This window comes from Enterobacter cloacae complex sp. 2024EL-00711 (genome assembly GCF_047529885.1).
GTDB lineage: Bacteria > Pseudomonadota > Gammaproteobacteria > Enterobacterales > Enterobacteriaceae > Enterobacter > Enterobacter ludwigii.
This window is the reverse complement of sequence record NZ_JBLIZC010000002.1, coordinates 1-57318: the sequence shown is the minus strand read 5'-3', so window position 1 is coordinate 57318 and position 57318 is coordinate 1. Positions and strand designations below refer to the sequence as shown.

Sequence of the window (57318 nt, the reverse complement as noted above, 5' to 3'; positions counted from 1 at the left end):
CTGCTGGCCCTGGGTGAATACCCATGAAAAGCACCGCATTGACCTGGCGTCTTACCCGGCGGTGAACAACTGGTTTGAACGAATCCGCACGCGTCCGGCCACCGAACGCGCCATGCAAAAAATCCAACAAATTTAAGCCGGTGGCTGGTGTGTGCCGGAGAGGCTCTCATGTATTATGTGAAGGAAATTCTGACACGGAGAAGACCTGCAATGTCACAGCATGACGCTATTATTCGTATAAAAAATTTACGCCTACGCACCTTCATCGGTATCAAAGAGGAAGAGATCGCCAACCGTCAGGATATCGTGATTAATGTGGTTATCCACTACCCGGCTGAGAAAGCGCGGGCCAGCGAAGATATTAATGATGCGCTGAACTACCGCACGATAACCAAAAAAATCATCCAGTACGTGGAAAACAACCGCTTCTCTTTACTGGAAAAATTAACTCAGGATGTGCTCGACATCGCACGCGATCATCACTGGGTCACTTATGCTGAAGTAGAGATCGATAAACTTCACGCCCTGCGTTACGCCGATTCCGTCTCGATGACGTTAAGCTGGCAACGCCAGGCGTAACCCTGGAGGTTGTATGAAGATTTTGCTGACCGGCGGTACCGGCCTGATTGGTCGCCATCTCATTGCGCGTCTGCAGGCGTTGCATCACGACATTACCGTGGTGACGCGCAGTCCAGAGAAAGCGCGCCAGGTGCTGGGCGCAGGTATCGACATCTGGAGAAATCTGGCCGAGCAGCAGAATCTGGACGGGTTTGACGCCGTCATCAACCTGGCAGGCGAACCGATCGCCGATAAGCGCTGGACGGAAGAGCAAAAACAGCTCCTGTGCAGCAGCCGGTGGACCCTTACCGAGAAGCTGGTTGAGCTTATCCGCAACAGTCATACCCCGCCGTCGGTTCTCATTTCGGGTTCTGCCGTAGGGTATTACGGCGATCTCGGCGAGGTGGTGGTAACGGAAGAAGAGCCGCCCCACAACGAGTTCACCCATAAACTTTGCGCCCAGTGGGAGCGTATCGCCTGTGCTGCGCAAAGCGATCATACCCGCGTCTGCCTGCTACGCACCGGTGTGGTCCTTGCCCCGAAAGGCGGCATTCTGGCGAAGATGCTCCCCCCTTTCAGGCTCGGTCTTGGCGGGCCAATCGGCAATGGCCGTCAGTATCTGGCATGGATCCATATCGACGATATGGTCAACGGTATTCTCTGGCTGCTGGATAACGATCTGCGCGGGCCGTTTAATATGGTTGCGCCCTACCCGGTGCGTAACGAACAGTTTGCCCATGCTCTCGGACATGCCCTGCATCGCCCGGCGATTTTGCGCGTGCCTGCTACGGTGATCCGCCTGATGATGGGTGAAGCGTCCGTGCTGGTATTAGGCGGGCAACGGGCCCTGCCAAAACGGCTGGAAGCGGCCGGGTTTGCGTTCCGCTGGTATGACTTAGAAGAGGCGCTGGGGGATGTGGTGAGATAATGTTACAGTGATATGCCATGTTCCGACGAAATGGCATATCTATGGCAACCATTACCACTCCCCGGCTCCATCTCACCCCCTTCGAACCCACTGACTGGCCTTTTTTCCGTGCCCTGCGCGAGGATCGCGCCATCATGCAGTATATGGCCGCTATCGCCCCGGAAAAAGAGACCCGACGCCTGTTTGCCGCACGTCTGACGGCAGCGCATGTGTTCGTTATCCGCTTACGCGATGAAGAGACCCCGCTGGGCGATATCGGCCTGCAAATCAGCGCTGAAAATCGTGAAGAGGCGGATATCGGCTATACGGTCGTGCCTGCCGCGCAAGGCCAGGGCATCGCCAGTGAGGCACTGCGCGCGGTGTGTGACTACGCATTTAACCAGACGGGCGTAAAGGCGATTAACGCATATGTGCTGGCAGACAACGGCGGATCAGTCCGGGTACTGGAGAAAGCGGGTTTTGTGCGCACGCAGGTGCTGGAAAAAGCGTATGAGATTAACGGTGTGCGGTATGACGACTGGGTGTATCGACTGGAGTGTGGTGCGGTCTGATGCCCACACTCCGGCCCTCTCCCACAGGGAGAGGGGAAAGGCTAAACCTACTTCAAAGACCCCTTCAGGAACTGCTGCAGACGCGGGCTTTGCGGGTTCGCTAACACCTCATCGGGATGCCCCTGCTCTTCGATTTTACCCTGATGCAGGAAGATGACGTGGTTAGAGACGTTCCGGGCAAAGCCCATCTCGTGCGTCACCACCACCATCGTTTTGCCCTCTTCGGCGAGCTTCTGCATGATGCGCAGCACTTCGCCAACGAGTTCCGGGTCCAGCGCGGAGGTCGGTTCGTCGAACAGCAAGACTTCCGGCTCCATCGCCAGCGCACGGGCAATGGATACACGCTGCTGCTGCCCGCCGGACAGATGTACCGGATACTTCATCTGCTGGCGCTCATCAATACCCACTTTCGCCAGGTATTTCACCGCACGGTCGCGGGCGTCCTGTTTGCTGAGACCCAGCACCTGGATTGGCGCTTCCATTACGTTCTCCAGCACCGTCATATGGCTCCAGAGATTAAAGTGCTGGAAAACCATCGTCAGGCGCGTACGCAACAGACGCAGCTGATTTTTATCCGCCACCTTCAGCTGGCCGTCTTTGTCACGCACCAGATTGATGTTCTGCCCGCTCACCACAATTGAGCCTTCGCTCGGTTTTTCGAGGAAGTTAATGCAGCGCAGGAAAGTACTTTTACCGGAGCCGGATGAGCCGATAATACTGATGACATCGCCCGCGTTTGCCTGCAGCGACACCCCTTTCAGCACTTCATGTTCGCCGTAGCGTTTGTGCAGATCAATAACGTTTAATTTGTTCTCAGCCATCATCATTCTCAGTGCGTCGAAGAAGGTTTTATATGCTGCAACCAGCGTTTTTCTGCCTTACGGAACAGGCTAATCAGGACGTATGAAATTATCAAATAAAGCACTGCCGCAATACCGAATGCGGTAAACGGCTGATAGGTTGCCGAGTTAATATCCCGGGCAATCTTCAGTAAGTCCGGCACCGTGGCGGTAAAGGCCAGCGCCGTGGAGTGCAGCATCAGAATCACTTCGTTACTGTACGCCGGTAACGCAATACGCAGCGCCGACGGCAGAATGATGCAACGGTAAAGCTTCACGGAGGAGAAGCCGTACGCACGCGCCGCTTCAATTTCACCGTACGGGACAGAGCGAATCGCCCCTGCGAAAATCTCGGTGGTATAGGCGCAGGTATTGAGCGTCAATGCCAGCACCGTACAGTTCAGACCGCTGCGGAAGAACGCATTGAGCATTTCAGTGCCTTTTACGATCTCAAGCGTGTACATCCCCGAATAGAACACCAGCAGCTGCACGTATAGCGGCGTACCGCGAAACACATAGGTAAACAACCAGATTGGGAACTGGATAAATTTATTGTTCGACACACGACCAATGGCAAGAAATACCGCCAGAATGCCGCCCATCACCACGGAGGAGATCAGAAGCCAGAGCGTAATGGCGACGCCGGTGAAGCGATAGCCATCTGTCCACAGCAGCGATTTCCAGTATTCCTGAATAATCTCAATCACAGATCAGCCCTCTTCACACCCACGGAGTAGCGACGTTCGAGCAGAAGCAGCACACCATTGGAGGCGGTCGTAAAGACCAGATAGATTACGCCACATACCACCGCAAAGTAGAACGGCTCCCAGGTGCTTTTGCCGGCAAGCTGGGTTGCTTTCACCACATCTTCCAGGCCAAGCAGAGAGACCAGCGCGGTTGCCTTAAGAATAACCTGCCAGTTGTTACCGATACCTGGAAGCGCATAGCGCATCATGGCCGGGAACATGATTCGACGAAACGTCTGTGAGGAGGTGAAACCGAATGCGGTTGCCGCTTCAATGTGGCCTTTCGGCACAGCCATATACGCGCCGCGGAAGGTTTCGGTGAAGTAGGCCCCATAGATAAAACCGAGCGTAATGATACCGGCCACCATCGGGTCGATATCGATTTGTCCCATACCCATTGCGTCCGTCACGCTGTTAAGCGCAATCTGCAGACCGTAAAAGATCAGAAGCATCAGCACCAGATCGGGAACACCGCGAATCAGCGTCGTATAGCCTTCAAAAATCAGCGCCAGCGGCTTGTTAGCTGAAAGCTTCGCCCCTGCGCCCGCCAGACCTATCAGCACCGCCAGCACCACGGAGCTGAGAGCCAGCTCAAGGGTGACAAGCGCGCCCTGTAAAATAACGCCAGAAAATCCGTACAGCATACCGCGAGCCCTGTCGTATCGTGAGTGGTGGAACCGTGTCTTTTCCCCTCCCACAGTGGGAGGGGCTGCACGTTATTTGACGGGGCGATTAGCCGCCGTAAACATTGAAATCGAAGTATTTTTTCGCAATTTTCTCGTACGTGCCGTCAGCGCGCATTTCGGCAAACGCTTTGTTCAGCGCTTCTCGCAGTTCGTTGTCTTCCTTGCGCAGGCCCATACCGGTGCCTACACCAAACAACTTCACATCCTTGATGGATGGACCGCCAAACTTATAGTCTTTGCCGACCGGCTGCTTCAGGAAGCCTTCGCTCGCCGCGACTTCATCCTGGAACGCCGCGTCAATGCGGCCTGCCGTCAGGTCAGCGTAGATATTTTCCTGTCCCTGATAAGAGACGATTTCAATCCCTTTCGGCGCCCAGTGTTCGTTACCGTAGGTTTCCTGAGTAGTCCCCTGCAGCACACCCACGCGTTTGCCTTTCAGCGACTCGAGAGTGGGCTGAATGTCGGAAGATTTGGCGACGACCAGACGTGAATCTGCCGCGTAGAGTTTGTCCGTGAAAGCAATCTCCTGCTGGCGTTTTTCAGTGATGGAGAGCGAGGACATAATCACGTCGATTTTTTTCGCTTTCAGCGACGGGATCAGCGCATCCAGTGGGTTCTCAACGTAGGTACACTGCGCTTTGATGCGTTTGCACAGTTCGTTGGCCAGATCGATGTCAAAACCAACCAATTCACCTTTAGAATTCTTCGATTCGAACGGTGCATAGGTAGGATCGGTACCGATTCGAATTTTCTGCGGAATTGCTGCGAATGCCGCGGTGGCGCTGGAAAAGGCCAGCACCAGAGAAAGTGACAATACTAGTTTTTTCATATCTGTCCTCAACAAACTGTCTACATCCGGGATTTTTACGACGACGGGGTGGTGCTAATGTGCCATCAATCCCCTCCGTCAGGCAAAGAATAATGCCTTTGAGCCGGGATTTTTTGCATTATAAATGCGTAAGTATGCACACAGCGATCCAATACAGTGCATTAATTGCACCATATTGGATCATCCCGCCTGACAATGCACCTCAGCAGTGCATTGTCGTCAGGTATTAGTCACCGTAGACGTTGAAGTCGAAGTATTTCTTCGCCAGTTTGTCGTAGGTACCGTCTTTACGCAGCTCAGCAAACGCTTTGTCGAAGGCGGCTTTCAGCTCGGTATCGTCCTTACGCAGGCCGATACCCGTACCGTCACCAAAGTACTTTTTGTCTTTCACGGACGGGCCAGCAAAAGCGTACTCTTTGCCCGCTGGCTGTTTCAGGAAGCCTTCACTCGCGGCGACTTCATCCTGGAATGCCGCATCCAGACGGCCTGCCGCCAGGTCAGAGTAGATCAGATCCTGGTTCTGGTACGCCACCACATCGACGCCCTTCTCACGCCAGTTCGCATTGGCAAACCCTTCCTGCGTTGAGCCCTGAAGCACGCCGACATGCTTGCCTTTCAGCGAGTCGATGGTGGGTTGAATCGGGGAGCCTTTAGCGGCAATCAGACGTGAATCTGCAGCGTAAAGCTTGTCAGAGAAGGCAATCTCCTGCTGACGTTTTTCGGTGATAGAGAGAGAAGAGATAATGGCGTCGATTTTCTTGGCTTTCAGCGACGGGATTAACGCATCAAAGTCGCTGCCCACCCATGTGCATTTCACCGCAATGCGTTTGCACATTTCATTTCCCAGATCGATATCAAACCCAACGAAATCGCCTTTCGCATCCTTGGAAGAGAATGGCGCGTAGGTTGCGTCTGTACCGATACGAACTGTCTGTGGAAGCGCTGCGTAGCTACCTGCTGCCGCACTTAACCCCACCAGCAAAGACAGAGCCAGAACCGTCTTCTTCATACATTTACCCTCAAGTACCGTGATTTTATTATGTATTGTGTTGTGTGTTGTGTTGCAGGCTTCTCTTGCAGGTCTTATGCCACATTGCCGTCTGGTGAAAAGTTCGACGTTAAATATGTTAATAAAACGTTGCGATATTGCCTTAATGGTGAAAGATAGCAGGTCTGCCGAACGAACCGGAAAGAGAAAAAGGGAAAAAGCGAATTAAATGTCGAGGATATGATCGCCGTTGCATAATTGCCCTGAAACAGGGCACGTTATCTTTTCATGCACGCTGTGGGTGCACAGATTCAGGCACCCTGCCAGCGGGTGAAGAGGTCTTCGGGCAGGTCGATATCAAACTGATCGAGAACGCGGTTAACCGTCTGATTAATCACATCATCCAGTGAAACGGGCCGGTGATAGAACGCCGGTACCGGTGGCATGATCACCGCGCCGAGTTCAGCAGCCTGAGTCATTAAACGCAGATGTCCCAGGTGCAGCGGCGTTTCCCGCACGCAGAGAACCAGAGGACGACGCTCCTTCAGCACCACGTCCGCGGCGCGGGTCACCAGCGTGTCGGTATAGCTGTTTACAATGCCGGAGAGCGTTTTAATGGAACATGGCAGGATAACCATGCCGGCCGTTTTAAACGAGCCTGAGGAGATGCTGGCGGCGATATCGCGGGCATCGTGAACCACATCCGCCAGCGCCTGGACATCACGCAGTGAGAGGTCGGTTTCAAGAGAGAGGGTCTGACGTGCCGCCTGGCTCATGACCAGATGCGTTTCCACTTCTGCCACGTCACGCAGCACCTGTAACAGACGTACGCCGTAAATCGCGCCACTGGCACCACTGAGCCCAACAATGAGTCGTTTCATGATTTTCGCCCTAACTGATTTCAGGGCAGACTGTGCAGGATTTTGCGGGGAGTTGCAAGTGAGGGCAAATGCCCTCACTTGCACAGACATCAACCTTCGTTGTGCATCTCTAAACTTTCGAGATCGTTTTGCAGCTGGACGGCCTTCGCATCGTCGTTGCGCAGCGAATCAAGGTAATCGAGGTACTGCTGGTCAACGTCTTTCGTCACGTAGACGCCATTAAACACAGAGCATTCGAACTGCTGAATATCCGGGTTCTCAGCGCGTACTGCGTCGATAAGATCGTTCAGATCCTGGAAAATCAGGCCGTCGGCACCGATGATCTGACGAATTTCGTCCACTTCACGACCGTGAGCGATCAGCTCGTTGGCGGTTGGCATATCGATGCCGTACACGTTCGGGAAACGAATTTCCGGTGCGGCTGAGGCCAGATACACTTTCTTCGCACCCGCTTCGCGCGCCATCTCAATAATCTGTTCTGAGGTGGTGCCACGAACGATGGAGTCATCCACCAGCAGGACGTTTTTGTCGCGGAACTCAGCGCGGTTTGCGTTCAGTTTACGACGCACGGACTTACGGCGCAGCTGCTGACCCGGCATGATAAAGGTACGACCAACGTAGCGGTTTTTCACAAACCCCTGACGGTATGGCTTGTCCAGAATGCGGGCGATTTCCAGAGCGATATCGCAGGACGTTTCCGGAATAGGAATAACGACGTCGATATCCAGATCGTCCCATTCGCGGGCAATCTTCTCGCCAAGTTTTGTCCCCATGTTCACGCGCGCGCTGTAAACGGAAATCTTGTCGATAAACGAGTCCGGACGGGCGAAGTAAACATATTCAAACAGGCACGGATTGCTCACCGGGTTGTCAGCACACTGGCGGGTGAACAGCTGGCCCTTCTCAGTGATATAGACCGCTTCGCCAGGCGCAACATCACGCAGGAACTCGAAGCCCAGGGTATCCAGCGCCACGCTTTCAGAGGCAACCATGTATTCGGTACGACCATCACCGAGATCGCGCTTACCGAGCACCAGCGGGCGGATGCCGTTTGGATCGCGGAAGGCAACCATCCCGTGGCCGATAATCATCGCCACGCAGGCATACGCACCACGGATCTGGCGGTTAGTCGCGGCAACGGCGGCAAAAATGTTGTCTGCTTCCAGCGGGTAGTGACGGAAGTTGTCCAGCTCGCTGGCAAAGATATTGAGCAGAATTTCAGAATCAGAGGTGGTGTTAATGTGGCGACGTTTCTCTTCGAACAACTTCTTACGCAGCTCGTGCGCGTTGGTCAGGTTGCCATTGTGGGCAAGCGTGATGCCATACGGTGAGTTGACGTAGAAAGGCTGAGCCTCAGAGGCGCTGGAACTGCCAGCAGTAGGATAACGAACGTGACCGATCCCCATATTACCTTGCAGACGCTGCATATGGCGGGCTTCAAACACATCATTTACCAGACCATTCGCCTTACGTAAACGGAAGCAGTTGTTTGCATCAATGGTGATGATACCCGCAGCATCCTGCCCACGGTGCTGAAGCACCGTTAACGCGTCATAAATCGACTGGTTTACCGGCATGAAACCGGCGATACCGACAATACCGCACATTCGTCTTTTCCTCGTTAAGCCACATCTCAGAGCGCATTACGCTCTGGGCAAGAAACTCGACGAGCTTTGCAGATAGTCAAAGAACCATCTGATGATGAAACTGAACTCTGGAATGAGCTGCGATTTTTGCCAGTCTTCACTTTTGGAGAACCCGGTAAAGGTATCCAGGAAGAACAGGATCGCGGCCACAATCAGCACGCCTCGTAGTGCGCCGAAACAGATCCCGAGTACCCTGTCTGTTCCTGACAGACCGGTTTTCTCGACCAGCTGACCTATCACGTAATTTACGATAGCGCCGACAATCAGCGTCGCGATAAACAGCACCGCGATAGCGATTCCATTTCGGACCAGTTCATCTTCAAAGCCCGTGAACCAGACAGACAGGTAAGTGTAGTAATGACTGGCAACAAAGAAAGCACAACCCCAGGTTACCAGCGATAACGCTTCACGAACAAAGCCACGGATCAGGCTAACCAGACAGGAAAAACCAATCACCGCAATGATGGCGTAATCAATCCAGACCATATGTGTCCCACGATTTAACGCCCTGTCATCCAGTTCGGGGCGAATTCTAACAGAAAAAGAAAACGTTTGCGTAGGGATTTCCTTCCCGCGCGTAAATAAAAAAGGCGCTGAAAAAATGTTCAACGCCGTGGCTTTTTACGTCTCTGTGGACGTCTGCCGTCACTCTTCCCCCCACCCTCTCCTCATAGAAAGGATAAGGGTGAGGGAGGGGTTAGTTCGCGCTGTAGCTCATCACCACACCGCTCAGGCCGGAGATCTGCTTCAGCTCACCCAGCGATCCTTTAAGCTTATCTTTGGACGCTTCTGGCCCCACGAGAATACGGGTAATTTTACCCTGTACCGGCGTGGAAGGTGAAGTGTAAACACGATATCCCGCACTGCGCAGTTTACCCACCACCTCATTGACCTTATCGGCATTTTTCAGCGCACCCAGCTGCACGACGTAGGCTTTGCCCGTCGGAGCGGCTTCCTGCTGAGCCGGTTTCGCCGGAGGCGGTGTCTCTGTCGCTGCGGCAAGCTGTTCGCTCGTTTTATCACGCTGCGGTTTCGGCTGCGTTTTTTCGACCGGCTTCGGTTTCTCAGCCGGTTTAGGCTGCACGACCGGAACCGGTACAGGATCGATATCGTTGGTGTTGCTCGCCGCCAGACGAGACGGATCAAGAGACGGCGCAGCCGCATCGCCCGCGCGAACCTCTTCCGCTGCGCCTTCCGGCGGCTGAGCAGGAAGGGCCTGTGTCGCCGCAGGCAGCATATCCGGCTCGTCGCGATCGCCCGGTTTCGGTACCAGTGGAATGGCTGCAAACTCATCATGATAGTGCTTTTTCTGCCCGTCGAGCAGGCCCGGAAGAATAATGACTCCCAGCGCCACCAGCACTATTGTTCCTGCTAAACGGTTCTGAAACTTACTCGCCACCGGTTCTCCCCGCGTCCATCACTTCCATGACATGTGCCACCGTGTGGAACGAGCCACACACCAGCACGGTATCTTCTGGTTTAGCATCCGCCATCGCGGCATGCCAGGCCTGAGCCACGCTATTATAGATTGCGCCTTTGCCGAGATGTTCCATCAACTGCTCAGCGGTCGCCCCGCGTGGCCCCTCCAGAGGAGCACAATACCAGCTATCGACCACACTCTCCATGCAGGCCAGCGTACCGCCAATATCTTTATCATGAAGCATACCGATAACCGCCAGCACGCGCCCGGTTTTTGGTAACGATTTGAGACGTCCCGCGAGATACGCCGCGGCATGCGGGTTGTGCGCCACATCGAGGATCAGGCGCGGTGACTCGCTGACAATCTGGAAACGCCCGGGCAGGATCGCCCGCTCAATGCCCTCGCGAATCGCCTGCTCGCTCACCGCCAGACCGCTTGCACGCAATGCCGCCAGCGCGGTTGCCGCGTTAGGCTGCGGCACCTGCGGCAATGGCAGGTTGTCCAGTGCGCCCTGCGCATCGCTAAAGCGCCAGCCGTCTGCCTGAACCTCATACTGCCAGTCTACGCCACGGCGCAGCAGACGCGCCCCCGTCTCATTCGCCACCTCTGCAATGGTGTGCGGCATATCCGGCTCGCCGACCACGGCAGGTTTATTCGCCCGGAAAATCCCGGCTTTCTCGCGACCAATGCTTTCGCGATCCGGCCCCAGCCAGTCGGTATGATCCAGCGCAATGCTGGTCACGACGGCCACATCCGCATCCACCATGTTGGTGGCATCAAGACGCCCGCCGAGGCCGACTTCCAGAATCACCACGTCCAGCTGCGCCTGCTTAAACAACCACAGTGCCGACAGAGTGCCGTATTCAAAATAGGTTAATGAAATTTCACCGCGCGCGGCTTCAATTTCCGCGAAAGAGGCGGTATGCGCTGATTCCGGCAGCTCGCGATTTTGCACACGCACCCGCTCGGTATACCGCACGAGGTGTGGAGAGCTGTAAACACCAACCTTATAGCCTGCTGCCATCAGGACAGATTCCAGCGTGCGACACGTCGTGCCTTTACCGTTCGTTCCGGCAACGGTGAACACAAACGGCGCTGGTTTCAGTACGTCGAGACGCGCGGCAACCTGGCTTACGCGCTCAAGCCCCATATCGATGGTTTTACTGTGCAGGTTTTCCAGATAAGAAAGCCACGCGGCCAGGGGCGACGTGGCTTGGGGAATGCTTTTATTTTCCATGATGCCCGGTCATTAACAGTTGAGAAAGCAAAAGGGCAGCGCCATCCGGCCCTGCCCTTTTCAGTTATCAGGCCTCGGGTTCCTGATCCGGTACCACCACGCCTTCGCGCGGCTCATCCGGGTTCGGCGCTGGCAGATTCATCAGCTTCGCCAGGATGCTTGCCAGTTTCAGGCGCATCTCCGGACGGCGGACGATCATGTCGATAGCGCCTTTTTCGATGAGGAACTCACTGCGCTGGAAGCCCGGCGGCAGTTTTTCACGTACGGTCTGTTCGATGACGCGGGGACCCGCAAAACCGATCAGCGCTTTCGGCTCAGCGATGTTCAGATCGCCCAGCATGGCAAAGCTTGCGGAAACGCCACCCATCGTCGGGTCGGTCAGCACGGAGATGTACGGCAAACCGCGCTCCTGCATTTTCGCCAGCGCAGCAGAGGTTTTCGCCATCTGCATCAGCGACATCAGCGCTTCCTGCATACGTGCACCACCGGAGGCGGAGAAGCAGATCAGCGGGCAGTTGTCTTCCAGCGCCTGCTCAACGGCACGCACAAAGCGCGCACCCACGACAGAGCCCATTGAGCCCCCCATAAAGGAGAACTCAAACGCGGCAGCTACCACCGGCATCGTGTGCAGGGTGCCTTTCATGACGATCAGCGCGTCTTTCTCGCCGGTCTCTTTCTGTGCAGAGGCCAGACGGTCTTTGTATTTTTTGGAATCACGGAACTTCAGCACGTCTTTTGGCTCAAGCTCGCTACCCAGTTCTACCAGAGAACCTTCGTCCAGCAGGCTATGCAGGCGATTACGCGCCGTCATACGCATGTGGTGGTCACACTTCGGACACACCTCAAGATTGCGTTCCAGCTCTGCGCGGTACAGAACCTGGCCGCAGCTATCACACTTCGTCCATACCCCTTCAGGAATGCTCGCTTTACGAGTCGGGGTTATGTTGCTTTTAATTCGTTCAATCCAGCTCATTGATAACCTTTCTGCCTGAACCTGGTCGTATGCCAGTTTTGCTATAAGAGGCGAATAATGCCATTTTTGCCTCCAACAGACCATGAATGTTGCACATTAAAACATAACAGCCCGAAACTTTGGATAAAAAAGTGGTCGAACCGCCAGTATGCATTTACTTCGCTTGCTTTGCTGCCGCACGTCGGTGACGAATAATCTCAATAACCCCAGGCAGTACCGAAAGCACAATAATCGCTACAATCAGTAACTTAAGGTTTTCCTGGACCACCGGGAGATCGCCAAACAGGTAGCCGGCATAGGTAAACAGCAACACCCACAGCAGCGCGCCAACAACGTTATATGCCGCAAAGTGACGATAGGACATATGCCCCATTCCCGCCACAAACGGTGCAAATGTACGCACAATAGGCACAAAACGGGCAAGGATAATGGTTTTGCCGCCATGGCGTTCATAGAACGCATGGGTTTTATCGAGATAGCTGCGACGGAAAATTTTCGAGTCCGGATTGCTGAAAAGCCGCTCACCAAACACCCGTCCAATCGTGTAGTTCACCGCATCACCAATAATCGCGGCGATAACCATCAACACAACCATCAGATGCACATTCAAATCGTTAGTCGGTAACGCGGATAACGCGCCGGCCACGAACAGAAGTGAATCCCCCGGCAGGAACGGGGTGACAACCAGACCGGTTTCACAGAACAGAATGAGGAACAGAATAGCGTAAACCCAGACGCCGTACTGCGCGACCAGCTCCGCCAGGTGAACATCAATATGCAGGATGAAATCAATCAAAAAACGTATTACGTCCATTTTTTCTAAGCCTTAATTGCACCTTTGATTAGTCCGCTAAAAACAGCGGGCCCATTGGCGGTTTCGGCAGGTCAAACCGATCCGGATAGTCTACCGAGACCAGATACAGCCCTTCCGCTTTCGCCGTGGCTGCCGCAAGCGTTCTGTCCTTCGCTGCCAGCAGTTCTGCAATCCAGCTCTCCGGCTGGTGTCCGGCGCCCACTTCCATCAGGCTGCCCACAATATTCCGCACCATATGATGTACAAAGGCATTGGCTTTGATATCCACCACCACATACGCGCCATAACGGCTGACGTTTATGTGCATGACATTACGCCACGGCGTACGGGACTGGCACTGCACCGCACGGAACGAGGTAAAGTCATTTTCACCAATCAGACACTGCGCCGCACGATGCATACGTTCAGCATCAAGCGGTTCATAAAAATGCGTCACGCCCTGGCTTAACACCGCCGGACGCAGGCGCTGATTGTAGATGACATAGCGATAACGGCGCGCGGTGGCGCTGAAACGCGCATGAAAATCTTCGGGAACATCTTTTACCCAACGAACCGCAATGTCTCCAGGTAAATTCGCATTCACCCCCAGCGTCCATGCGGCGTCCTTTCGCACAGCGGTGGTTTCAAAATGAACCACCTGCCCCGTGCCGTGAACGCCGGCATCCGTACGCCCGGCACAGAAAACGACTATCGGTTCGTTCGCCACCTGAGAGAGCGCTTTTTCCAGTTTTTCCTGGACGCTGCGCACCTCATTTTGACGCTGCCAGCCATAATACTTACTGCCATCGTACTCAATACCGAGGGCAATTTTATGAACAGGCTTGTGATCCACGTCTGACATCAGTACAGGTACTCCTGCACGAGTTTCTCCGCAATTTTCACCGCCATCAGCGCGCCGCCAAAGCGAACGTTATCGGCAACTGACCAGAACTGGATCTGCTCAGGCATTCCGTAATCGTTACGCACGCAGCCAACAGACAGATGTGCACTACCGGTCGCATCACCAACCTGCGTCGGGAACTCACTCTCTTCGGAGAGGGCGATATCCTCACCGCGACCAAACGCGTCACGCGCTTCTTCTGCGGCGAGCGGGCGCAGCGCTTCAAAACCGACCATCTGCGCGTGGCCGTAGAAGACAGGAGACTGCACGCAGCTGGCAGAGATCATCAGGCCGTCATCCTGCAGGATTTTGCGGACTTCATCGACAATACGGCGCTCTTCGCGCACGCTGCCTTCGCGATCCGGCAGCAGTGGCAGCATGTTAAACGCCAGCTGGCGACCAAAATAGTCGTCTTCATCAATCGGAACGCCGCTCAGCAATTTCGCGCTCTGCCCGGCCAGCGCGTTAACCGCTTGCTTGCCGTTGGCAGACGCAGACAGCAGGCTGGTGACGAAGATACGCGACAGGCCGCCTTCATCGATCAGCGGTTTCAGCGCGGTAAGCAGCTGACTGGTCAGGCTGTTCGGTACGGCGATAACGTTGCGGTTACGGTAGTCTGCCAGCACAAACGGGTTCACATCCGGCACCACCAGCGGCACATCCGGCTCAAGCGCGAACAGACCGCTTAAATCAATCACCAGACAACCCGAGTTGGTGGCCTCTTCAATGTAAGACGCCGTAGCCTCAGCACCGGCTGCAAAAAACGCCAGCTGCGCCTGAGTCCAGTCGAACCCGGCCGCATCCTGAACCATGACAGATTTACCGCCAAAACGCAGATGTTCACCCGCGCTATCTGTACGCGCCAGCGCATAGATATCACCCACCGGGAACTGACGCTCAGCAAGGGTTTCGAGCAGGGCTTCACCCACGGCACCCGTGGCACCTAAAATGGCAATGTTCCAGCCTTCAGACATGGTGGTTTACTCCAGAAATAAAAAAGCGTCCCTGTCGGAGTATCCAACAGGGAGCATTAAGAAGACATTAATGTGCCGGGTGATGAACGGCGTTAAAACCCAGTTTATGCAGCTGCGTCGCAGCCGTTGCGTCGTCGCAAATCACATACAGGGAAGACCACTCGCGGCGCTCAACATAGTTCTTGCGCAGCTTATCAAACTCACCCGGAATACCCGCCACTTTACGCAGCAGCGCGTCATCGCGGCGCACATCATACACCAAATGGACCAGTCGTTTCAGCGTTGCCTGATCGAGTGGCCCGTGCAGGGTAATGCGGCCAAATTCAGGCGCAGGCAGTAAGGTATCCAGCGCCACCTGCTGTGGATGGCCGATAAAGGCGCTATAGGCCTCAAAGACCTGCGTCGTGCCGCGGGCTTTTCCTTCAAGGGTATAACCGGCTATATGCGCCGTTGCGACGTCCACCTTGTTAAGCAGCGCAACGTTAAGCTCAGGCTCCGGCTCCCAGACGTCCAGCACCACGCTAAGCGCTTGCCCCTCGTCCAGACATTTCAGCAGCGCAAGGTTATCGACCACCGGACCCCGGCAGGCATTTATCAGAATAGTGCCAGGCTTCAGACGACGGATCAGGGCTTCGTCAGCAAGGTGCAGCGACTTATAAGGCCCCTCTTTAAACAGCGGCGTATGGAAAGTGATCACATCGCACTGTGCAACCAGTTCATCCAGCGAACGGAAGTCGCCTTCATCACCGTTGTCTTTACGCGGCGGATCGCACAGCAGAGTGCGAATGCCTAACGCCTCAAGACGTTTATGCAGGCGCCCGCCCACGTTGCCCACACCAACAATCCCGACGGTACGGTCCTGCAACGCAAAACCGTCGCGCTCTGCCAGCATCAGCAGAGAGGAGAAGACATATTCCACGACCGCAATGGCGTTGCAGCCCGGCGCGGCTGAAAAACCGATCCCCGCCTGCTTAAGCCATTTATCATCCACATGATCCGTCCCTGCCGTTGCGGTCCCGACAAATTTCACCGCTTTGCCGGAGAGCAACGCCTCATTTACTTTGGTTACCGAGCGCACCATCAGCGCGTCTGCATCATCCAGCTCGTTTACCGGGATCGGCCGACCCGGGACAGCCTTAACGTTGCCGAGGCGGCTAAAGAGCTCGCGGGCATAAGGCATATTTTCATCAACGAGGATTTTCACGTCTGAGTACCTGTTTGAGAGGAAGAAAACCCATCAAGTGTGCCATAATCTGGCCGCCAGGCATATACGTCTGCCAGGTTTACGCTGAGTTTTGACTTTAAGGATTTTTTGACGATGCAGCCCATTTCAGGTACGCCGCCGCGCCCTCCGGGTGAAGGCCCTGTCACGCCAAACGTTGCAGGCGAACAACCGCTATCCACACAACAGCGCACCGTGCTGGAGCGACTGATCACGCGTCTGATCGCGCTGACGTCGCAGCAAAACGCGGAAGTCTGGGCTGGGGTAAAGCACGATTTAGGTGTCAGGAACGACGCACCTTTGCAGTCGCGCCATTTCCCTGCTGCCGAGCAAAACCTGAACCAGCGGATTGATACTGCACAGCAGAATCACAGCACACGCCAGATTGTCTCGCAGCTGACCGAGCTGTTGGGCCATGGAAATAACCGCCAGGCGGTGAGTGATTTTATTCGCCAGCAGTTTGGTCAGACCGCCCTGAGCCAGCTGACCCCGGAACAGCTCAAAACCGTACTGACGCTGCTGCAAACCAATCAGCTGTCAATTCCACAGCCTCAGCAACGCCCTGCGACCGAGCGTCCGCTGCTGCCTGCCGAGCACAATACGCTCAAGCAGATGGTGACCAAGCTGGCCGCCGCCACCGGCGAACCGACGAAGCTTATCTGGCAATCAATGCTGGAACTCTCCGGCGTAAAAGCGGGCGAGCTGATCCCGGCGAAACAGTTTACGCATCTGGTGACCTGGCTACAGGCGCGTCAGACGCTCAGCACCCAGACCGCTCCAACCCTGCACACGGTTCAGGCGGCACTTAAGCAGCCGCTGGAGCCGAACGAATTTGACGCCATTCGTGATTACGCCCAGCAAACCTGGCAGGCCACACCGCAAACGGTACTGACCACCGCGCAGGTGCAGGATGTGCTCAATCAGATTTTCGTTCGCCGCGCCGAACGCGAAGGGGGCGTGCCGGAAGCACGAAACATTCAGCCAATCTACAATCCGCTGTTTGCGCCGGTGATGGAAACGTTCAGAACCCTCTCTGCCCGTCCAGGGTTGATGTTTATTGCGTTAATGATTGCACTGGCGATTTTCTGGCTGGTCGCATAACGGTTTCGCCCGGTGGCGCTACGCCTGCCGGGCCGACAGCATACCGGGGAAGGCTTGCCGCCCCGGCACTTAACCGCTAAGACTGACGAAACGCCACCAGCGTCACCACAATGCCCACAACCGCTGCAACCGCGCCCGCCAGGAAAACAGACGGATACCCGAACGATGTCGCTAACAGACCTGCCAGCGGCCCAGTTACCCCGTATGAGATATCCTGAAACGCCGCATAGCCGCCAAGCGCCGTGCCACGCACCTGTGGGGCGACACGTTTTACCACCTCCACGCCCAGCGCCGGGAAAATAAGCGAACATCCGCAGCCGGTCAATGCCGCGCCTAACAACGCTACGGACGCAACGGGTGCACTCCACAGTAACAGCAGACCCAGGGTTTCAATCACCAGTGATGCCACTGCAACCTTCACGCCACCAAAACGATCCGGCATCCAGCCGAACAGCACGCGCATTAAGACAAATGCGCCACCAAAGGCGGTCAGCGTAAAACCTGCCATCGCCCAGCCGCGGCTCACAAAGTAGAGCGAGACGAACGTACCAATTACCGCAAAACCGACGCCCTGCAGGGCCAGGCCAAGGCCCGGCTGCCAGATTTGACCCACCACGCTCCACAAAGACGGGCGCTCCCCTTTATGGGCAGGGACTTTACGCACCGGACCGTTGAATGCCCATGCCAGCAGCGGCAGCATCAGGGTGGTCGCTGCCAGCGCGGCAAAGCCAAAGTGGCTGTGGATAAGCAACCCGAGCGGGGCGCCTGCGGCAAGCGCGCCATAAATGGCCATGCCATTCCAGGACATGACTTTGCCGGAGCGTGCAGGCCCCACCAGTCCCATACCCCATGTCAGCGTACCGGTCAGGAGCTGGCTTTCACCAAAGCCCAGGATTAAACGCCCCACGATCAGCAGCGCAAATTTATACGCAGCGTCAACCGGCAGGAGAGCGGCCAGCAGCCATGCACCTCCCGCCAGACCACAGGCAAACATGCCCTGTAACGCCGAGCGTTTTGCCCCGTGCTGATCCGCCAGACGTCCGGCATAACCGCGGGTTAATACCGTAGCCAGGAACTGAATACCCACAGCGACGCCGACCATGGTGTTGCCATAGCCCAGCTCCTGATGAACAAACAGCGGGATCACCGGCAGCGGCAGGCCGACGGTCATATAGGTCAGGAACACCGCAAACGCGATGCGAAACAGCGAGACGTTCGCTGAAGAGGTTGTTTCTGTTTGAGTGACTGCAGTCATGCTTTACTCCGAAATGAAGAGTAAGGCGGGGAAAAACCACGACCCTCTTCCTGATAACCAGGATTTAGGTGCGTTGGTTGACGTTGAACGCTTACGCATTATCGTGAGGATAATGTTGAGGTAGGAAGTTTGCCTGCGAGATCAGCCGCTTGTCAATGCATAAAAAAGGAGCCGTCAGGCTCCCCTTTTGAATCAGTCAGAACTTATGCGTTGTACTTACGCATCACCAGCGTGGCGTTAGTACCGCCGAAACCGAAGCTGTTGGACATGACGGTAGTCAGTGTCGCTTCTTTTGGCTGGGTCACGATGTTCAGACCTGCGGCCTGCTCGTCCATCTCGTCAATGTTGATGCTTGGGGCGATAAAGCCATTTTCCAGCATCAGCAGAGAGTAGATCGCTTCCTGAACGCCAGCAGCACCCAGAGAGTGACCGGTCATGGCTTTGGTCGCAGAGATAGCCGGGCTGTTGTCACCGAACACTTCACGGATCGCACCCAACTCTTTCACGTCGCCTACCGGAGTAGAGGTACCGTGGGAGTTCAGGTAGTCGATTGGTGTGTCAACGCCGTGCATCGCCATCTTCATGCAGCGCACTGCGCCTTCACCGGATGGAGCCACCATGTCAGCGCCGTCAGACGTTGCACCGTAGCCCACGATCTCAGCGTAGATGTGCGCACCACGCGCCAGCGCGTGCTCCAGCTCTTCAACCACAACCATACCGCCGCCGCCTGCGATAACGAAACCGTCACGGTGCGCATCATAGGTACGGGATGCTTTATCCGGAGTTTCGTTATATTTGGTGGACAGTGCCCCCATTGCGTCGAATTCACAGGCCATTTCCCAGCCCAGTTCTTCGCCGCCGCCAGCAAACACGATGTCCTGTTTACCCAGTTGGATCTGCTCAACCGCATTACCGATGCAGTGTGCGGAGGTCGCACAGGCAGAGCTGATGGAGTAGTTAACGCCGTGGATTTTGAACGGGGTCGCCAGGCAAGCGGAAACCGCTGAACCCATAGCTTTAGTCACAACATAAGGACCTACCGCTTTCAGACCACGTGGGCTACGCATTGCGTCGGCACCAAAAACCTGCGCTTTAGATGAGCCACCGGAACCGGCGATCAGACCTACGCGTGGGTTGTTCTGGTAAACTTCCGCGCTCAGACCCGCATCCGCAATCGCTTCCTGCATGGAGAGATAAGCATAAATAGAGGCATCGTTCATGAAACGAACCACTTTACGGTCAATCAAACCGGTGGTGTCCAGTTTGACGTTACCCCATACGTGGCTACGCATACCTGAATCTTTAAACTCTTCAGAGAAAGTGATCCCGGAGCGTCCTTCACGCAGAGATGCCAGGACTTCCTGCTGGTTATTACCGATGCTGGAAACGATGCCCAGGCCAGTAATCACTGCACGTTTCATTCAATACCTCTGTAAGTCGCACTATATTAAGTTTCGAGTCGCACAATAGCGTACACTTGTACGCCGAACAAGTCCGATCAGACATTTTCTGCGGAAATTTGCACCGATGGACGCACATCGTTAAGATCGTGTCACTGCCTGTCAGACGAGTAACTTACGTGAAACAAAACGCTATACAACCCGCCAACCTCGAATTCAACGCTGAGGGTACACCTGTTTCCCGAGATTTTGATGACGTCTACTTTTCTAATGATAACGGACTGGAAGAAACCCGCTATGTTTTCCTTGACGGAAACCAGTTAAACGCCCGTTTCCCCACGCATCCGCGCAGTCTGTTCGTGGTCGCTGAGAGCGGGTTTGGTACCGGTCTGAATTTTCTCACCCTCTGGCAGATGTTCGATCAGTTTCACGCTGCTCACCCTGACGCTACACTGCAAAGATTACATTTCATCAGTTTTGAAAAATTTCCGCTCACCGCGCATGACCTTCGTCTCGCCCATCAGCACTGGCCGGAACTTGCGCCATGGGCGGAGCAGCTTCAGGCGCAGTGGCCGCCGCACCTCGGCGGCTGTCATCGTCTGCTGCTGGACGGCGGGCGCGTCACGCTGGATCTGTGGCTCGGCGACATCAATGAACTGACCGATAAGCTTGATGATTCAATGAATCAGAAAGTGGACGCATGGTTCCTTGATGGTTTTGCCCCCGCCAAGAATCCGGACATGTGGAGCCAGCATCTGTTTAACGCAATGGCACGCCTGGCGCGTCCTGGCGCAACGCTCGCGACCTTCACCTCGGCAGGCTTTGTCCGCCGCGGATTGCAGGAGGCCGGCTTTACCATGCAAAAGACCAAAGGTTTTGGTCGCAAGCGCGACATGCTGGTCGGAAGAATGGATCAGACGCTGGAGATCCCCGCTCAGACGCCCTGGTTTTCACGCAGCGCCAGCACTTCACGAGAGGTAGCAATTGTCGGCGGCGGGATTGCCAGCGCCCTGCTTTCGCTCGCGCTTTTACACCGTGGCTGGCAGGTAACGCTCTACTGCGCCGACGACGCGCCGGCAAAGGGCGCTTCCGGCAACCGCCAGGGGGCGCTCTACCCACTGTTAAGCGCTCACGATCCGGCGCTGAGCCAGTTTTTCCCGGCAGCCTTTACCTTTGCCCGGCGCCTGTATGATGCCCTGCCTGTGGCGTTTGACCACGACTGGTGTGGCGTTACGCAACTGGGCTGGGATGAGAAGAGCCAGCAAAAAATCGCGCACATGTTGTCGCTGGGTCTGCCGCTCGAAATTGCCCGGGCGGTGAATGCGCAGCAGATAACCGAAACCGCGGGCGTCGATACGGGCTGCGACGGTATCCACTATCCGCTCGGTGGCTGGCTGTGTCCGGCAGATCTGACCACGGCAGCCATTGCGCTGGCGCAGTCGCGCGGGTTGACGGTGCACTATGCCCGCCAGGTCGCCTCACTTCACCACACGGAGCACTGGAACCTGCATTTCACCACCGGCGAAGAGGCGCAGCATACCTGCGTAGTGCTGGCCAACGGTCACCCTATCAGCCAGTTCATCCAGACGGAAAAGCTGCCGCTTTACCCTGTCGGCGGCCAGGTCAGCCATATCCCCACCTCGCCAGCGCTGGAAAGACTGCAGCAGGTACTCTGCTACGACGGCTATCTGACGCCACAAAATCCGTCCAACGGCCACCACTGCATTGGTGCCAGCTACCATCGCGGTGAGACCGACATGCGCTACAGCGAAGACGATCAGCAGCAAAATCGCCAGCGCCTGCTCAACTGCTTCCCGCAGGCCGACTGGGCAAAAGAGGTGGATATCAGCGCCGGTGACGCGCGCTGTGGCGTACGCTGTGCCACCCGGGACCATCTGCCGATGGCGGGAAATGTGCCTGACTATGAAGCAACGCTTGAGGCCTATCAGGATCTTGCTGAAAACCGTGATACCGCGGTGAGTGCGCCAGTTTATCCGCAGCTGTTTATGCTCGGGGGACTCGGTTCACGGGGATTATGCTCAGCGCCGTTGCTGGCCGAAGTGCTGGCGGCACAGATGAGTGATGAGCCCGTTCCGCTGGACAGCGTTACGCTTGCGGGGCTCAATCCCAACCGTTTGTGGGTACGGAAGTTACTGAAAGGAAAAAGGGTGAAGTAACGTGCGGGCCGATGTCCTCCCTCTCCCACCGGGAGAGGGAGGAAAAATGACTACCTGGCTTTTGCCTGCTGGAACAGGGTGTCCCACATACCCAGCACTAATGACTGGTCACGCGGAGAGAGTTCCCCTGCCTGGATCGCTTTCTCCAGGCTGCGGCTCACTTCGTCATGAATGGCCTCGGCAGAGTGATCGTCCCCTGCTTCCAGCTCAGCGACAGCCAGCGTCAGGTGACCACGCAGATAACCGCTGGCGAACAGCTCATCATCACTGGCGTGTTCCACCATGTCATCAATTAACGCCAGAATGCGTGATTCAAATTCTGCGATCATCTTCTTTCCTCTGTTAAAGATCTTCCGGCCAAGGGAAGCATTCCGCCGTGATCTCCGGCGTGTGGTAATAATTCTGTAAGGCCTCGATCAGACGTGCCGGACGTTCCGGGATGCCTTTCTCAAGGTACTCCATCACCTGCGCATGAACGCGGCGCTGGAAGACAATACGGTCTGGCTCGACCTCTCCTTCGAGGTTGTCACAACTGACGTTGAACGGGAAACCTGCCGCCACACAGAATAACCATTCCAGCGCCTGCGGTTTCACCTCCACATCTTCAAACTGGCTCTGCGTGGCGGCGTCACGGCCGTCCGGACAATACCAGTAGCCGAAGTCCACCTGCTCACGACGCGCTTTCCCCGCTATACACCAGTGCGAAATCTCGTGTAACCCGCTGGCGTAAAAGCCGTGCGCGAACACGATACGGTTATACGGCACGTCCGCATCAGCAGGAAGATAGATCGGTTCGTCGTCGCCTTTAATCAGACGGGTATTAAAATCATCAGCAAAACAGCCATCAAAAATCTCAATCAGCTGTTCGTATTTATGCGTTGTGTTCATTAATTCATTCCCAGCCAGGTGAGGATCTCTTGTCCATGGCTGTCATAAAGCAGTTTGGCACTCATGACCGCTGAGACGACAACAATCATCGGGCGAATGAGCTTCTGTCCTTTGCTTAATACCAGACGCGAGCCCGCACGTGCGCCTAAAAACTGCCCTGCCATCATCACAAACCCGGTTGCCCAGATAACTTTTCCACCAATGATAAACAGCAGCAGGCCGCCGACGTTTGACGTCGCATTGAGCACTTTGGCGTGGGCGGTGGATTTAGCGAGGTTAAAGCCGGCCAGCGTCACGAACGCAAGGGCATAGAACGAGCCTGCTCCGGGGCCAAAGAAGCCATCGTAAAACCCGACGCAGCCACCCGCGATAAGAGCGAACGGCAGGCCATGCAGACGTCGCTGCCGGTCTTCTTCCCCGAGCTTTGGCATCAACAAAAAGTAGAGACCGATGCAGATAACCAGAATGGGGAGGATCTGGCGCAGAATATCGGACTGTACATGCTGAACCAGCAGTGCACCCGAGGTCGAGCCAATAAAGGTCATCAGAATATTGAGCTTCTGGTCAGCCAGACTGACGACCTTACGGCGAATAAAATAGAGCGACGCGGAGAGCGAGCCGCCGCACGCCTGAAGCTTGTTAGTGGCGAGCGCCTGTGCCGGGCTCATGCCCGCGGCCAGCAGCGCCGGTACGGTTAACAAACCACCGCCGCCCGCCAGAGCATCAATAAACCCGGCCAGCATCGCCACAAAGAAAAGCACCACCAGCAGAAGCGGCGACACCATAAACAGTTCGACGAAATTATCCATTAAAGTACATGCTCATCCAGTAGCGCCTGGCAGGAAGGCGGCAACGGAGGCGGTGTCTTCTTCTCAGGCTTAGAGGTTCCAGGTTTTGCCGGCTCAAACCAGCTCTGCAGTTCCGCACCACAGCCATCGCCTGGCGGGGGTAACGGCTGATCTTCACATTCCAGGCTGTTTGCCGGGCAGCGCAGACGAACGTGCATATGTGCACGATGCTGGAACCACGGACGCACTTTACGCAGCCAGTCGCGATCGGTGCCGGCATCCAGGCAGAGCTGCTGCTTGATGGCCGGGTTCACGAAAATCCGCGTGACATCGTTATCTTTCGCCGCCAGCTTAATCATGCTGAAGACGTCCTGCGTCCACAACGATGGCACGACGTTTTTACCGTCGCGCGCCACCAGATCCAGCGCCTGCGGTTTCAGCAACTGGGCTGAACTCCAGCGCGCTTTCGGCAGTTGCAGGAAGATATCGACATCGAGACCGGTCTGGTGACTGGCGTGTCCGCCGTTGAACCGACCGCCGGCAGGCATCCCCATATCGCCAATCAGCATCGTGCCCAGCCCCAGGTTATGCACCTGGTTTCCCAGACGCTGGATAAACAGCACCAGGTCCGGATGGCCAAAATAACGACGCTGGTCGGTACGCATCACCTGATAGGTATCGGACTGCAGCGGAAGTTCCTGTGCCCCAACGATACAGCCGTTCGAGAACGCGCCAATTGACTGCGCGCTGCCCGCCACAGGATGGGTAATTTTCTGCCATGGCGTCGCGGCCAGACTGGCTCCACTGGCAAGCAGTGCCAGCAGAGCAATGACGGTTTTTTTCATGTTTACCAGCGTGGAATGGTGGTCGTCACATCCGCATTCTGCGCGCGCTGGCGCAGGAAGTGATCCATCAGTACGATCGCCAGCATCGCTTCTGCGATCGGCACCGCACGGATCCCCACACAGGGATCGTGACGTCCTTTAGTGATCATCTCAACTTCTTCGCCAGAGCGGTTAATCGTGTGGCCTGGCACGGTAATGCTGGAGGTCGGTTTCAGCGCAATATTGGCAATAATCTGCTGACCACTGCTGATACCGCCGAGGATGCCGCCCGCGTGGTTGCTCTGGAAACCGTCTTTGGTGATTTCGTCGCGGTTCTGGCTGCCGCGCAGCGCAACGACGTCAAAACCGTCGCCAATTTCTACGCCCTTCACCGCGTTGATGCTCATCAGCGCGTGAGCGATGTCCGCATCCAGACGGTCAAATACCGGTTCACCCCAGCCTGGCGGTACGCCATCAGCCACGACGGTGACTTTGGCACCAATGGAGTCGCCCTCTTTTTTCAGGCCACGCATCAGTTCGTCCAGCGCTTCCAGCTTATCTGCATCGGCACAGAAGAACGGATTTTGCTCGACCAAATCCCAGTCTTTGATAGCCAGTGGAATATCGCCCATCTGGGTCAGACAGCCGCGGATCACAATGCCAAATTTCTGCTGCAGGTATTTTTTGGCGATAGCCCCTGCCGCAACGCGCATCGCGGTTTCACGGGCAGACGAACGTCCGCCGCCGCGATAATCACGGAAGCCATACTTTTGTTCGTAGGTGTAATCGGCGTGTCCGGGACGGAACACATCTTTGATGGCGCCGTAATCCTGCGAACGCTGATCGGTATTTTCAATCAGCAACCCGATGCTGGTGCCGGTGGTGCGGCCTTCGAAAACGCCGGAAAGAATTTTGACCTGGTCCGGCTCGCGACGCTGCGTGGTGTAGCGAGAAGTCCCCGGACGACGACGGTCGAGGTCGTGCTGTAAATCAGCTTCGGTCAGTTCGATGCCTGGCGGTACGCCGTCAACGATACAGCCCAGTGCCAGCCCGTGCGATTCACCAAAGGTGGTCACCCGGAATAATTGTCCAATACTGTTTCCTGCCATCACGGCTCCGATGTCGTTATTTGTGTTTGAGCGTTGTGAAACGGGCCGAAGCCCGCTGGATTAATCTTTGTAAATGCTGAAGTATTCGCGCGCGTCAAGCAGTTGCGCTTTGGTCAGCATAAAGACGCCGTCACCGCCGTTATCGAACTCAAGCCAGGTGAACGGCACATCCGGGTACTGCTCTATCAGATGTACCATGCTGTTGCCCACTTCACAAATCAGAACACCGTCGTCGGTCAGATAATCCGGCGCGCAGGCCAGAATACGACGGGTAAGCTTCAGGCCATCAGAGCCTGACGCCAGACCCAGCTCCGGCTCGTGGCGATATTCGTTTGGCAGATCGGACATGTCTTCCGCATCTACATACGGCGGGTTGGTGACGATCAGATCGTACTGCAGCGTTGGCAGATCGCGGAACAGATCGGAGCGGATTGGCGTAACGTGATGGATCAGACCGTGCTCTTCAATATTGTGCTCGGTCACAGCCAGCGCATCGGTGGAGATATCCACGGCATCCACTTCCGCTTCCGGGAAGGCGTACGCACAGGCAATCGCGATACAGCCGCTGCCGGTACACATATCAAGGATATGCTCTGGCTGATGGTTAATCAGGCCTTCAAAGTGGTTGTTGATCAGTTCGCCAATCGGCGAGCGCGGCACCAGAACGCGTTCATCAACATAGAACTCGTGACCACAGAACCAGGCTTTGTTGGTCAGATAGGCAACTGGAATGCGCTCGTTAACGCGGCGGATAACACGCTCCACGATACGGTGCTTTTCGCTGGAGGTCAGGCGTGCGGTACGCATGTCTTCCGGAATATCGAGCGGCAGGTAGAGGGACGGCAGCACCAGCTGAACGGCCTCATCCCACGGGTTATCGGTACCGTGCCCGTACCAGATATTGGCGGCGCTGAAGCGGCTAACCGACCAGCGCAACATGTCCTGTATGGTATGCAGCTCGTTTACTGCTTCATCGACAAAAATTTTATCCACTCTTTCCTCCAGGGCATGCTCGCATAATTTTCGGCGGCTAGTTTGCCATGAAGACGGCGATAAATCAGCAATGACGCGTCGCGCTTGAGGTTAAAAAATGCGTTTAGTCGGGTACACTGTCGGAAATACGAGATGAGAATGACCCATGAAAAAGAAAACATCCCTTAGCGAGGAGGATCAGGCGCTCTTCCGTCAGCTGATGACCGGGACGCGTCAAATCAAGCAGGACATCATTGTCCACCGTCCGATGCGCAAAAAAATCACGGAAGTCCCGGTCAAGCGATTGCTCCAGGAGCAGGCGGATAATAGCCACTATTTTTCAGATGAATTTCAGCCGCTGCTCAATACGCAGGGCGCGGTGAAGTACGTACGGGAAGATGTCAGCCACTTTGAGCTGAAAAAATTACGCCGGGGGGATTACTCGCCCGAACTGTTTCTTGATCTGCACGGTTTGACGCAGATGCAGGCGAAGCAGGAGCTGGGCGCGTTAATTGCCGCCTGTCGTCGCGAACATGTTTTCTGCGCCTGCGTGATGCATGGCCACGGCAAACATATCCTGAAGCAACAAACACCCCTGTGGCTGGCTCAGCATCCCCACGTGATGGCGTTTCATCAGGCACCCAAAGAGTACGGCGGAGATGCCGCATTACTGGTGTTGATTGAAGTAGAAGAGTGGCAGCCGCCAGAATTACCCTGACAGGACGGCGGGAGGCATGTTCTGCTCCCCGCCATATCGCACGTCACATCAGATAGCTTTTGCCATCTTCAGATTGCACGGACTCATTTGCCAGTTGAAGACCCCTTTGCCCGTTTCGTCGAGAGCGACGTTGGCAATGGCGGAAGTCGTGAACATCGGCGGCGTCTCGCCCGGGCACAGCTCAGATACCAGATAGCCAACCAGTGGCAGGTGGGAAATGACCAGCGCGGAAGCGACACCTTCATTGCACAGCGCCTGAAGATAAGCGCTGACAAGGCCGACATCACCGCACGGGGTGAGTTCCGGGAGAACATCCACACTGGCTGGCAGGTTCATACACTCCCCCACCACTTCCAGCGTCTGTTCTGCACGCAGGAACGGACTCACCAGAACGCGTTCGATGTCCACTTTTTGACCTTTAAGCCAGGTCGCCATCAGACGAGATTCGTCGCAGCCACAGACGGTCAAAGGACGTACTGAGTCACTGGCGGCATCGAGTGCCGCGTCGCCGTGACGCATGATAAAAACTTGCATATTGCACCGCTTTTGTTAACCAGAATCACCGGCGTTGACTACCCGCGATTACCGCTCCGAGGTAGAAAACCCGATGGTCGGGCATTGTGCCTGATCCATTCGGTGAATGAAACGCTGTTTTTTACCTCAATGGCGTAAGTATAGTCAATCTCTGTTTACAAAATCGCCAAAACAGGTTCATACACTTCAGGATTTACCCTTTTTTGACCTCAACTTACGAGGACAGTTTCCCTTGAAGGCCAAAATGTCTGGCCCCGTTCCGCCATCTGCAATAATTCGTCACACGGTGTAAACCGCGGACCGTATTGCGAGGCCAGACGTTGCAGGATTGCAACCACTTCACCCGCACCGAGAGTGTCCATGTAACGGAACGGGCCGCCGAGGAACGGCGGGAAACCAATGCCAAATACCGCACCGATGTCACCATCGCGCGCGCTTTTAATCACCTGCTCACCAAAGCAGCGTGCCGCTTCATTAAGCATCATCATCACACACCGTTCAGCACACTGAACGGGTGACAGTTTTCCCTGACCGGTTGTCGGAATAAGCCCATAAACCGAAGGGTCGACCTGTTTCTTGCTTTTACGCCCTTTCGCGCCGTAAAGATAGAAACCGCGTTCATTTTTTCTGCCTTTGCGATCGTCCTTCAAAATTGCAGAAACAATGTTTGCAGGCGGGCTAAAACGATCTCCATAAGCATCTTCCAGCACAGGTATAATTTTAGTGCCGGTGTCGATTCCCACCTCATCCAAAAGTTGGATTGGGCCAACGGGGAACCCAAACTTCACCAGCGCCTCGTCGACGTGTTCGATCTTCTCCCCTTCCGTCAGCAGCCGCATCGCTTCATTTATATAAGGCGCCAGAATGCGGTTAACGTAAAAGCCGGCTTTGTCCGCCACCACTATCGGTGTCTTACCCTGCATTTTGGCCAGTTTAACCACGGTAGCAACGGTTTGCGGGCTGGTACTGGCGTGTGGGATAACCTCCACCAGCGGCATTTTTTCAACCGGACTGAAATAGTGCAGGCCAATCACCTGCTCCGGACGCTGGGCTCTGGCCGCAATATCGCCAATGGGCAATGACGAGGTGTTCGACGCAAAAATGGTATGGGGTGCGCAATGTTGCTCAACGTCAGCCACCATCTGCTGCTTAAGCGCCAGGTCTTCAAACACCGCTTCAATCACCAGATCGCGATGGGCAAAACCGCTGTAATCTGTCGTGCCGGAGATCAGTGCCAGGGTTTTATCACGCTCATTGGCCTTGATATGGCGGCGTTTAACCTTTTGATCAAGGTTCTGCCAGCTGTACTGCAGCGCGTGATTGATTCCTTTCGCATTGATGTCTTTGATACGTACAGGCAATTTGCCTTTGCTGGCGGTAACAAAAGATATTCCGCCCCCCATCAGCCCACCACCCAGTACGCCAATGGCATGCAGCGGTGCAGGTTGCGCCTCGCTGCCGGGGTCTTTTTTTACCTCTGTACTGGCAAAAAAGATGTTACGCAGCGCCTGAGACTGCGGCGTCATCGCCAGCTCGCCAAAGGCTTTTGCTTCTGCGGCATAGCCGCTGCTGCTGCCCTGAGATAACCCCACTTCAATAACCTCAAGGATACGTTTCGCCGCCGGGTAGTTACCTTTGGTTTTTTGTTCGGTTTTCTTGCCCGCCATGCTGAACAGGAGTGTGCGGCCCAGTGGCCCGGCCAGCACGCGCTCACGCACCGGCAGAGGACGTTTTGCCTGCCGTCCTTTGAGCGCCAGTTCAACCGCCGCCTCAAGCAAAATGGCGTGAGGAACCACCTCGTCGACCAGGCCGGCTTTCAGCGCCTGACGGGCACGCAGTTGTTTGCCGGTTAATATCATTTCCAGCGCAGTGCTGACCCCAACCAGACGCGGCAGACGCTGCGTCCCGCCGGAGCCTGGCAGGAGGCCTAACTGTACTTCAGGCAGGCCCAGAACGGTTTTCGCATCGTCGGTACAAATGCGGCTGTGACAGGCCAACGCCAGCTCCAGCCCACCGCCCAGACAGGCACCGTGGATCGCCGCGATGACCGGGATAGACAGCGCATGGATCTCCGCCATGACCTGTTGCCCCTGACGCGCCAGCTCTTCGGCTTCCTGAGCGTTTTGCGCCCTGGCAATCATGTTGATATCGGCTCCGGCAATAAAGTTGTCCGGTTTCGCTGAGATAAACACCAGGCCGCGAATCGCTTTGTTCTCGCGGATCTGCTTTAGCATCGCGCGCACCTGAACGCCGAACTCGGCTTTCAGGGTGTTCATCTTCTCGTTGGGAACATCGATAGTAATAACGGCGACGTTATCGAGGCGTACCGTCAGATTAAATGCAGATGGCATATCCATTATTCAGCCTCCAGAACCATTGCCGCGCCCAGACCACCCGCTGCGCAGGCAGTTACGAGACCAAAACCACCGCCCCGGCGGCGTAACTCATGTAATGTCTGGGTGATCATCCTCGCTCCCGTCGCCGCAAATGGATGACCGTAGGCGATGGAGCCACCCAGGACATTAAATTTGCTCTGATCCACTTCGCCAGTGGCATGGGCTCGGCCAAGGACATCGCGCGCGAAACGTTCACTCGCCAGCAGTTGTATGTTTGCCAGGGTTTGTGCAGCAAAGGCTTCGTGCATATCAATGAGGGTTAAATCCGCGAGGGTCAGTCCCGCGCGTTCCAGCGCCAGCGGTGTGGACCACGCCGGCCCTAACAACATGTCCTGCCACACATCTATCGCTGTGAAGGCGTAGCTGCGCAGGTAGCCCAGCGGTTTTATGCCCAGCTCTTTGGCACGGGATTCCGTCATCAGGATCACTGCGGCGGCACCGTCCGTCAGCGGAGTACTGTTGGCAGCCGTGACGGTACCGTGTTTGCGGTCAAATGCCGGACGGAGCCTGGCGTAATCCGCCATCGTCGAGCTGCCGCGAATATTGTTATCTTCTGAGAGCGGTTCACGGTATGGCGGGATGTACGCCGTCATGACTTCATCAGCCAGTTTGCCTTCCGACCAGGCTTTCGCCGCCAGCTGATGTGAGCGATGAGCCAGCGCATCCTGCTGCTCACGGGTGATCCCGTAAGTTTTTGCCATCTGCTCGGCGGTATCGCCCATTCTCAGACCGGTGGAATACTCCGCCACTGCGGGCGGTACAGGCATAAGGTCACGCAGGCGTAAGCGTGAGAAAAGTTTGAGTTTCTGACCGACGGTACGGGCTTTGTTGGCGTCAACCAGGATCCGGGCCAGCTTTTTACTGACCCCAATCGGCAGAACCGAAGAGGAGTCCGCCCCGCCGGCGATCCCAGCGCGAATGGTACCTGCCATCAGGCTTTCAGCCACGTTAGCCACCGCCTGGAAACTGGTAGCACATGCCCGGCTGACGCTGTAAGCATCAGTGTGGACGTTCATCCCCGTACCGAGGACGATTTCGCGCGCAATATTGGGTGCTTCAGGCATCTGCACAACCTGGCCAAAAACCAGCTGCTCGATGACCTCAGGCGGAATTTCGCTGCGAGCCAGCATCTCCCCCACCACCATTTTCCCCAGATCGACAGCCGGTATGCCATGAAACGCTGTCGCCTGACGTGCAAATGGCGTACGTAATCCACTGACAATGGCAATGCGATCGCCCTGACGGGTAATAAGCGGTAACGCCTGACTCATAACCTTCCCCTGTAAAATTTTTTACTCAAACATAAAGTGGTCTGACCTGATAACAGTCTTAACCATTTTTTTACATTCAGCCAATCAGGGAAACGAAAAAGTGCGAGCTAAGGCACAGAGAAGAAAAAGAAAATGCCTCTGCGAAAATGAAAGCAAAACGGTAACCCGAAGGTTACCGTTTTAGTGTGCACCCTCTACTGTGAGAGAGGGGCCAGGATGAGGGCATTACGCCGTTGAGGTTAGCGCAGACCCAGCTGGAAAATCAGCGTTTCCGCCTCGCAGGCGAACACAAAGTCGATATCCAGCTTCACACCGCCGTCCACGTCAGTAAAGGTGGATTTGATTTCGCACGGATCGGATTCGACCTCACGTGCACGTTTGCTCAGCGCGGCCAGGGTTTCTTCCGCTTCGGCGCGGTTGCTGAATACACGGCTGTAAGAGGCGGTGCAATCGGAGTTGTCCATGATGGTACCAACATCCATACAGCAGCAAACCGGGGTTTCATCAGCACTGCATTTACTCATAGCTCAATTTCCTCTGTATTCGCGCAAGGCGCGAGATAAACACGATGCTGCTATTTTACGCCCCGGGGCTGGCTCTCTCCAGCCGTTAATGGCGCAAAAGCGGATAAGTGACCAATATCACACTAAAAAATGATCTAGAACAAAAATCACCCTTTCAGACGATTCGCAATGGTCACAATTTTGCCAACCAGATCTCGTTTCAAGAAACATGTTTGAAAATATTAATAAACAAACTTGCAACATTCTGGCTGGTCAGACCTATACTCTCGCCACTGGTCTGATTTGTATGTCATACCTCAGACCCTACACTTCGCGCTCCTGTTACGGTATGTAACAATTATTGAATAAAAATAACTCAATGAGGTTATGGTCATGAGCCAGAAAACCCTGTTCAAAAAGACTGCGCTGGCAGTCGCAGTGGCAATCGTCTCTACGTCCGCCTGGTCCGCGGGCTTTCAGTTAAACGAATTTTCTTCCTCTGGCCTTGGCCGTGCGTATTCCGGGGAAGGCGCAATTGCTGATGATGCGGGTAACGCGAGTCGTAACCCTGCACTGATCATGATGTTTGATCGTCCGACCTTCTCTGCTGGTGCAATCTTTGTTGATCCGGGTGTTGATATCTCGGGCCGCTCGCCAACAGGCGCCAGCCTGAAGGCAGATAACATCGCGCCAACAGCCTGGGTGCCAAACCTCCACTTCGTTGCGCCAATTAATGACCAGTTCGGCTGGGGCGCTTCCGTGACGTCTAACTACGGTCTGGCTACCGAGTTTAATAATAACTACGCCGCAGGGGCGTATGGCGGTAAAACCGACCTTGAAACCCTGAACCTGAACCTGAGCGGTGCTTACCGTCTGGACAACCACTGGAGCTTCGGCGTCGGCTTTGATGCGGTTTATGCTAAAGCGAAGATCGAGCGCTACGCGGGTGACCTGGGTAAAGTCGTTGCTGGCTCAGGCGCTCTGCCACCAATTCCGGGTCTGGCACAGCAGGTTGCAGGTATTCCGGCAGATACCCAAATTGCTTACCTTAAGGGTGACGAATGGGGCTTCGGCTGGAACGCCGGTATCCTTTATGAAATCGATAAAAATAACCGCTACGGTTTAACCTACCGTTCCGAAGTGAAAATTGACTTCGATGGCGATTATAAGAGCAGCCTGCCTTCAGCCTATAACCAGATTCTGGGTAGCTTCGGCCTGCCAATGGGCACCGACGGCCGTACCACTGGCGGTTCTCTGAGCCTGCACTTGCCAGAAATGTGGGAACTGTCGGGTTATAACAAAGTGGCGCCGCAGTGGGCGGTTCACTATAGCCTGACCTACACCAGCTGGAGCCAGTTCCAGGAGCTGAAAGCGACCAACAGCAATGGTGACACGCTCTTCTATAAAGATGAAAGCTTCCGTGATGCCTACCGTATCGCGCTGGGTACCACCTACTATATGGATGACAACTGGACATTCCGTACCGGTATTGCCTTCGATGATAGTCCGGTACCGGCTGACAAGCGTTCCATCTCCATTCCGGACCAGGACCGCTTCTGGCTGAGCGCAGGTGCAACCTATGCCTTCAATAAAGATGCTTCTATCGATGCGGGCATCTCTTACATGCACGGTCAAAAAGTTAACTTTAAGGAGGGGCCGTATGAGTTCTCTTCTGAAGGTAAAGCCTGGCTGTATGGCATGAACTTCAACTACGCGTTCTAATCGCGCAGGGATTAAAAAAGGTGAGCATGGCTCACCTTTTTTCTTTATTCCGAGTCGATATCTTTTAATTCGTTCTCGATTGCTTTCGCGTTCGGATTCTCTTCCGGCTTCAGCTTGCCGCCATTGGCAATAAAGTCGTGATTCTGGAAGTAAGCTTCGCGGACCATAATATACGGGTCAGAAGACTGACGCAGCAGACCGTCCGAATCAAGCAGTTGCGCACGCGTCTCGATCCCTTCCACCGTCCATTTCCCTACCGACAGCGGCCAGGTCAGCCACGACAGAACCGGATACAGCGTATCCACCATGTCGCCGCCGTCATCACGTACCGTGAAACTGCCGTAGAATGGCAGATGAACATACGGACCATAACCCACGCCATAATGCCCCATCGTACTGCCGAAACGGTGCGGCTGCTCACGCTGAAGTTTCGGGTTCGCCATACCGGCAACATCGATGAAGCCCCCCATCCCCAGCAATGAGTTCAGGAAGAAGCGGGTAAAGTGCACCATACCCTGATACGGATCGCCCTGCAGGAAGTAGTTCACCATCACCGCAGGTTCTTCCAGGTTACTGGTGAAGTTACTCAACCCGTTACGCGCAGGTTGTGGAACATAATCACGCCATGCAACTGCCACCGGGCGAACCACATACGGGTCCAGCACGTTGTAGTTGAAGCTGTACATTGAGCGGTTAAATCCTTCGAGAGGATCGGAGCGTCCCGTTTGCTCTCCAGAGCTGGCGCAGCCCACAAGCATCGTCGCGCCCAGCGCAAGCGCCGACAGCCGAAGTTTCATAAATATCTCCCTGTTCAGTATGGCTATCGTTGATTGCCATCCGTAACGGAGCATGGGTTGCTCCGCCTGTAAACGTGCAAGTGATTGTAACAGCACGTTTACCGATGTCTACGAGCACAATTACGGGCAGTAACCACCGTCACTCTGATCTCAGCATAGCCTGGCTTTTGGAATTCGTTTCGCTGGCAATTTTATAATGTCTTTTAATGAGATGTATCGCCTTTGTTGCCATTGCCGCCAATTTAAGAGCATCCCCACGGGCATTTCATTAAAAGCCGCTACGCTTTATAGAAAGATCATCGTGTTGGAGTGGCTATGAAAGAAGTGGGCGAAAAAAAAATTGGCGAGAGTAATGAGGAAATTGAAATTGAAAGCGAGGAAAAAGAGCGCGGTGAGGAGATAGAAATCAATGAAGATCGCCTTCCTTCCCGTGCGATGGCGATCCATGAACATATCCGACAGGATGGCGAAAAAGAGATGGAGCGTGATGCCATGGCTCTGTTTTGGTCGGCCATCGCGGCAGGCTTGTCGATGGGCGCCTCACTCCTCGCCAAGGGCATATTCCATGTGCAACTGGAAGGGGTACCCGGTGGGTTTTTACTTGAAAATCTCGGCTACACCTTTGGCTTTGTGATTGTCATTATGGCGCGCCAGCAGCTGTTTACTGAAAACACCGTTACCGCCGTTCTCCCGGTGATGCAAAACCCTACCCTCGGTAATTTCGGTTTACTGATGCGTTTATGGAGCGTGGTGCTGCTGGGGAATATCATCGGTACAGGCGTGGCGGCATGGGCATTTGAATATATGCCGATATTCGATGAGCCCACCCGGGATGCCTTCGTGAAAATCGGTATGGACGTAATGAAAAACACGCCGTTCGAAATGTTCTCGAATGCCATCATCTCCGGCTGGATAATCGCGACCATGGTGTGGATGTTTCCTTCCGCGGGCAGTGCCAAAATTGTCGTGATCGTATTAATGACCTGGCTGATAGCGCTGGCTGACACCACGCACATCGTGGTCGGAACTGTTGAAATCCTCTATCTGGTCTTTAATGGTACGCTTCACTGGAGCGATTTTTTCTGGCCGTTCGCCCTGCCGACGCTGGCAGGCAATATCTGCGGCGGAACGTTTATCTTCGCACTGTTAAGCCATGCGCAAATCCGTAACGACATGTCTAATAAACGCAAGGCCGAACAGAAAGCGCGGGAAAACGATGATAAATCTGCAAAAAAATCGACCTGAATGGTGACTCTTTGAGCAGTCAGGCGGCGATGAGCTTAACGCAAAGTGTAAATGAGGCTATACTCGTGCCGCCTTGTCCCCTTAGTTAAATGGATATAACGAGCCCCTCCTAAGGGCTAGTTGCAGGTTCGATTCCTGCAGGGGACACCATGCTCTCATCGGCGCGCCGATACATCGGAACAAGGCGAGTGGTTCCGGTAAGATTATCAAATACCTGTTTTTCCGCAGTGATAATTCTCATTCCGGCCTTTCTCAGACGCGACACCTCAGCAGCAATCCGCTGGATCCCAAACCAGAACAGCGCATCGAGTGCGGTTACCTCCAGACCACTTAACAGAGCGCGCTTCAGACGTTCCGTGGGGGGCTTAATTTCTTTGGCTATCTGCAGAAAAGGTTCCGCGGTCAATTGTGTCGCTTCCGTTCGCCGTATACGTGTGGACAGATGATATTGAAAAACGTCAGGTACACCGCTCAAATCGGACTTCACGCTCCAGACACAGCCAAACCGCTTCCCGTTAAAAATGACATTCTTCTGGCTGAGCTGCAGTTCATCACGCAACCCGGCAATTAACTGAGGTGTCCGCACGAGCAGCAGGCGGAAAGGCAGCTCAAAGCTGGTAACGTAATCGACATTGGTCAGGGCAATACGCAGACGCGCCTCGGCCCCGGCCTGGATCGCCTTGCACTCGCTTAAAACGTCGGCCCACTGACGGGTAAGACGCGGAGGTTCATTCGCCTCGGTAAATCTGTATTTTTCAATCTGATAATCGATTTGCTCTGTCACCCGCTTTTCCCTGTCAGTCACGTTTTAGCCGCTAAAGAGAATTTAGCAGCACAGGTTATTATGCTCCAGAGGTGATGTGCAGTGATTGAACCCTCATTTATACGGGTTATGTTATTCCATATTACAATTCCACTGCTTTACTCCACAGGCCCTCTTCTCTTTAGGCAACCATCATGAAACAAATCACGCTCTCCGATTTGAAGCAACAAAGTGAAGCGGCGGCTAACGCCCCGCGTTTACGCGCACATCGTAACTTTCATCCTGAACTGAGCGACCCGGTTCAGCGGCTGGCCATCGCGATGGAACCAGGCACCTATGTTCGCCCTCATCGTCATCCGCATACCTTTGAGCTGTTACTTCCCCTTCGCGGGCGTTTTGTCGTGCTGAATTTTGACGACCAGGGCGTCGTCACCCGTCGCGTCGTATTAGGTGAAGCGTGTATGGCGCTGGAGATGGAGGCGGGAACCTGGCATGCCGTGCTGTCACTGGATCACGGCGGCGTTATTTTTGAAGTTAAACACGGTGGCTATCAACCGGTGGCTGATGAGGATTTCGTTACCTGGGCCCCCGCCGAAGGAGAGGCCGGTACAGCCGCGCTGATGGCATGGTATAAACACGTACAGCCTGGCGATGCGGCCTGGAAAGCATAACGACTGCTTTCAAAATATCCAAACAGATGCCGTCGCGCATCTGTTCTGGTTTATAAAAACAGAAAAATCAAAGACCTTTCGAATTGCCGCTTTTTTAATCAAGAACGAGTAATAGCACATACCGTATAAAGGGTGCTACATTATACCGCCCACCCAACGTCAGCAATGGCCAGGCAACGCCGTAAAGATCGGTAAAGCCTGCAACCATGACCTTGTACTACGGTCTAACAGGTACGTGGTTACGCAATGCGTGACTTTCACCGACTTTATATAGGTTCCCATTATTTTGTCACAATCCAAATTCAAACGCGCGTTCCTGCACCCGCGTTACTGGTTCACATGGTTTGGTCTTGGCGTGCTCTGGTTACTGGTTCAGCTTCCTTATCCCGTAATCCGCATTCTGGGCTCCAGGCTTGGCAGCGCATCGCGCCACTTCCTTAAACGTCGTGAGTCTATTGCGCGTAAAAATCTCGAACTTTGCTTTCCACAGTACAATGCGGAACAGCGCGAAAAACTGATTGCTGAAAACTTTAAATCTATCGGCATGGCTCTGCTTGAAACCGGTATGGCATGGTTCTGGTCTGATGAACGTGTTCGTAAATGGTTTGATGTGGAAGGCCTGGATAACCTGAAACGTGCCCAGTTGCAAAACCGCGGCGTGATGGTGGTTGGCGTTCACTTTATGTCTCTGGAACTGGGGGGGCGCGTCATGGGGCTTTGCCAGCCGATGATGGCAACCTACCGTCCGCACAACAGCGCCGTGATGGAATGGGTGCAGACACGTGGTCGTATGCGCTCGAATAAGGCGATGATCAGCCGTAACAACCTGCGCGGCATGGTTGGCGCACTGAAAAAAGGTGAGGCCGTCTGGTTCGCACCGGACCAGGATTATGGGCGTAAAGGCAGTAGCTTCGCTCCGTTCTTTGCGGTGAAAGATGTCGCCACGACCAATGGTACCTTTGTGATTTCACGTCTTTCCGGTGCATCCATGTTGACCGTCACGATGGTCAGAAAAGCGGATAAATCAGGCTATCGCCTGCATATCTCCCCTGAGATGGCTAACTATCCGGAAAACGAAGGCGAAGCCGCTACGTTCATCAATAAAGTTATCGAAATGGAAATCATGCGTGCGCCTGAGCAATATCTCTGGATGCATCGCCGTTTCAAAACACGCCCTCTTGGCGAAGCCTCGCTGTATATCTAAATTCCAGAAGGTTAGTTTCGTTAAGAAACTAACCTTTTCAATGACCTGTAATCACGCTGTGTACTGTCTTTCTTTGCGTCGCTCAAAGTGAATTTATTGCGTTCTGAAATCAAACTGTCGCCGTTCCACGACACCCGTAAGTGACGGAAATTATTTAAAAAAATCCCTCTTGTCACCCCCCATTTTTAGGCGTACATTAGCGCCGTCTGGCAACAGGAAAGCACAGAATTCTGAGCGGGAGTCGGCGGTATTACGGGAAAAATCTTATTTCCGCTATAAGCCAACTTCAGCTCTCTATAATCAGGTGGACTCTGTTTTTAAATGCGTACCACAAGATACGCGGAGCGATGAAACGTGAAATATTTCTTTATGGGCATTTCGGTGATTGTTTTAGTCTGGGCCGGAACGTTTGCCCTGATGATCTAGTGAAGAACATGCAGTCAAAAAAACAGGAGCCGATGGCTCCTGTTTTTTTATGTCATGATGACGCGTGAGGTTCGGTGACGCTTTTCGATGAGAGAAGTCCGTCGGCGCGGAACATACTCTTGATGCCCCTCACCGCCTGGCGGATGCGGTCACTGTTTTCAATCAGAGCGAATCGCACATGGGTGTCGCCATAATCACCAAAGCCAATGCCCGGCGAGACACATACCTTCGCATCCTGCAGCAACTTTTTGGCAAACTCCAGCGATCCCATTGCCGCATACGGCTCCGGAATTTTAGCCCAGACGTACATGGACGCTTTCGGCATGTCCACCATCCAGCCCGCTTCATGCAACCCTTTGACCAGCACATCACGGCGACGCTTATACTGCGCAGCAATCTCATGCACACACTGCTGATCGCCTTCAAGTGCTGCAATAGCCGCGACCTGAAGCGGGGTAAAGGTACCGTAGTCGTGATAACTCTTGATGCGCGCCAGGGCATTCACCAGCGTCTTGTTGCCCACCATAAAGCCGATGCGCCAGCCAGCCATGTTGTAGCTTTTCGACAGCGTAAAGAACTCAACCGCCACATCGCGTGCGCCAGGAACCTGCATAATCGAAGGGGCTTTCCAGCCGTCATAGACAATATCGGCATAGGCTAAATCATGCACCACCAGCACGTCGTAACGTTTAGCCAGGGCGACCACTTTTTCAAAGAAATCGAGCTCTACGCACTGCGCCGTCGGGTTCGACGGAAAACCGAGGATCATCATCTTAGGTTTCGGATAGCTTTCGCGAATCGCACGTTCCAGTTCGTTAAAGAAATCGACCCCTTCCACCAGTGGTACGGAGCGAACCTGCGCTCCGGCAATCACTGCGCCATAGATGTGAATCGGGTAGCTCGGATTGGGCACCAGTACGGTATCACCATGATCCAGAGTCGCCAGCATCAGGTGCGCCAGACCCTCTTTTGAGCCGATGGTGACAATCGCCTCGCTTTCAGGGTCGATATCGACCTGGTAGCGATCCTGATACCAGCGAGAAATTGCACGACGTAATCGAGGAATACCGCGAGAGGTGGAGTAGCCGTGCGTATCCGGACGCTGAGCAACCGTACATAACTTCTCAACAATATGCGGCGGTGTTGGGCCGTCAGGGTTACCCATGCTGAAATCAATAATGTCTTCGCCGCGCCGACGCGCAGCCATTTTCAGTTCAGCAGTGATGTTGAATACATAAGGGGGGAGACGATCGATACGCGTAAAACGGCGTTCAGGACTGAATTCAGCCATAGATTCCTCAGATTAACGTTAGCGCCCGGACCGTCCGAGCGACGCTGCCACCGATGTGGCATGTTTAGAAAATAACCTGAAAAAAATCATGCTGTCGAGAGGGAAATAAAAAAAAAGAGTGCGCGCTAAAATCGGAACCCTGCTGCATTGAAAAGCGGAAGCGTCCGAAGTGACAGCCTCTTTCTGATATCTGTTGTGTAACACGATGATATCAAAACCGTTACCTGCTCATACGTTATCACAAAAAAATCGGGAAACTTCAGCCCTCTCCTGATAATCCCCTTTGCAAAACAGGGTTTTTCCCCATTTGATAAACCTGACGGATAGCTGGTCAATACGCGCCAGGTTTTTTATCATGGTTCTTTCCCGTTTTCCCTGGTCTACTCGTGCACGAAATATTCAATATGCTGCTGGCGGTTTTTGACCGTGCGGCATTAATGCTGATTTGCCTGTTTTTCCTCATCCGCATTCGCCTGTTCCGCGAGCTTTTGCACAAGTCTGCGCACTCGCCAAAAGAGCTGCTGGCCGTCACCGCGATCTTCTCGCTGTTCGCGTTGTTCAGCACCTGGTCAGGCGTGCCGGTCGAGGGATCGCTGGTTAACGTGCGTATCATTGCCGTCATGTCCGGCGGGATTTTGTTTGGTCCGTGGGTCGGCGTCATCACCGGACTGATTGCCGGTACGCACCGTTACCTGATTGATATCGGTGGCGTGACGGCAATTCCCTGTTTTATTACCAGTATTATCGCCGGGGTACTGTCAGGATGGATTAACCGCAAGATCCCAAAAAAGCAGCGCTGGCGCGCCGGGATCATCGCCGGCATGGTGTGCGAAACGCTGACCATGATCCTGGTGGTGGTGTGGGCCCCCACTATCGCACTGGGGCTGGATATCGTTTCGAAAATCGGTATTCCCATGATCCTCGGCAGCGTCTGCATCGGTTTTATCGTGCTGCTGGTACAAAGCGTTGAGGGAGAAAAAGAGGCCAGTGCCGCGCGTCAGGCGAAGCTGGCGCTGGATATCGCCAACAAAACGCTGCCACTCTTCCGCCATGTGAACGCGGAGTCGTTACGTCAGGTCTGCGATATAATCCGCCGCGATATTCATGCCGATGCGGTCGCCATTACCAATAACGACCACGTACTGGCTTACGTCGGCGTCGGGGAACACAATTACCGCGATAATGACGATACCATTAGCCCCACCACCCGACAGGCGATCAACTACGGTAAAATCATCATTAAGAACAATGATGAAGCTCACCGAACGCCGGAAATCCACTCCATGCTGGTGATTCCGCTGTGGGAAAAAGGCGTGGTAACGGGCACACTAAAAATCTACTACTGCCACGCGCACCAGATCACCTCCACGCTTCAGGAGATGGCCATCGGCCTGTCGCAAATTATCTCTACCCAGCTGGAAGTTTCCCGTGCAGAACAGCTGCGCGAGATGGCAAATAAGGCAGAACTGCGCGCGCTTCAGAGCAAAATCAATCCTCATTTTCTGTTTAACGCGCTGAACGCCATCTCGTCCTCCATCCGGATGAATCCGGACACCGCGCGTCAGCTTATATTCAATCTGTCGCGCTACCTGCGCTACAACATTGAACTGAACGATGATGAGCAGATCGACATCAAAAAAGAGCTGTATCAGATCAAGGACTATATCGCGATTGAGCAGGCCCGTTTTGGTGACAAGCTCACGGTGATTTACGATATCGATGAAGAGGTCAACTGTGTGATCCCAAGCCTGCTGATCCAGCCGCTGGTGGAAAACGCGATTGTTCACGGCATTCAGCCGTGTAAAGGTAAAGGCGTGGTCACCATCAGCGTAACCGAAAGCGGTAACCGCGTGCGCATTGCCGTGCGCGATACCGGCCACGGTATTGATCCAAAAGTCATTGAGCGCGTGGAGTCTAACGAAATGCCGGGCAATAAAATTGGACTGCTGAACGTGCACCATCGGGTCAAGCTGTTGTTCGGCGACGGACTGCACATTCACCGTCTCGAACCCGGCACCGAAATTGCTTTTTACGTCCCGAATGAACGCTCCCCCGTTCATGCGGCGACATCACTGTTGCCATAGGCCGGAGTAATCAATGAAAGTCATCATCGTGGAAGATGAAATTCTGGCTCAACAGGAGCTGAGCTGGCTTATCAAAACGCACAGCCAGATGGAGATTGTGGGTACCTTTGAGGATGGTCTGGACGTGCTCAAGTTCTTGCAGCATAACCGGGTCGACGCCATTTTTCTGGATATCAACATTCCATCGCTGGACGGTGTATTACTGGCGCAAAATATTAATCAGTTTGCTCATAAGCCGTTTATTGTTTTCGTTACCGCCTGGAAAGAGCACGCCGTAGAAGCCTTCGAACTTGAAGCGTTTGACTATATTCTGAAGCCTTACCAGGAATCGCGTATTGTCAGCATGCTGCGAAAGCTGGAAGCCGCATGGCAACAACAGGCCACGCCTGCTAACGCAAGCCCGGCGATACGTGAAAACGACACCATAAACCTGGTCAAGGATGAACGCATCATCGTGACGCCTATCGACGATATCTACTATGCCGAAGCGCACGAGAAGATGACGTTTGTCTATACACGGCGTGAATCGTACGTGATGGCAATGAACATCACCGAGTTTTGCAACAAACTGCCGGCGGCGCACTTTTTCCGCTGCCACCGTTCGTTTTGCGTCAATCTAAACAAGATCCGCGAGATCGAACCGTGGTTTAACAACACCTATATTTTGCGTCTGAAGGATCTTGATTTTCAGGTCCCGGTGAGTCGCAGCAAGGTGAAAGAGTTCCGCCAGCTGATGCATCTGTAAAAATCCCCTCTCCCGCAGGAGAGGGATAGTCGTCAGAGGATTTGACCCAGTACCTGACGCAGGTGCGCGCCCGAGCCAAGCAGGCCAGGGTTATCGTGCACAATCAGGTACACAGGGATGTCCTGCACATAGCTTCTGAAGCGACCTTTGTCTTCAAACGCACCGCGGAAGCCTGAGGCTGTAAAGAAGTCAAGGAAACGCGGTACGATCCCGCCCGCGATGTAGACTCCCCCGAAGGTGCCCAGCGTCAGCGCCAGGTTGCCGCCAAACCGTCCCATGATCACACAGAACAGCGACAGCGCACGGCGACAGTCGATGCAGCTGTCAGCCAGCGCGCGCTCGGTCACATCTTTTGGTTGCAGATTTTCCGGCAGACGGCCGTCTGATTTTACAATCGCACGGTACAGATTCACCAGACCCGGACCGGAAAGCACGCGCTCGGCGGAGACGTGGCCGATTTCAGCACGCAGCTCTTCGAGGATAATGCCCTCTTCTTCGCTGTTGGGCGCAAAGTCCACATGACCGCCCTCACCCGGCAGGCTTACCCAGCGCTGGTCGACGTGAACCAGATGTGAAACGCCAAGACCGGTACCGGCACCGTAGACCGCAATCGGCTTACCTTCTACTGGCGCTGTACCGCCAAACTGAATCAGATGCTCTGGCTTCAGCATCGGGATCGCCATGGACACGGCAGTAAAGTCATTGATGATTTCAAGATGCGAAAAACCAAGGTTTTTTTTCATCTCAGCGATGGAAAATGCCCAGACATGGTTGGTCATCGCCACCCAGTCACCGGTAATCGGGCAGGCAATGGCGATACATCCGTCTTCGATGCTCACCTGTTGCTCTTCAAGATAGACCCGAACAACGGCCTCAAGACTTGGATAATCCAGCCCTGAATAGGTTTTCGCCCGGGAAATTTCACCGCTATTTACATCGCATAGGGCAAGGCGAGCATTCGTGCCGCCCACATCGCCTACCAAAGCATACTTTGTCATTCTTCTACTGCTCCGCTAAAGTCAGAATAAATCTTTGGGACACTGTAAGTTCAAGGCGTGATAACAACAACGACCGGAAGGTGAATGCCCGTGGATTATCGATCTTCGTCACAGAATAACTTTACCGTTTCAGCACCTTTTGCACTATTGCCATAAAGCTGATTGTGCAAAGTAACGTAATAGCGTTTTGTACAAGGAAATCATCATGCTCCATCCGCGAGCCAGAACCATGCTCTTACTGGCAATACCGGCGCTGATTATTGGCGTTGCCTCAAGTCTGGTGCTCATTGTCGTGATGAAAGTCGCGTCGGTGTTGCAGGCGATGTTATGGACGGCGCTTCCTGCACAACTGGGCGTCAGCGTGGATTCGCCGGGATGGATCATGTTGATGCTGACGCTCACCGGCGTTGCGGTGGGTCTGGTGATCCGCTTTAGCCCAGGGCACGCCGGGCCGGATCCGGCGCTTGAGCCACTGATCGGTGCGCCCGTTCCCCCCTCGGCGCTGCCGGGGCTGATTATCGCGTTGATCCTGGGTCTGGCGGGCGGTGTCAGCCTTGGTCCTGAACACCCCATCATGGCGGTAAACATTGGTATGGCGGTCTTTCTCGGTTCGCGCATTTTACCCCGGGTCGGTGCGCTGGACTGGACCATCCTCGCCTCTGCAGGCACCATCGGGGCGCTTTTCGGCACGCCCGTTGCCGCCGCCCTTATTTTTTCTCAGACGCTTACCAGCAATAACGACGTCCCGCTCTGGGATAAACTCTTTGCGCCGCTGATGGCCGCTGCGGCTGGCGCGCTCACGACCAGTCTTTTTTTCCATCCTCATTTCTCACTCTCTCTGCCCCACTACGGTCAAATGCATATTGCCGATATTTTCAGCGGTGCCATCGTCGTCGCGATCGCCATTGCACTCGGGATGATTGCGGTATGGTGCCTTCCGCGCCTGCACCGTCTGATGCACCGGCTGAAGCACCCGGTGCTGATTCTGGGGGCGGGTGGTCTGATGCTGGGCGTGTTAGGGGCTATCGGCGGAACGGTAACGCTGTTTAAAGGCCTTGATGAAATGCAGCAGTTGGCTTTCAGCCAGGTGTTCAGCGTGTCTGATTACCTGCTGTTTGCGCTGGTTAAACTGGCGGCGCTGGTGGTGGCTGCTGCATGTGGGTTCCGCGGTGGGCGTATCTTCCCGGCGGTGTTTATCGGCGTGGCGTTGGGGCTGATGCTGCATGAACATGTGGATGCGGTGCCGGCAGCGATAACGGTCTCTTGCTCAATTCTGGGGCTGGTGCTGGTGGTGACGCGCGATGCGTGGCTGAGCCTGTTTATGGCGGCGGTAGTGGTGCCGGATTCAACGCTCTTCCCCCTGCTCTGTATCGTGATGTTGCCCGCCTGGCTTCTGCTGGCGGGCAAACCGATGATGATGGCCTGGCGAAACGACAAGTAATCAGGCGTTATTACGCGCTTCCAGAGCCTTGGTAAGCGCCCCGAGCAGCGGCGGGATATCCGCTTTCGGGAGCATCACCTCAATCAACGAGAGCCGCTCGTGGTGCGCCACTTTTTCAAGTACGTCCGCCAGCTGTTCCGCTTCACTGACCCGCCAGCACTCAGACTGAGGATCGAGGCTCAACGCCTGCGGAATGTGCGTCCAGTTCCACAAAGCAATGTCGTTATACCGCTGCTCCGCCCCGTGGATAGCCCTCTCAACCGTGTAACCTTCGTTGTTGAGCACCAGAATAATGGGGTGCTGTTTATCACGCAGCATCGAGCCTAGTTCCTGAATGGTGAGCTGGGCCGCGCCATCCCCCGTCAGCACAATCACGCGCCGGTTCGGGCATGCGGTTTGTGCACCAAACGCCGCCGCCAGCGTGTAACCAATCGAGCCCCACAGCGGCTGGACGATAAAGTTCACATCAGCCGGTAAACGCAGATCAATCGCGCCGAAGGCCGATGTTCCCTGGTCGGCAAGGATAATGTCCCCCGGGCGAATAAAGGTTTGCAACGTTCTCCAGAAATTCTCCTGTGTAAGCGAACCGTCCGGCTGCGGGAACGGTATTGCGCCGGATGATGACGACATAAGGCCAGCATGCACGTGCTGTTTGCAGAGTTCGACCAGCGTCTCAATCGCCTGGTTCATTGGGATGCCGGTAAACCAGACATCCCCGACGCGTGCGGCATGCGGCTGGACTTCAATGGTTTGCGCCGGGGTAAGCTGGTGCGTGAACCCGGCCGTCAGGGTATCGGTAAAACGCGTGCCAACACACAATACCGTGTCAGCCCCTTCAATCGCCTCTTTTACCGCACCGGTGCTGGCTGAACCACTGTATGTACCGTAAAAACCCGCCTGACGCTCGTCGAATATCCCTTTCCCCATCAGCATGGTGGCATGGGCCATCGGTACCTCTTTCACCCACTTCTGTAGCGCATGCTTCAGGCCATGGCGCAGAACAAGGAAGTCGGCCAGCAGCGCGGTACGTTTGCTCATTGCCAGTTTGTTCTCAGCAGCATCCCGGAACGCTTTCAGGCAGGCGCTATCGGCATGAGCCTGCTTATGAGTGAGAGCGTTTACAGGCGGCGTGGCGGCTTTTTTTGCCACATCGGCGGGTAACATCAGATAACCGGGGCGACGTTCCCGAAGCATGGTTGTCAACACACGGTCGATTTCATAACAGGCATTTTGTTCGGTAAGGACCGCCTGTGCGACGGTGATCGGCTCGCTCATATGATAAAAGTGACGGAACTCCCCATCCCCCAACGTATGATGCAGCAACTCTCCCCTTTGCTGTGCCGCCGTACCCGGCGCCCCCACAATATGTAAAACCGGGACATGCTCGGCATAGCTGCCGGCAATACCGTTCATGGCACTTAACTCCCCAACGCCGAATGTGGTCAGCAGCGCGGCAAAGCCCTTACATCGGGCGTATCCGTCAGCGGCATAGGATGCGTTCAGCTCATTGGCACAGCCCACCCAACAAATATCCGGGCTGTCTATTACGTGGTCGAGAAACTGCAGGTTATAGTCGCCCGGCACGCCAAACAGATGATCGGCACCACAATCTGTAAGACGGTCCAGCAGGTAATCGGCGACGCAGTATGGGGTTCGCATAACAGGTGTCCTTCTGACGTTGACCTCACTTTGAGTATTAAAGAAGCGTGATGGCTGTCCAGAATTGGTCGTAAGAAGGGCATGGAAAGAATGCTTTACAAAAAAGGCTGCGCTATGCTCTTTTTTTTCACGTTAATGTAAACGTATACACTGATTTTTCCTTTCAGCACCAGAGGGCATCAGAATGAGTTACCAGCCGGACAAAAATCGTTATCAGACAATGCAGTATCGCCGCTGCGGGCAAAGCGGACTCAGGTTGCCCGCCATCTCACTCGGGTTGTGGCACAATTTTGGCGACGCCACGCTTGTCGAAAATAGCCGTCAACTTTTACAACGCGCGTTCGATCTGGGTATTACGCATTTCGACCTTGCCAATAATTACGGTCCTCCTCCCGGCTCAGCCGAACGTAATTTCGGTCGCATTTTGCAGGAAGATTTCCTGCCATGGCGCGACGAGCTGATCATCTCGACCAAAGCGGGTTATACCATGTGGGATGGCCCCTACGGCGACTGGGGGTCACGCAAATATCTGGTTGCCAGCCTGGATCAAAGCCTGAAGCGTATGGGGCTGGAATATGTGGATATCTTCTATCATCACCGTCCTGACCCACAAACGCCACTGCTGGAAACCATGAAAGCGCTTGACCATGTGGTGCGCCAGGGAAAAGCCCTTTACGTCGGGTTATCAAATTACCCTGCAGAACAGGCCCGTAAGGCTATCGATATCCTGAACGACCTTGGGACGCCGTGTCTGATCCACCAGCCGAAATATTCGATGTTTGAACGTGCGCCAGAGGAAGGCCTGCTGGACGTGCTGCAGGAAAAAGGCGTCGGCTGCATTCCCTTCTCGCCGCTGGCGGGGGGACAGCTGACTAACCGCTACCTGAACGGTATTCCCGCAGACTCGCGTGCGGCAAGCGGCAGTAAGTTCCTGAACCCCGATCAGATCACCGAAGAGAAGCTGGAGAAGGTTCGTCAACTGAACGCGCTGGCGGAAAGCCGCGGCCAGAAACTGTCACAGATGGCGCTGGCGTGGATTTTACGCCACGAGTCGGTAACGTCAGTGCTGATTGGGGCCAGTAAAACTGCCCAGATTGACGATGCCGTGGCCATGCTGGAAAACCGCCATTTCTCGGCGGAAGAACTGGCAATCATTGATGGGATCCTGAACAGCTCAAAATAAAATCACTTTTAGCAAAAAGTGCTCTCATTCATGAATTAGGAGTTGAGGCGATGAAACGAGCCTTTACCAACTCGTAATATTGCGTTAACAGGCCCCACAAAGGCCCCGATCGTGAAGGAGAAAGAGTATGTTCAGGTCACTGATTCTTGCAGCGGTATTACTGGCTTCGGCCCCGCTGATCGCCACTGCGGGCGAAATCACCCTGTTGCCATCAGTTAAATTACAAATTGGCGATCGTGACGACTACGGCAGATACTGGGACGGTGGCTACTGGCGCGACCGTGATTACTGGAACCGTCACTATGAGTGGCGCGGCGACCGCTGGCGCAGACATGATAATGGCCTGCATCGCGGCTGGTACAAAAACAACGCCTATGAGCGTGGTTACCGTGAAGGCTGGAACGATCGTGACGACCGCCGCGGTGGCTGGGGTCACGGTGGCAGAGGACACGGTGGACACGGTGGTCACGGCCATCATCACTAATGCATCATCAGTAATGCATCATCAGTAATGCAAAAAGGAGCCTCCCGGCTCCTTTTTCTTTGGTTCAACGCGACGCTATAACCCCAGAGCAGTGCCGACCAGGAGCCACAGATTCAACGACACCACTACCGCCACAATGACCCAGCCGGTTCGTTTCACCAGCGTGCTATTCACCAGTTCGCCCATCAGGCTTTTGTCACTGGTAAAGATCAGCAGCGGCACTAGTGCAAGCGCGATACCAAAACTCAGCAGTACCTGGCTCATGACCAGAATTCTCGTGGGATCCAGCCCCATCAGAATCACAACAAAGGAGGGCAGCATGGTCACGGAGCGACGAACCCAAAGCGGAATGTGGAAACGGACAAAGCCCTGCATCACCACCTGCCCTGCCAGCGTCCCCACAACCGTTGACGAGAGACCGGCCGCCACCAGGCTCAGCCCGAATATCGTGGCAGCAGCGTGGCTCAGTAACGGCTCCAGCGTAAGGTATGCCTGGTCGAGATCGGCAATACCGGTGTGACCGTTAAAATGGAAAGCGGCGGCAGCGGTCGCCATCATCGCCAGGTTCACAAAACCGGCAATGGTCATGGCGATCGCCACATCCCATTTCGTCGCAGAGTAACGCTCTTTGCGCGTCCCGCCGTGCAGGTGCTGAGTCAGCGAGGAATGCAGGTAAATGACATGCGGCATGATGGTTGCGCCCAGCACACCGGCGGCCAGGAACACCGCTTCAGAGGTTGGCAGGCTCGGGATAATCATCCCTTTGCTGAGCTGTGCCAAATTCGGCTGAGAGAAAATCAGCTCGACGATATAGGCCGCCGCCACAAACAGCAGCAGCCCACCGATAACTTTTTCCAGCGGTTTTTGACCGCGACGCTGCAGCATCAGGATCAGGAAAGTGGCAATCCCGGTGAGCACCGCGCCCTGAAGCAGCGAGACGCCGAGGATCAATTTAAAACCAATCGCGGCCCCGATGAATTCGGCGAGGTCGGTTGCCATGGCGATAATTTCCGCCTGAACCCAGTAAAGCCATACCGCCGGACGCGGATAGTGATCGCGAATTTGTTCAGCCAGGTTTTTGCCCGTGGCAATCCCCAGCTTCGCGGACAGCATCTGAATCAACATGGCCATCAGGTTAGCCCACACGACCACCCAGAGCAGCTTATAGCCGAAGCTGGCCCCGGCCTGAATATTGGTCGCAAAGTTACCTGGATCGATATAGCCGATGGCAGCAATGAACGCAGGTCCCATTAACGCGAACCGCAACTTGCGCGCTGCTCTGCCACTGCTACCCTCTACGCGACTGTTTGTCATTTCTGCCTCTGGAAATATAGCCTTTGCTATGTTTAATGCTATCAAAATGAGAATGATTATCAAGATCATTTAGTGAGTTTATAGTGATTTCTCTGATAGCTTTGAACAATAGACGGGCGAGTAAGGTGGGGCGATCTAACAAAACCTGCAATCGCGCACGCTTTTGTGAAGACTAGCACACAAACTTAACTTTTCACGCATTTACCTAACATAACAAAAATGTATTGTGGATCACTAATTTTGAGACTCGTCACAGGATGTAACTATAGTGTGTCCTTGATCTCGTTTTCTTTTCGCTTGTTACATAGAATGTGCACGAAAATTAAACCTGCCTCATATTTGGAGCAAATATGGACCGCGTCCTTCATTTTGTCCTGGCACTCGTTGTCGTTACTGCGCTTGCGTTACTGGTCAGCCATGACCGTAAAAAAATCCGCATCCGCTTTGTTGTTCAGCTTCTCGTTATTGAAGTTTTGCTCGCGTGGTTCTTCCTGAACTCCAACGTGGGGCTTGGCTTCGTAAAAGGCTTCTCCGAAATGTTCGAAAAACTGCTCGGATTCGCCAACGAAGGGACGAACTTTGTCTTCGGTAAAATGAACGACGAAGGTCTGGCGTTCTTCTTCCTGAAGGTACTGTGCCCTATCGTCTTCATCTCAGCGCTGATCGGTATTCTGCAACACATTCGTGTGCTGCCCGTCGTTATCCGCGCCATTGGTACCGTACTCTCCAAAGTTAATGGCATGGGTAAACTGGAATCGTTCAACGCCGTCAGCTCCCTGATCCTGGGTCAGTCTGAAAACTTCATCGCCTATAAAGACATCCTCGGTAAGATGTCCCGCAACCGCATGTACACCATGGCAGCCACCGCAATGTCTACCGTCTCCATGTCTATCGTGGGTGCGTATATGACGATGCTGGAACCTAAATACGTGGTTGCCGCGCTGGTCTTGAACATGTTCAGTACCTTTATCGTTCTCTCTCTGATCAACCCGTACCGTGTTGACGAAGGCGAAGAGAACCTGCAGATGGCAAATCTGCATGAAGGTCAGAGCTTCTTCGAAATGCTGGGTGAGTACATTCTGGCTGGTTTCAAAGTGGCGATTATCGTTGCGGCGATGCTGATCGGCTTTATTGCCCTGATTTCTGCTCTGAACGCCCTGTTCGCAGCGGTTCTGGGTATCTCCTTCCAGGGCATTCTGGGCTACATCTTCTACCCGGTTGCCTGGGTGATGGGTGTTCCTGCACATGAAGCGCTGCAGGTAGGCAGTATCATGGCGACCAAACTGGTCTCTAACGAATTCGTTGCAATGATGGATCTGCAGAAAATTGCCAGCACGCTCTCTCCACGCGCGGAAGGCATCCTGTCCGTGTTCCTGGTCTCCTTCGCTAACTTCTCTTCCATCGGTATTATCGCCGGTGCGATTAAAGGTCTGAATGAAGAACAGGGTAACGTGGTTTCTCGCTTCGGTCTGAAGCTGGTTTACGGTTCTACGCTGGTGAGCGTACTGTCTGCCTCTATTGCGGCACTGGTACTGTAACACCTGCAGCGAAATAAAAACCGGGAGCTCAGCTCCCGGTTTTTTTATGTCCGTAGTTCATTAAGCGGTTTGGGTTTACCAATCAGGTAACCCTGCAGATAGTCGACCCCGAAGTGAAGCAGCTTCTCCCGCTGTTCCGGCGTTTCAACATACTCGGCCACCACACTCAGTGATTTCGTCTTCGCCAGGTTGCAAATCGACTGCACGATCATCGCATCCATATCGTCGGTACAGATATCTTTTACAAAGCACCCGTCAATTTTGATAATGTCCGCCTGCAGACGTCTGAGACGTTCGTAGTTGGCATATCCGGTGCCGAAATCATCAATCGCGATCCGGAAACCGCAGTCCCGCAACTGCTGAATGTTTTTGATACTGCTGCCCGAATTAGAGAAAGCCTGCTCTTCGGTGATCTCAATCACCACCGCCTGTGGTGCTACGCCATAGCGTTCAAAGAGCGAGCAAATCTCGATGGCCACCTCTTTTTGCATCAACGTCAGGGGCATCAGATTGACAGAAAAACGCACTCCGGCATGCGTCGCTGGATGATCGCGCAGCCACACCAGTAATTTTTCCATCACGCACATGTCGAAGCGGTGGCTCAGGTTAAACTGGGCAATCAGCGGTATAAAGCGGTCTGGGGTGATGATCTCGCCCTCGCTTTCCATGCGCGTCAGTATTTCGTAATACCCGCTACCATCTGCCTTCTGGATTGGCTGGGCGTATAAATGAAACTGTCCGGCATCCAGAGCATGTTTAATGCGCGCTAACATCAAAACCCGCTCGGTTGTTTGTCCTGATGCCACCTCGAGGCTATTGGTGAGCGCCAGTACATTATGCGCTCCGCAAGATTGCTCAGCCAGCCAGCTGAGCTGCCCCAGCGTATGGTGTAACTTCTCACCGTTTTCAACCATTCCCCAGGAAGCGCCAAATTCAATATCCAGCCCGGTGTTGTTCCAGACAATCTTACGGCTGTTCAGCTGATCGACCATATGCTGCAGGCGCTCAGCGGTTCCCGGCCCCAGCAATACCAGCACCAGTTCGCTGCCCGGGAGCTGGAAAAGCCGCTCATCTTTTTGCAAAAATGGCTGCAGCGAGGTGGTCACCATCCGTTTGCAATGCACCCGCATAAGAATGCCGTAGTGACGACTCAAGAACTCAAGGTTGTCCATTCGCAGACAGCACACTTTGGCATCAGGGTGGTCCTGCAAAAAATCTTCCAGTGCACGAATGTTCGGTAAACCGGTCAGCGGATCGGTTAGCGCCCTGTCCTGCCAGTCCTGCTTCAGCCACTCGCTGCGCTGATAAATCCGCGACATGTAGAGCAAACAGATGGCGAAAGAGATAAGGACAGACAAAATAAAGGAGAGCGAATGGCCTGACTCCACGCCATTGAGGAAATTATAGTTATAGGTCAACAGCAGAAGTGCGGATGCCGCCCAGAAAAGAGAAATGAGCGCGTAGCTCAGGCGACTGATCCCTAACGTAAAGAGAATAAAAATCACTGGCATTAAATAGCCCGCAATAATAGGTGACTCAAAAGGAGCACATAAAATTGCGAGGATGACGATTAAAAGCATCAGCCAGACTAATATATATAGCGATTTCTTTTGAAAAAACACGGGCTTCACACTGCGTCGCCAGAAGGTGATGGCATAACGTGGATTAATTATCATTCTTAACGGGTAATAGAACATCATGGTAAATATCAACGCCGCGCAGATCAGACTTTGTATATCGACTACGTTATAAATTGCGGTACCTTCACCGAAGAAGGTTGAGATAGTAACCGGGAAATGGAACAAATAACCTGCCAGGTACATCGACACTTTTATGCCTATCGGTACCATAAAGCCGAGCCAAAATATCCGTAACCCAATATGCTTGTTCGGCACGCAGTAGCGCCAGCGCTTGCCCAGTATGATCCTGAGGATGCCGCACCCCGCAAACACCGAGAACGTCTGACAGAACAATAAAACTGAATATTGTAGCGGTGCTAAATCAATGCTGAGTATATTAGTGATAGTAAAACTTAACAGAACAGGAATAACCGCCCGACGCCCAAATACCAGAATAACCGCCAGCATTACGCTTAAAGGCAGCCATGCTAAATATACGTCATGACCATTAACAACAGCGCGCGGAGAGATATAACGGGAGAATGGCACCGCAACCAGGCAAAGCGCGAGGGCAGTTATAAATATCTTTACATTATTGTAAGTTTTTCTATTCATTAAGTTAGATAATCTATTTTCCATTCGTATCATTGACCGGATGGATAATAGGTTTATTAATTGCGCGAATCAAGTTGAAGTCTATTTATAGACCGCTTTATTGATTTTGATTGAGGTGAGGTACAAAAATACCTCTATTTCAGCAACAAATTAGGGTGAAGAGTTTTACAAAAGCATAAAAAAAACCCCCGTCTTTCGACGAGGGTTCAAATTTTGGTGGAGCTAAGCGGGATCGAACCGCTGACCTCTTGCATGCCATGCAAGCGCTCTCCCAGCTGAGCTATAGCCCCACATGTTGACTTTACTGACCGCACTCTGTTGGGTTCAGAGTGTGGTGGAGCTAAGCGGGATCGAACCGCTGACCTCTTGCATGCCATGCAAGCGCTCTCCCAGCTGAGCTATAGCCCCACATGTTGACTTTACTGACCGCACTCTGTTGGGTTCAGAGTGTGGTGGAGCTAAGCGGGATCGAACCGCTGACCTCTTGCATGCCATGCAAGCGCTCTCCCAGCTGAGCTATAGCCCCATCGTAAAGCTGTCATGTTGACGGGCGGCATAATATGAATTCCGCTGCGGAGTGTCAACGGCAAAATCAATGACGGCGGTTCAATCGCCGAAAAATCATGCAAATGAATCACTTTGCGAGTCTGCTCGCAGTCATGAGTTAAGCCTGTCACATTTTCCTCTAAAACGGTGCTATAAAATGAGCCGTTAATTAACCCCACGAATATTCAGGAAATTGCATGATCAAGGAACGAATGACGCCAGAAGAGTTAGCCCTGCTCACTGGCTATAGCCGCCAGACCATCAATAAATGGGTACGCAAAGAGGGTTGGATTACATCGCCAAAACCAGGAGTCCAGGGCGGCAAAGCGCGTCTGGTGCACGTTAATGAAAAAGTGCGTGAGTTTATCCGCAGCGCGCGCCGGGCAAGTGAAACGGCTGAGATACCAGAAAGTGCCAGCCATGATGGCTCGCTTCACTCCCTGCTCCTGACGCTGGCAAATGAAATGACGCCGGAAGAGCAAAGGCAGATGACATCACTGTTACTGCGGGAAGGGATTACCGGATTGTTGCAACGTTTAGGGATACGCGACCAGAACTGATATGAAAAGATTCCGTAGCAAAATGACCACCGAAGAGCTGGCAGAAAATTTGGGTGTTGCACGGCAAACGGTGAACCGCTGGATACGCCAGCAGGGATGGAAAACCGAGGGTGTCAATGGGGTGAAAGGCGGACGTGCACGGCTGATTCACATTGATGCCCGCGTGAAGGAGCACATCATGAGCCTCCCGGCTGTCCGTAACCGTCAGGCGGTGTACCATCTGGCGGAGGTGACATCGTTGTACTGTGACCCCTCCTCTACTTTGCGTCCTGGGATCATCGAGACGCTGGAGAATATGACGCACCTTGAGCAGGAGCGTCTGGATGCCTTACTAAAGCGTGAAGGGATACGCGGCTTTCTTGCACGTCTCGGCATTGCTGAATTTAATGCATAAAAAAACGGCAGGTCTCCCTGCCGTTTTTCATGGTTCAGGCGTTATTACTGCTGATTTTCGCGCTCAGTAATAAAATCCAGCGCCTTGTTAATGCGCGCTACGCTGCGTGATTTACCAATGGCATGAACGGTAACATCGAGTGCCGGAGACTGACCCGCACCGGTGACTGCCACACGCAGTGGCATACCCACTTTGCCCATACCAACTTCCAGCTCATCTGCCGTCGCCTGAATGGCATGATGCACATTCTCGGCAGTCCAGTCAGTCATCGCCGCCAGTTTGTCACGCACCACTTCGAGTGGCTGACGCGCAACCGGACGCAGGTGCTTCTTCGCCGCGTCCGCGTCGAACTCGTCAAACTCTTCATAGAAGTAGCGGCAGCTTTCAGCGATCTCTTTCAGCGTTTTGCAACGCTCGCCGAGCAGTTTCACCAGTTCCGCCAGTTCAGGGCCAGTACGAGTATCAATATTTGCCTGCTCGATGTGCCACTGCAGGTATGTCGCCACATATTCCGGCTGCATGGTATTGATGTAGTGGTGGTTCAGCCAGAGCAGCTTATCAGTGTTAAACGCGCTCGCAGATTTGCTCACCGCGCCCAGAGAGAACAGATTGATCATCTCTTCACGGCTAAAGATCTCCTGATCGCCGCTGGACCAGCCCAGACGCACCAGATAGTTCAGAAGCGCTTCCGGCAGATAGCCGTCGTCGCGGTACTGCATGACGCTGACCGCACCGTGGCGTTTAGACAGTTTTTTGCCGTCGTCGCCATTGATCATGGACACGTGCGCATAGACCGGAACAGGGGCGTTCAGCGCTTTCAGGATGTTGATTTGACGTGGGGTGTTGTTGATATGGTCTTCGCCACGGATAACATGCGTGATTTCCATATCCCAGTCGTCAACCACAACGCAGAAGTTATAGGTTGGGGAACCGTCGGTGCGGCGAATGATCAGATCGTCCAGCTCCTGGTTGCTGAATTCGATCGGGCCACGGATCTGGTCGTCAAAAATTACCGAGCCGTCCTGCGGGTTAGCAAAACGCACCACGCACGGTTCATCAGCAGCATGCTCGCTATGGTCATGGCGGCAGCGGCCGTCATAACGCGGTTTTTCACCCTTCGCCATCTGATCTTCACGCAGCGCATCAAGGCGTTCTTTGGAGCAATAGCATTTATACGCTGTACCCGCGACCAGCATCTCATCAATCACGGCGTTGTAGCGGTCAAAACGTTTGGTCTGGAAATACGGGCCTTCGTCCCACTCCAGATTGAGCCAGTTCATACCATCCATAATGGCTTCAATTGCTTCCGGCGTGGAGCGCTCGAGATCGGTGTCTTCAATACGCAGTACGAACTCACCTTTGTTGTGGCGTGCAAAAAGCCAGGAATAGAGAGCGGTACGTGCACCACCGACGTGCAGATAGCCTGTCGGGCTCGGCGCGAAGCGAGTTTTGATTTTCATGAAATGGCCTTACGTTATAAAGATGCCGGCAATCGGCAAATCCTGGGAAAAAAACAATGGGCAATATTCTATCACTGTGGGGGGATTCCTCAATGTTGATCCCTTTATCGTGAGGGAGTTTGCGATTTTTGTTTAGAAATCATGCGTCATCGCCCGTTTCGCGATCGTTTTGTTTAATTTTACGACGAACGAATAAAAACTTTAGAAAATGCGTTGACTCATTTTCAACTCTCCCTATAATGCGACTCCACACAGCGGGGGTGATTAGCTCAGTTGGTAGAGCATCTCCTTTACACGGAGGGGGTCGGCGGTTCGAGCCCGTCATCACCCACCATCTACTTAAGTAGACTCGCAGTGTAGATAAGTATTGAGATTGGGCGATTAGCTCAGTTGGTAGAGCATCTCCTTTACACGGAGGGGGTCGGCGGTTCGAGCCCGTCATCGCCCACCA

Annotated in this window: 55 protein-coding genes and 6 tRNA genes (1 of these 61 only partly in view); 23 read left to right on the top strand and 38 right to left on the bottom strand. The window is 54.1% G+C overall.

Annotation, left to right across the window (positions count from 1 at the left end; all coding sequences use genetic code 11):
- From yfcG to ACMVME_RS06690, 4 genes are all read left to right on the top strand, one after another.
- Positions 1 to 136, top strand: the 3' end of a protein-coding gene (yfcG, locus tag ACMVME_RS06705) for a GSH-dependent disulfide bond oxidoreductase (RefSeq protein WP_020883132.1). The gene continues 494 nt to the left of window position 1, outside the view; 136 of the gene's 630 nt are visible here — the last part of the coding sequence; the start codon falls outside the window, past its left edge; it ends in the stop codon at positions 134 to 136.
- Positions 137 to 210: 74 nt separating this feature from the next.
- The gene (gene folX, locus ACMVME_RS06700; RefSeq protein WP_020883131.1) at positions 211 to 579 is read left to right on the top strand and encodes a dihydroneopterin triphosphate 2'-epimerase; all 369 of its coding nucleotides are present in this window, start codon (positions 211 to 213) and stop codon (positions 577 to 579) included.
- 13 nt (positions 580 to 592) lie between these two features.
- Positions 593 to 1486, top strand: coding sequence for a TIGR01777 family oxidoreductase (locus ACMVME_RS06695; RefSeq protein ID WP_014171021.1), 894 nt, complete (start codon positions 593 to 595; stop codon positions 1484 to 1486).
- A 41-nt stretch (positions 1487 to 1527) separates the two neighbouring features.
- On the top strand, positions 1528 to 2037 hold the full coding sequence (locus ACMVME_RS06690; RefSeq protein WP_032678617.1) for a GNAT family N-acetyltransferase: 510 nt from the start codon (positions 1528 to 1530) through the stop codon (positions 2035 to 2037).
- Between the two features lie 47 nt (positions 2038 to 2084).
- Here ACMVME_RS06690 and hisP read toward each other — a convergent pair whose 3' ends face one another.
- The 15 genes from hisP to pdxB form a co-directional block, all read right to left on the bottom strand.
- A complete protein-coding gene (gene hisP, locus ACMVME_RS06685) occupies positions 2085 to 2858 on the bottom strand; it encodes a histidine ABC transporter ATP-binding protein HisP (RefSeq protein ID WP_020883129.1) in 774 nt (257 codons plus the stop codon).
- Between the two features lie 8 nt (positions 2859 to 2866).
- Complete coding sequence (locus tag ACMVME_RS06680; protein WP_008502590.1) at positions 2867 to 3583, bottom strand: ABC transporter permease; 717 nt, start codon at positions 3581 to 3583, stop codon at positions 2867 to 2869.
- Positions 3580 to 4266, bottom strand: a complete 687-nt coding sequence (locus ACMVME_RS06675; RefSeq protein WP_020883127.1) for a histidine ABC transporter permease HisQ — start codon at positions 4264 to 4266, stop codon at positions 3580 to 3582. The genes ACMVME_RS06680 and ACMVME_RS06675 overlap by 4 nt, the downstream gene beginning before the upstream one ends.
- Before the next feature lie 88 nt (positions 4267 to 4354).
- Positions 4355 to 5137 carry a histidine ABC transporter substrate-binding protein HisJ gene (hisJ, locus tag ACMVME_RS06670; protein ID WP_020883126.1) on the bottom strand — a complete coding sequence of 261 codons (783 nt, stop codon included), beginning with the start codon at positions 5135 to 5137 and terminating at the stop codon, positions 4355 to 4357.
- Between the two features lie 226 nt (positions 5138 to 5363).
- Positions 5364 to 6146 carry a lysine/arginine/ornithine ABC transporter substrate-binding protein ArgT gene (gene argT / locus ACMVME_RS06665; protein WP_014171026.1) on the bottom strand — a complete coding sequence of 261 codons (783 nt, stop codon included), beginning with the start codon at positions 6144 to 6146 and terminating at the stop codon, positions 5364 to 5366.
- A 290-nt stretch (positions 6147 to 6436) separates the two neighbouring features.
- Positions 6437 to 7006, bottom strand: a complete 570-nt coding sequence (locus ACMVME_RS06660) for a UbiX family flavin prenyltransferase (RefSeq protein ID WP_014171027.1) — start codon at positions 7004 to 7006, stop codon at positions 6437 to 6439.
- Positions 7007 to 7095: 89 nt separating this feature from the next.
- Entirely contained in the window at positions 7096 to 8613 is a 1518-nt protein-coding gene (gene purF, locus ACMVME_RS06655; RefSeq protein WP_014171028.1) for an amidophosphoribosyltransferase, read from the bottom strand.
- Positions 8614 to 8649: 36 nt separating this feature from the next.
- On the bottom strand, positions 8650 to 9138 hold the full coding sequence (cvpA, locus tag ACMVME_RS06650) for a colicin V production protein (protein WP_000262116.1): 489 nt from the start codon (positions 9136 to 9138) through the stop codon (positions 8650 to 8652).
- Between the two features lie 211 nt (positions 9139 to 9349).
- Complete coding sequence (gene dedD, locus ACMVME_RS06645) at positions 9350 to 10051, bottom strand: cell division protein DedD (RefSeq protein ID WP_414743403.1); 702 nt, start codon at positions 10049 to 10051, stop codon at positions 9350 to 9352.
- On the bottom strand, positions 10041 to 11309 hold the full coding sequence (folC, locus tag ACMVME_RS06640) for a bifunctional tetrahydrofolate synthase/dihydrofolate synthase (RefSeq protein ID WP_025203572.1): 1269 nt from the start codon (positions 11307 to 11309) through the stop codon (positions 10041 to 10043). The genes dedD and folC overlap by 11 nt, the downstream gene beginning before the upstream one ends.
- A 67-nt stretch (positions 11310 to 11376) precedes the next feature.
- On the bottom strand, positions 11377 to 12282 hold the full coding sequence (accD, locus tag ACMVME_RS06635; RefSeq protein ID WP_020883123.1) for an acetyl-CoA carboxylase, carboxyltransferase subunit beta: 906 nt from the start codon (positions 12280 to 12282) through the stop codon (positions 11377 to 11379).
- Between the two features lie 154 nt (positions 12283 to 12436).
- Positions 12437 to 13096 (bottom strand): DedA family protein, encoded by a 660-nt coding sequence (locus ACMVME_RS06630; protein WP_020883122.1) that lies wholly within the window; start codon positions 13094 to 13096, stop codon positions 12437 to 12439.
- A gap of 28 nt (positions 13097 to 13124) precedes the next feature.
- On the bottom strand, positions 13125 to 13937 hold the full coding sequence (truA, locus tag ACMVME_RS06625) for a tRNA pseudouridine(38-40) synthase TruA (RefSeq protein ID WP_068794841.1): 813 nt from the start codon (positions 13935 to 13937) through the stop codon (positions 13125 to 13127).
- On the bottom strand, positions 13937 to 14950 hold the full coding sequence (locus tag ACMVME_RS06620; RefSeq protein WP_014171035.1) for an aspartate-semialdehyde dehydrogenase: 1014 nt from the start codon (positions 14948 to 14950) through the stop codon (positions 13937 to 13939). The genes truA and ACMVME_RS06620 overlap by 1 nt, the downstream gene beginning before the upstream one ends.
- 67 nt (positions 14951 to 15017) lie before the next feature.
- Positions 15018 to 16154 carry a 4-phosphoerythronate dehydrogenase PdxB gene (gene pdxB, locus ACMVME_RS06615; protein WP_025203570.1) on the bottom strand — a complete coding sequence of 379 codons (1137 nt, stop codon included), beginning with the start codon at positions 16152 to 16154 and terminating at the stop codon, positions 15018 to 15020.
- A 114-nt stretch (positions 16155 to 16268) separates the two neighbouring features.
- Here pdxB and flk point away from each other — a divergent pair, with 114 nt between their 5' ends.
- Positions 16269 to 17273: a flagella biosynthesis regulator Flk gene (gene flk, locus ACMVME_RS06610; protein ID WP_040018049.1), complete on the top strand. Its 1005-nt coding sequence runs from the start codon at positions 16269 to 16271 to the stop codon at positions 17271 to 17273.
- A gap of 76 nt (positions 17274 to 17349) precedes the next feature.
- Here the strand turns inward: flk and ACMVME_RS06605 are convergent, their stop codons facing one another.
- Positions 17350 to 18528, bottom strand: a complete 1179-nt coding sequence (locus ACMVME_RS06605) for an MFS transporter (protein ID WP_020883117.1) — start codon at positions 18526 to 18528, stop codon at positions 17350 to 17352.
- A gap of 203 nt (positions 18529 to 18731) precedes the next feature.
- Positions 18732 to 19949: a beta-ketoacyl-ACP synthase I gene (gene fabB, locus ACMVME_RS06600; RefSeq protein WP_014171039.1), complete on the bottom strand. Its 1218-nt coding sequence runs from the start codon at positions 19947 to 19949 to the stop codon at positions 18732 to 18734.
- Positions 19950 to 20107: 158 nt separating this feature from the next.
- On the opposite strand from fabB, the gene mnmC reads away from it, so the two are divergent.
- Positions 20108 to 22105, top strand: coding sequence for a bifunctional tRNA (5-methylaminomethyl-2-thiouridine)(34)-methyltransferase MnmD/FAD-dependent 5-carboxymethylaminomethyl-2-thiouridine(34) oxidoreductase MnmC (gene mnmC / locus ACMVME_RS06595; RefSeq protein WP_068794842.1), 1998 nt, complete (start codon positions 20108 to 20110; stop codon positions 22103 to 22105).
- A gap of 50 nt (positions 22106 to 22155) precedes the next feature.
- On the opposite strand, the gene ACMVME_RS06590 is transcribed toward mnmC, so the two are convergent.
- Genes ACMVME_RS06590 through prmB form a run of 6 tightly spaced genes read right to left on the bottom strand, consistent with a single transcriptional unit; the run spans position 22156 to position 26707 of the window.
- A complete protein-coding gene (locus ACMVME_RS06590; protein ID WP_020883115.1) occupies positions 22156 to 22434 on the bottom strand; it encodes a YfcL family protein in 279 nt (92 codons plus the stop codon).
- 13 nt (positions 22435 to 22447) lie between these two features.
- Positions 22448 to 22993: an elongation factor P hydroxylase gene (locus ACMVME_RS06585; RefSeq protein ID WP_020883114.1), complete on the bottom strand. Its 546-nt coding sequence runs from the start codon at positions 22991 to 22993 to the stop codon at positions 22448 to 22450.
- Positions 22993 to 23802: a sulfite exporter TauE/SafE family protein gene (locus tag ACMVME_RS06580; protein ID WP_014171043.1), complete on the bottom strand. Its 810-nt coding sequence runs from the start codon at positions 23800 to 23802 to the stop codon at positions 22993 to 22995. The genes ACMVME_RS06585 and ACMVME_RS06580 overlap by 1 nt, the downstream gene beginning before the upstream one ends.
- A complete protein-coding gene (gene mepA, locus ACMVME_RS06575) occupies positions 23802 to 24626 on the bottom strand; it encodes a penicillin-insensitive murein endopeptidase (protein WP_014171044.1) in 825 nt (274 codons plus the stop codon). Before mepA ends, ACMVME_RS06580 begins: the two co-directional genes overlap by 1 nt.
- A 2-nt stretch (positions 24627 to 24628) precedes the next feature.
- Positions 24629 to 25714 carry a chorismate synthase gene (gene aroC, locus ACMVME_RS06570; RefSeq protein ID WP_025203566.1) on the bottom strand — a complete coding sequence of 362 codons (1086 nt, stop codon included), beginning with the start codon at positions 25712 to 25714 and terminating at the stop codon, positions 24629 to 24631.
- Positions 25715 to 25774: 60 nt separating this feature from the next.
- Positions 25775 to 26707 (bottom strand): 50S ribosomal protein L3 N(5)-glutamine methyltransferase, encoded by a 933-nt coding sequence (prmB, locus tag ACMVME_RS06565; RefSeq protein WP_014171046.1) that lies wholly within the window; start codon positions 26705 to 26707, stop codon positions 25775 to 25777.
- Between the two features lie 145 nt (positions 26708 to 26852).
- On the opposite strand from prmB, the gene smrB reads away from it, so the two are divergent.
- Positions 26853 to 27404: an endonuclease SmrB gene (gene smrB, locus ACMVME_RS06560; protein ID WP_014171047.1), complete on the top strand. Its 552-nt coding sequence runs from the start codon at positions 26853 to 26855 to the stop codon at positions 27402 to 27404.
- A 48-nt stretch (positions 27405 to 27452) separates the two neighbouring features.
- Here smrB and sixA read toward each other — a convergent pair whose 3' ends face one another.
- The 4 genes from sixA to ACMVME_RS06540 form a co-directional block, all read right to left on the bottom strand.
- Positions 27453 to 27938: a phosphohistidine phosphatase SixA gene (sixA, locus tag ACMVME_RS06555; RefSeq protein ID WP_014171048.1), complete on the bottom strand. Its 486-nt coding sequence runs from the start codon at positions 27936 to 27938 to the stop codon at positions 27453 to 27455.
- A 209-nt stretch (positions 27939 to 28147) separates the two neighbouring features.
- Positions 28148 to 30295: a fatty acid oxidation complex subunit alpha FadJ gene (gene fadJ, locus ACMVME_RS06550; RefSeq protein ID WP_020883111.1), complete on the bottom strand. Its 2148-nt coding sequence runs from the start codon at positions 30293 to 30295 to the stop codon at positions 28148 to 28150.
- Entirely contained in the window at positions 30295 to 31605 is a 1311-nt protein-coding gene (gene fadI / locus ACMVME_RS06545; protein ID WP_032678623.1) for an acetyl-CoA C-acyltransferase FadI, read from the bottom strand. The genes fadJ and fadI overlap by 1 nt, the downstream gene beginning before the upstream one ends.
- A gap of 239 nt (positions 31606 to 31844) precedes the next feature.
- The gene (locus ACMVME_RS06540) at positions 31845 to 32129 is read right to left on the bottom strand and encodes a YfcZ/YiiS family protein (protein ID WP_014171053.1); all 285 of its coding nucleotides are present in this window, start codon (positions 32127 to 32129) and stop codon (positions 31845 to 31847) included.
- A 372-nt stretch (positions 32130 to 32501) separates the two neighbouring features.
- On the opposite strand from ACMVME_RS06540, the gene fadL reads away from it, so the two are divergent.
- A complete protein-coding gene (gene fadL / locus ACMVME_RS06535) occupies positions 32502 to 33830 on the top strand; it encodes a long-chain fatty acid transporter FadL (RefSeq protein WP_020883109.1) in 1329 nt (442 codons plus the stop codon).
- 44 nt (positions 33831 to 33874) lie between these two features.
- Here fadL and mlaA read toward each other — a convergent pair whose 3' ends face one another.
- Positions 33875 to 34627, bottom strand: a complete 753-nt coding sequence (mlaA, locus tag ACMVME_RS06530; protein WP_020883108.1) for a phospholipid-binding lipoprotein MlaA — start codon at positions 34625 to 34627, stop codon at positions 33875 to 33877.
- Between the two features lie 315 nt (positions 34628 to 34942).
- On the opposite strand from mlaA, the gene ACMVME_RS06525 reads away from it, so the two are divergent.
- Positions 34943 to 35872: a formate/nitrite transporter family protein gene (locus tag ACMVME_RS06525; protein WP_068794843.1), complete on the top strand. Its 930-nt coding sequence runs from the start codon at positions 34943 to 34945 to the stop codon at positions 35870 to 35872.
- A gap of 75 nt (positions 35873 to 35947) precedes the next feature.
- Positions 35948 to 36022, top strand: a tRNA-Arg gene (locus tag ACMVME_RS06520).
- Here ACMVME_RS06520 and ACMVME_RS06515 read toward each other — a convergent pair.
- On the bottom strand, positions 35982 to 36656 hold the full coding sequence (locus ACMVME_RS06515; RefSeq protein ID WP_074439234.1) for a helix-turn-helix domain-containing protein: 675 nt from the start codon (positions 36654 to 36656) through the stop codon (positions 35982 to 35984). The two genes, ACMVME_RS06520 and ACMVME_RS06515, sit on opposite strands and share 41 nt — an antisense overlap.
- 173 nt (positions 36657 to 36829) lie before the next feature.
- On the opposite strand from ACMVME_RS06515, the gene ACMVME_RS06510 reads away from it, so the two are divergent.
- The 3 genes from ACMVME_RS06510 to ypdK all read left to right on the top strand — a co-directional run bounded on the left by ACMVME_RS06510 (position 36830) and on the right by ypdK (position 38936).
- Positions 36830 to 37306: a WbuC family cupin fold metalloprotein gene (locus ACMVME_RS06510; protein WP_068794844.1), complete on the top strand. Its 477-nt coding sequence runs from the start codon at positions 36830 to 36832 to the stop codon at positions 37304 to 37306.
- A 283-nt stretch (positions 37307 to 37589) separates the two neighbouring features.
- Entirely contained in the window at positions 37590 to 38510 is a 921-nt protein-coding gene (gene lpxP / locus ACMVME_RS06505) for a kdo(2)-lipid IV(A) palmitoleoyltransferase (RefSeq protein WP_025203512.1), read from the top strand.
- A gap of 354 nt (positions 38511 to 38864) precedes the next feature.
- Positions 38865 to 38936, top strand: coding sequence for a membrane protein YpdK (gene ypdK, locus ACMVME_RS06500; protein ID WP_099458937.1), 72 nt, complete (start codon positions 38865 to 38867; stop codon positions 38934 to 38936).
- A gap of 52 nt (positions 38937 to 38988) precedes the next feature.
- On the opposite strand, the gene alaC is transcribed toward ypdK, so the two are convergent.
- Complete coding sequence (gene alaC / locus ACMVME_RS06495; protein ID WP_014171059.1) at positions 38989 to 40227, bottom strand: alanine transaminase; 1239 nt, start codon at positions 40225 to 40227, stop codon at positions 38989 to 38991.
- A 386-nt stretch (positions 40228 to 40613) separates the two neighbouring features.
- Here alaC and ACMVME_RS06490 point away from each other — a divergent pair, with 386 nt between their 5' ends.
- Both ACMVME_RS06490 and ACMVME_RS06485 read left to right on the top strand, forming a co-directional pair.
- Positions 40614 to 42311, top strand: a complete 1698-nt coding sequence (locus ACMVME_RS06490) for a sensor histidine kinase (RefSeq protein WP_025203510.1) — start codon at positions 40614 to 40616, stop codon at positions 42309 to 42311.
- 13 nt (positions 42312 to 42324) lie between these two features.
- A complete protein-coding gene (locus ACMVME_RS06485; protein ID WP_020883103.1) occupies positions 42325 to 43056 on the top strand; it encodes a LytR/AlgR family response regulator transcription factor in 732 nt (243 codons plus the stop codon).
- A gap of 32 nt (positions 43057 to 43088) precedes the next feature.
- Here the strand turns inward: ACMVME_RS06485 and glk are convergent, their stop codons facing one another.
- A complete protein-coding gene (gene glk, locus ACMVME_RS06480; protein WP_014171063.1) occupies positions 43089 to 44054 on the bottom strand; it encodes a glucokinase in 966 nt (321 codons plus the stop codon).
- A 205-nt stretch (positions 44055 to 44259) separates the two neighbouring features.
- Between glk and ACMVME_RS06475 the strand changes: the two genes are divergently transcribed.
- A complete protein-coding gene (locus ACMVME_RS06475) occupies positions 44260 to 45495 on the top strand; it encodes an ion channel protein (RefSeq protein WP_020883101.1) in 1236 nt (411 codons plus the stop codon).
- On the opposite strand, the gene ipdC is transcribed toward ACMVME_RS06475, so the two are convergent.
- Positions 45496 to 47154, bottom strand: a complete 1659-nt coding sequence (ipdC, locus tag ACMVME_RS06470) for an indolepyruvate decarboxylase (protein WP_040018082.1) — start codon at positions 47152 to 47154, stop codon at positions 45496 to 45498.
- Positions 47155 to 47338: 184 nt separating this feature from the next.
- Here ipdC and mgrA point away from each other — a divergent pair, with 184 nt between their 5' ends.
- Complete coding sequence (mgrA, locus tag ACMVME_RS06465) at positions 47339 to 48337, top strand: L-glyceraldehyde 3-phosphate reductase (protein WP_068794845.1); 999 nt, start codon at positions 47339 to 47341, stop codon at positions 48335 to 48337.
- Positions 48338 to 48464: 127 nt separating this feature from the next.
- Positions 48465 to 48821, top strand: coding sequence for a DUF2502 domain-containing protein (locus ACMVME_RS06460; RefSeq protein WP_068794846.1), 357 nt, complete (start codon positions 48465 to 48467; stop codon positions 48819 to 48821).
- Between the two features lie 75 nt (positions 48822 to 48896).
- On the opposite strand, the gene ACMVME_RS06455 is transcribed toward ACMVME_RS06460, so the two are convergent.
- Positions 48897 to 50135 carry an Nramp family divalent metal transporter gene (locus tag ACMVME_RS06455; RefSeq protein WP_020883097.1) on the bottom strand — a complete coding sequence of 413 codons (1239 nt, stop codon included), beginning with the start codon at positions 50133 to 50135 and terminating at the stop codon, positions 48897 to 48899.
- 350 nt (positions 50136 to 50485) lie between these two features.
- Here ACMVME_RS06455 and ACMVME_RS06450 point away from each other — a divergent pair, with 350 nt between their 5' ends.
- Positions 50486 to 51673, top strand: coding sequence for a NupC/NupG family nucleoside CNT transporter (locus ACMVME_RS06450; RefSeq protein WP_014171069.1), 1188 nt, complete (start codon positions 50486 to 50488; stop codon positions 51671 to 51673).
- A gap of 44 nt (positions 51674 to 51717) precedes the next feature.
- Here ACMVME_RS06450 and ACMVME_RS06445 read toward each other — a convergent pair whose 3' ends face one another.
- The 4 genes from ACMVME_RS06445 to ACMVME_RS06430 all read right to left on the bottom strand — a co-directional run bounded on the left by ACMVME_RS06445 (position 51718) and on the right by ACMVME_RS06430 (position 54433).
- On the bottom strand, positions 51718 to 53907 hold the full coding sequence (locus ACMVME_RS06445; RefSeq protein WP_068794847.1) for an EAL domain-containing protein: 2190 nt from the start codon (positions 53905 to 53907) through the stop codon (positions 51718 to 51720).
- Positions 53908 to 54121: 214 nt separating this feature from the next.
- Positions 54122 to 54197, bottom strand: a tRNA-Ala gene (locus ACMVME_RS06440).
- Positions 54198 to 54239: 42 nt separating this feature from the next.
- Positions 54240 to 54315 (bottom strand) — tRNA-Ala (locus ACMVME_RS06435).
- Between the two features lie 42 nt (positions 54316 to 54357).
- A tRNA-Ala gene (locus ACMVME_RS06430) sits at positions 54358 to 54433 on the bottom strand.
- Between the two features lie 217 nt (positions 54434 to 54650).
- On the opposite strand from ACMVME_RS06430, the gene ACMVME_RS06425 reads away from it, so the two are divergent.
- Positions 54651 to 55013 (top strand): YfeC-like transcriptional regulator, encoded by a 363-nt coding sequence (locus ACMVME_RS06425; RefSeq protein WP_032680532.1) that lies wholly within the window; start codon positions 54651 to 54653, stop codon positions 55011 to 55013.
- A gap of 1 nt (position 55014) precedes the next feature.
- A complete protein-coding gene (locus ACMVME_RS06420) occupies positions 55015 to 55407 on the top strand; it encodes a YfeC-like transcriptional regulator (RefSeq protein ID WP_068794848.1) in 393 nt (130 codons plus the stop codon).
- A 44-nt stretch (positions 55408 to 55451) separates the two neighbouring features.
- On the opposite strand, the gene gltX is transcribed toward ACMVME_RS06420, so the two are convergent.
- Entirely contained in the window at positions 55452 to 56867 is a 1416-nt protein-coding gene (gltX, locus tag ACMVME_RS06415) for a glutamate--tRNA ligase (protein ID WP_014171074.1), read from the bottom strand.
- A gap of 258 nt (positions 56868 to 57125) precedes the next feature.
- Here gltX and ACMVME_RS06410 point away from each other — a divergent pair.
- Both ACMVME_RS06410 and ACMVME_RS06405 read left to right on the top strand, forming a co-directional pair.
- A tRNA-Val gene (locus ACMVME_RS06410) sits at positions 57126 to 57201 on the top strand.
- A 41-nt stretch (positions 57202 to 57242) separates the two neighbouring features.
- Positions 57243 to 57318, top strand: a tRNA-Val gene (locus ACMVME_RS06405).

Coding starts and splice junctions, on each gene's coding strand:
- alaC (WP_014171059.1), bottom strand. CDS start 40,227: ATGGCTGAATTCAGTCCTGAACGCCGTTTTACGCGTATCGATCGTCTC.
- fadJ (WP_020883111.1), bottom strand. CDS start 30,295: ATGGATATGCCATCTGCATTTAATCTGACGGTACGCCTCGATAACGTC.
- ACMVME_RS06585 (WP_020883114.1), bottom strand. CDS start 22,993: ATGAACACAACGCATAAATACGAACAGCTGATTGAGATTTTTGATGGC.
- hisJ (WP_020883126.1), bottom strand. CDS start 5,137: ATGAAAAAACTAGTATTGTCACTTTCTCTGGTGCTGGCCTTTTCCAGC.
- fabB (WP_014171039.1), bottom strand. CDS start 19,949: ATGAAACGTGCAGTGATTACTGGCCTGGGCATCGTTTCCAGCATCGGT.
- ACMVME_RS06675 (WP_020883127.1), bottom strand. CDS start 4,266: ATGCTGTACGGATTTTCTGGCGTTATTTTACAGGGCGCGCTTGTCACC.
- gltX (WP_014171074.1), bottom strand. CDS start 56,867: ATGAAAATCAAAACTCGCTTCGCGCCGAGCCCGACAGGCTATCTGCAC.
- ipdC (WP_040018082.1), bottom strand. CDS start 47,154: ATGCGAACCCCATACTGCGTCGCCGATTACCTGCTGGACCGTCTTACA.
- truA (WP_068794841.1), bottom strand. CDS start 13,937: ATGTCAGACGTGGATCACAAGCCTGTTCATAAAATTGCCCTCGGTATT.
- folX (WP_020883131.1), top strand. CDS start 211: ATGTCACAGCATGACGCTATTATTCGTATAAAAAATTTACGCCTACGC.
- ACMVME_RS06605 (WP_020883117.1), bottom strand. CDS start 18,528: ATGACTGCAGTCACTCAAACAGAAACAACCTCTTCAGCGAACGTCTCG.
- fadL (WP_020883109.1), top strand. CDS start 32,502: ATGAGCCAGAAAACCCTGTTCAAAAAGACTGCGCTGGCAGTCGCAGTG.
- cvpA (WP_000262116.1), bottom strand. CDS start 9,138: ATGGTCTGGATTGATTACGCCATCATTGCGGTGATTGGTTTTTCCTGT.
- purF (WP_014171028.1), bottom strand. CDS start 8,613: ATGTGCGGTATTGTCGGTATCGCCGGTTTCATGCCGGTAAACCAGTCG.
- mlaA (WP_020883108.1), bottom strand. CDS start 34,627: ATGAAACTTCGGCTGTCGGCGCTTGCGCTGGGCGCGACGATGCTTGTG.
- flk (WP_040018049.1), top strand. CDS start 16,269: ATGCAGCCCATTTCAGGTACGCCGCCGCGCCCTCCGGGTGAAGGCCCT.
- ACMVME_RS06690 (WP_032678617.1), top strand. CDS start 1,528: ATGGCAACCATTACCACTCCCCGGCTCCATCTCACCCCCTTCGAACCC.
- ACMVME_RS06420 (WP_068794848.1), top strand. CDS start 55,015: ATGAAAAGATTCCGTAGCAAAATGACCACCGAAGAGCTGGCAGAAAAT.
- ACMVME_RS06475 (WP_020883101.1), top strand. CDS start 44,260: ATGCTCCATCCGCGAGCCAGAACCATGCTCTTACTGGCAATACCGGCG.
- ACMVME_RS06455 (WP_020883097.1), bottom strand. CDS start 50,135: ATGACAAACAGTCGCGTAGAGGGTAGCAGTGGCAGAGCAGCGCGCAAG.
- ACMVME_RS06445 (WP_068794847.1), bottom strand. CDS start 53,907: ATGAATAGAAAAACTTACAATAATGTAAAGATATTTATAACTGCCCTC.
- mepA (WP_014171044.1), bottom strand. CDS start 24,626: ATGAAAAAAACCGTCATTGCTCTGCTGGCACTGCTTGCCAGTGGAGCC.
- ACMVME_RS06620 (WP_014171035.1), bottom strand. CDS start 14,950: ATGTCTGAAGGCTGGAACATTGCCATTTTAGGTGCCACGGGTGCCGTG.
- fadI (WP_032678623.1), bottom strand. CDS start 31,605: ATGAGTCAGGCGTTACCGCTTATTACCCGTCAGGGCGATCGCATTGCC.
- smrB (WP_014171047.1), top strand. CDS start 26,853: ATGAAAAAGAAAACATCCCTTAGCGAGGAGGATCAGGCGCTCTTCCGT.
- ACMVME_RS06580 (WP_014171043.1), bottom strand. CDS start 23,802: ATGGATAATTTCGTCGAACTGTTTATGGTGTCGCCGCTTCTGCTGGTG.
- accD (WP_020883123.1), bottom strand. CDS start 12,282: ATGAGCTGGATTGAACGAATTAAAAGCAACATAACCCCGACTCGTAAA.
- aroC (WP_025203566.1), bottom strand. CDS start 25,714: ATGGCAGGAAACAGTATTGGACAATTATTCCGGGTGACCACCTTTGGT.
- ACMVME_RS06485 (WP_020883103.1), top strand. CDS start 42,325: ATGAAAGTCATCATCGTGGAAGATGAAATTCTGGCTCAACAGGAGCTG.
- ACMVME_RS06510 (WP_068794844.1), top strand. CDS start 36,830: ATGAAACAAATCACGCTCTCCGATTTGAAGCAACAAAGTGAAGCGGCG.
- glk (WP_014171063.1), bottom strand. CDS start 44,054: ATGACAAAGTATGCTTTGGTAGGCGATGTGGGCGGCACGAATGCTCGC.
- ACMVME_RS06540 (WP_014171053.1), bottom strand. CDS start 32,129: ATGAGTAAATGCAGTGCTGATGAAACCCCGGTTTGCTGCTGTATGGAT.
- mgrA (WP_068794845.1), top strand. CDS start 47,339: ATGAGTTACCAGCCGGACAAAAATCGTTATCAGACAATGCAGTATCGC.
- ACMVME_RS06590 (WP_020883115.1), bottom strand. CDS start 22,434: ATGATCGCAGAATTTGAATCACGCATTCTGGCGTTAATTGATGACATG.
- hisP (WP_020883129.1), bottom strand. CDS start 2,858: ATGGCTGAGAACAAATTAAACGTTATTGATCTGCACAAACGCTACGGC.
- ACMVME_RS06695 (WP_014171021.1), top strand. CDS start 593: ATGAAGATTTTGCTGACCGGCGGTACCGGCCTGATTGGTCGCCATCTC.
- sixA (WP_014171048.1), bottom strand. CDS start 27,938: ATGCAAGTTTTTATCATGCGTCACGGCGACGCGGCACTCGATGCCGCC.
- argT (WP_014171026.1), bottom strand. CDS start 6,146: ATGAAGAAGACGGTTCTGGCTCTGTCTTTGCTGGTGGGGTTAAGTGCG.
- ACMVME_RS06660 (WP_014171027.1), bottom strand. CDS start 7,006: ATGAAACGACTCATTGTTGGGCTCAGTGGTGCCAGTGGCGCGATTTAC.
- ACMVME_RS06630 (WP_020883122.1), bottom strand. CDS start 13,096: ATGGACGTAATACGTTTTTTGATTGATTTCATCCTGCATATTGATGTT.
- ACMVME_RS06450 (WP_014171069.1), top strand. CDS start 50,486: ATGGACCGCGTCCTTCATTTTGTCCTGGCACTCGTTGTCGTTACTGCG.
- ACMVME_RS06460 (WP_068794846.1), top strand. CDS start 48,465: ATGTTCAGGTCACTGATTCTTGCAGCGGTATTACTGGCTTCGGCCCCG.
- folC (WP_025203572.1), bottom strand. CDS start 11,309: ATGGAAAATAAAAGCATTCCCCAAGCCACGTCGCCCCTGGCCGCGTGG.
- ACMVME_RS06425 (WP_032680532.1), top strand. CDS start 54,651: ATGATCAAGGAACGAATGACGCCAGAAGAGTTAGCCCTGCTCACTGGC.
- ACMVME_RS06525 (WP_068794843.1), top strand. CDS start 34,943: ATGAAAGAAGTGGGCGAAAAAAAAATTGGCGAGAGTAATGAGGAAATT.